This is a genomic window from uncultured Microscilla sp. (genome assembly GCF_947493425.1).
Classification (GTDB): Bacteria; Bacteroidota; Bacteroidia; order Cytophagales; family Microscillaceae; genus Microscilla.
This window is the reverse complement of the sequence record NZ_CANLRP010000012.1, coordinates 1-57,671: the sequence shown is the minus strand read 5'-3', so window position 1 is coordinate 57,671 and position 57,671 is coordinate 1. Positions and strand designations below refer to the sequence as shown.

Below are 57,671 nucleotides of genomic sequence, written 5' to 3'. Positions count from 1 at the left end.
AGGGCAAGGTCATATTCTTTTTTTCTTTGATAGAGGTTTCCTAAATTACCCAAAGGGTACCTTTTAAACCTTGAAAAGCGACCCGGAAGCTGTGCATATATGTTCAAAGCTTTTTTATAACAATTAAGAGCTTTATCATAGTTTTTAACTTGCTGATATGAGATTCCTAATGCATTGTAGGCATGGGCAGTTTGAACGTGGGTAAACCCAAAAATTTCTTTGCGTAAGTTTAGATACTTGATACGATAATCCAACGCAGTATAAACAGCTTTTTTCGCCGCATATAATATAGCTACTCTTGAAAATATTGTAGCCACCTTGTTTAAAACCGACTTTTGCAATGAGTCAGGAATAGAAACCAAACAAATGGGGTAATACCTTAACCCCTCAAGTAATAACTCCAGCCCATAATTATATTGATAGGTTTGTTGCGCATAAAAACCTAGCAAATATAAGTTGTCAAAATAAGAGACATAATCGTTTAAAGCTTTTACATGCTCATTGCCTTTGACCAAGTAATGAAGCGCACTGTCTAACATTTTCTGTTTGGCAAACTGAGTATGTTTTGCATTATAATAGACTAACTCTTGTCTATTTACCTCCTGAATTATGCCCCACTGTTTGACTTGTGGAAAGGCGTTTCCTACAATAATAAAGCATAGTATCAGCGATATAACACATATTTTATTCAATACTTTTAAATTCGTAGATTCACACATCTTGATTTATGAATTTTCTGTTCTGTATCAATGATAAAACTTGCTTTTCAGAGATTATCCTTCTAATTTTATTAATAGCCTTATATTGTCAATATAAACACTTGAAAATATGGAGATAAATACTACTACTCTCAATTTTGAATACGGCATTGCCTCAGAGCTTGCACCTAACCAACTACTGACCACTGAAGACGAAGCCTGTTTTGTCGAAATCAAACAAATACTCGAAAAACACCGCGCACTCAACCGCTTTGGTGTCACTTTGCTTGACAATGAAAAACTACCTGAAGGTACCACGCGTTTAGAGACCAACTCTATCACAGAGCGTACATTAATTACCCAAATAGTAGACCAAGCCACTGTTGGTAATGACAAGATACAAACCAATTGGACTCTAAATACTACTAAGGCAATAGCAAGTTGTGCCACAGCGTGTAGTCCTGCACAAGGCTCCCGGAAGCATGGAGGAACATCTGAACACCAAAGCGGAGGCCAAGCTCAATAAAATAATACACGACAAATCATCTTAATGAAGCTAAAGTTACTCTTATTTACAACCCTTTGCTTTGCCCAATTGGGCTATAGCCAAAACCTGGTGCAGCTTGCCAAACTTAAGCCCACAGGAGCTTATGAAAATGTAAAGGTGCAAAAAATTTATTCCAATAAACATACCTCAAGCTTTGTTATTTGGATAAAAAAAGGCGTAAAAGCCCATAAACACCTAAAACACACCGAGCAGGTGTACATTCTTGCCGGAAAAGCTACGATGCAGTTGAATAATAAAACCTTTGAAGTTAAAAAAGGCGATTGGATAGCCATACCCGAAGGCAGTGTACACGCTGTCACAGTAACTTCTCGAAAACCTTTACAGGTGCTTTCGATACAATCGCCTGAGTTTTTGGGCAAAGATCGTGTGTTTGTCAAAGAATAAAATAAGTACTATACTACTCTTTAGTTGCCCAACTTTAGGCAATGTTGTATACTTCAACCAGTTACCAAACTACCACTCAATAATTGGTTTCGCCTCTCTCTGATTATTTCCACTCAAGTCATTTAATTTCACAACTTTTTGGGCTTTAGTTGCGTTATTCAGGCATATCTATTTACTTTGCATTTCAAAGTACTTTATAAAATGGGCAAGAAAATCAAAAATGGGCTTATACTTGGAGTGATGGGGCTAGTGGCATTTACGCTCAAAAAGTTTTACCAAACTGCCGAAGTTACTGATTTATACTGGATACTTGCCCCCACTAAAGTGGCCGTTCACAGCTTCACAGGTCTAGAGTTTAGCTATGATGCCAGCCAGGGTTACATCAATCAGGCACATCAGTTTGTCATTGCCAAGAGTTGTGCGGGGGTTAACTTTCTCATTATTGCGTTTTGCACTTCGGTTTTTGGGTTTACGCCAAAAATAAAGGGCAGCCACTGGCAATGGCTTTCGCTGCCAGTGTTTTTGGTCATTGCTTACCTGCTTACTGTGGCAGTCAATGCCTTTCGCATTGTCAATGCTTTGTTATTGAAAGACGCCTACACTGCCATACTTCCGGCTAACCGCTTGCATGCTATAGAGGGTGCTATAGTATACCTGGCATTTTTGCTGATATATTACCTCTTGTTGCACTATTGCTTTACAATTTATAAAAACAGACAATCGCTTACATCTTCTGGCTTACCAAACAATGTTACTCTATGAAAAACCTTATCAAACCTTACTGGATTTTACTTACTGTTACCCTACCCCAGCTGATTCTGTTTGGGTTGTATAGCAGCAGTTTTAATATCATCAAGAGCTTACTTTCACCCCAAAACCTGTATTACTGGAAAGCCTACGGGCTAATCTTGGGTAGTACTTGGGCATTGGCTACCTTATACAGTATTTGGGCAACCATTCGCAAAAAAAATATCAACGCGTACTTTAGCTTCATTGCGTTGAGCTTTTATGTGCCTATCCTTTATTTCTTTTTAACCGATCAACACAAAATTATTCCAGACAATGTACCCGGCTGGATGTTGAGCACCAGTGATTTACCACTGTATGTCCTGACTTTTCTGATGCCCGCCATTTTTCATAGTGTGCTTAGGCTAGTGGTGTTTTTTACACCCGGCAATACCCAACATCCCAACTGGTGGAACTTTGGGTTGGTCGTGGCTATTCCGGTCAGTTGGTACTTGCTATTTACCATTGTTTTGCCTGCTATTAACCAAGGGGGCATCAACAAACCTTTGTTTCAGCATATCACGCTATTGATTTTTGCCTGTAGCACTGTGGTGTTCTTTTTCTTTTTGATTAGGGGGATTTATAGCGTAAGTATTACCCGAAGAAGCTTCTTAAGTGGTCAATATCAACTGCTTTGGCAAATACCGGTGTTTGTCATCTTTCCGGTGGCAGGTTTGTACCTTAACCAAGACCTGGGAATGATATTTGGAAATTTTGCGGAACCCGTTTTTTATGGATTGGCGATGGCCAATGGCTTGCTGATGTTAATCCCGGAAAAAAAGATTGGTAATGATGTCATTCGCCTGGCATTATTTACTGCCCGTAGCATTACTTTTAGCTATATCCTCTATTTCTTTTGGGTGTTTTTGCCTTTGTTGCCTTTTTCTATCATCGCCATCATTATTATAGGGGCTGGTTTTTTAATGCTTACTCCAGTGCTCATCACCATTCTTCAGGCCAATACACTTCGCTTGAGTTTTATTCACCTATCGGCAAGGTTTTCTCCTGCTATAGTGATTGTTTGTTTGCTCGGTGGGCTGACAGTATTACCCTTGTGGGTAACCCAAAGCTATCGCCAAGACAGGAAACAGTTGCACGAAGCACTGGCACTGGTGTATGCTCCCAATATTAGCGAAAGCGCCCACCAACTGACGAATATCAACCCAAACAGAATAAAACGGGTATTGGAAAGTGTGTACAAAAACAAGGGGAGGACTAGTCAAAATGGTTTTGGTTTTGGCTTCGATGCCAAACAAAAGCCTTATTTGAGCACTTTTTATAAATACATAGTGCTGGACAACCTCACGCTGAGCAATAAAAAAATACGTGCGCTGCATAAAATATTTTTGGGTAACAATGTCAAACAAAGTTACCCTACACGTAGTCGCCGTTTTGTAGTGGGTCCTTCACATAGCGACCAAGTAACCATAGATTCGGTACAGGTAAAGTCAAGCTTTGATGCTACGCATCAATATTGGCGCACTTGGGTACATTTAGATATTCAAAACGCCACCAAGCGTCAACAAGAGTATAGAACAAAGTTTACCCTGCCTGCGGGTACCTGGATCAGCAACTATTACCTGATGATGGAAGGGCGCAAAGAATATGGAATACTTGCCGAAAAAAAGGCGGCAATGTGGGTATACAACAATATTGTGAGTCGTAGACGTGACCCTGGGCTATTGCATTATACTGAGGGCAACCAAGTGAGCTTTAAGGTTTTTCCTTTTGCTCCTGAGCAAACCCGCAAAACCGGGATCGAGTTTGTTCATAAAGAACCAGTACAATTAACCATTGGCAAACATACCCTTACGCTGGGAGATAGCAGCCAACAAAAAAAACTTACCCAGGCAATATCTACTCACCAAGGCGTTTACATTTCGGCACTAACCAAACAACAAGCTCCTGCAAAGGTACTAAAGCCTTACTTGCACTTTGTGGTAGATTTGAGCCACCAAGCTGCCAATAAAAAGGCCATGTATGTGCAACGTATTCGGGAATACCTCAAAAAACATCCGCAGTATAAAAAAGGGGCAAAAATCACTTTTGGTAACTTTGCTTACAAAAGTGTTGCGCTGAACAAGCAAAGTAAGTGGGAACAACAATTGCGTAATTTTCCAGCACAAGGGGGCTTTTTTATAGAGAGCATGTTCAAGCGTTTGTTTGTACAGCCCGCGCCCAAAGACACTTATCCAGTAGTAGTAGTGGTATCTGACCATCTCGATAAAGCCATATTTGAGCACGCAATGGCTGATTTTACCAACCAGTTGCAGGGAAGTCAATATTTTTATGCGCTCAAACCAGACCACACCCTGAGCAGTTATTCACTGCTACACGCTCCCTTAAAGAAGGTAAAAGCCAACGTTGCCATACCAGCGAACAAAAAGATGCGGGAAATTAACACCCTAGCGGGAAAGCTTTTGGTAGCTGACAATGACCAGGCCTCTTTTTATGCCTTGCAAAAAAAAGTAAAGGGTGTACCCCAAATAAGCAAAAATGCCTGGAACAATGGAGCTGAGTTATGGAGTTTTTGGCAATATTACCTGCTATACCCCAACGATCGTCCACAGTATAAGGCATTCGTTCATAGAAATAACATCATTAAGGGAAGTTTTCAAGCGCATCTGATGACTCCGGTTACTTCGTTTATTGCAGTGGAAAATGAAGCTCAAAAGGCAGCTCTTAAGGCTAAACAAGAGCAAATTCTGAAGGGTAATCATCTGCTTGATGCTGGTGAAGAGCTACAGGCAATGTCGGAGCCTGAACTATGGTGGCTATTGGGTATATTGGGAGTGTTTTTTGGCTGGAAACAATGGCAACGCAAGCAAAAAATGCAAAGTGGACTCCACCAGTAACTTGTTACTGATCACAAAATAAGGAGGCTTTAACTTGCGAGTAAGGGGAGTTGAAGAATAAATATACTAAGATGAAAGTGATTACCTGCGGTGAGCTCGTCACAGCAAGCTGCCCCGATGAGTCGGGATTTATAAATAGACTCGGTTTTAGGATTTACAGGATTAACTGAAGCAGAGCTCAGCACAGCAAAGCTGTAGCTTCGGTTGATTAATGTTGGTATTCAGGCAATTAGTCAAAATCCATCCTCAAAACCATTTTTGTTTAAGTACAAAAGTAAGGCGTTGTCAATTATTAAGCAGCGGCTTGTATTGGTAGCACTTTAAAATAGAGGTTGCAAAAACTAGATTTCAAAAAATGGGCATCGCTGATCATTTCGCTGTCGTCTTGGCTGGCAAACCAGTTGATGGTAACCTCTACTCCTATGCTTGACTGGTACCGCTCCAGAATGGTGAGTAGCTCGCACAACGGAGAATAAGTAGAAGTATTGAAGTAGCTGAACTGAATATTTAAGGTAATAGGGAGACGGTTTGTAGGAAGGTAATTGCGCAACCACTGTAAAACGGGTTCATAAAACTCGTTGGGTAACACGCTGTAAGACTCCCCTGAAATCTCAAAAATATTGTTGTTTGTGTCAAAACACACAAAGGGAGTATCTTTGCCCGATTTTATTATTAAACTGTCCATAATGTGTAAAGTTAAGGATCTTAGTAATGTTACTTATAACTACCTCCTTTCACTTTAAACTGTTCATAATACTCGACAAACTATCCATTTTCTTCGGTAAAGCGTTAGGTAAATTTCAAATTTTGTTTATGTAAATCCCCTAGTACTTCCTGAATACTGTCATTGAAAAAACACCTCACTAAAGATACAAATGAAGCAATTGCTCAAGTGCTCTCTTTTAGTCAGGTGCTTTTTAGTATTTATTTTTTTGGCGTTTTCTTCTTGCGCTTTTTCAGCGAAAAATTGTACAACAAACCTACACTGAAACGGTTTTGCGCCGAAATATTGGATAACTGATCGGTGTTGAAGTTTTGCACCCAAGGCATTTGATACATAAAGTTTACACTTAGGTTATTGCGAAACACCTGCAAACCTACGGTACCAAACAGTGAGCTGCCTCCAGTATTAAGTTGTTCAATGGTTTCATTGGTATGCTTTTCGGCTTGCTCATAATAAACACCCGCAAAAGGCAAAAAGGCCACTTGTGGGGTTTCAAGCCATTGGAATACATACGCGCTGGTATTGAACTGATTGCCAAAACGGTAACCTTCGCTATTTTTTGTATTCATTTTGTACCCCGACTCGATATTTACCCCTGTTTTCTTGTAACGCAATGTATAATTCATTGACAGTAAGTAATCAAGGCTACCTGATCCTAGCTGAAAGTTTGGGTTAATAATTAATCCATCGTCTAATTTTTGGTATTCGCCTACCGGCATTTTCAATCCTCCACCCAACGATAAAGAGTGTTGCCAAAAAGATACGCCACTGTTGGCAGTGTTAAACAAGTTATAGTACAACAACACCATAGGGTCGCCCATTCCGGCACTTTGTACCTGTTGATGGCTACCGTTCATGTCGTTCATCAGGTAAGGCACAATAAAGTTTACCTGAAGGCGGCGCGATATGCTATATCTTCCCATAAGGTCTACCCGACGATAAATGTCTTCTGAAGATTCATTGGCAATGTACTGATTGTTACCATAAGTAACCGAAGCCTTAAAAGCTGCCTGGCTGTAACGCAAGCCTATAAAATGGGTGGTGTGCATAGGCAAAATACCAAAGTATACACCTCCTAACCTACAGCCACATACATCACATGCTTGACTTGACAAGGCAAAACTGGCAAGTATTATAATTAAAACTATCTTTTTCATTCTTCATTTCTATTTTGAAACCGCTCGTCTGAACGAAAATCATTGTCAGTAAGTGTGCGTAGAAAAACGATAATTTTTCGTTGCTCTTCGCTTGTCAAAGCAATACCCAACCGCCCATTACGCTGTAACGAAGCATCAAGTGTTGCAGAAGGTTGTACCCCTTCGGCATAATGTTTCAATACTTCTTCCAAAGTTCTAAACTTTGCGTTGTGCATGTACGGTGCCGTTAATGCCACATTTCTTAAGCTAGGGACTCTAAATTTACCAATGTCTTCGGTTGCTTCAGAAATGCGCGCCCTGCCTTCGTCGCTAAAGGTGGTACTAATGCCATTATTTCTATAACTGAAGTCAGTAAATAATGCCCCAGTATGGCAACTGCCACACTTGGCTTGAAACAAAGTCAACCCTGCTTGTTCGTCATCGCTCAACTGCTCCCCTTCGCCCCGTTGGTATTTATCATAACGGGAATTGGCCGACACCATCATTGTCATAAACTGCGACAACGCCTGCAACATATAAGGAGACGTAACTTTGTCTACCCCAAAAGCTTTTTTAAACAAAGCAGGGTATACTGTACTTTCATTCAGTTTTTTTACCACATTCTCTATCGTTTCATCCATTTCAAAGGCTGCTTCTATGGCATTGATAGGGACAAAATCTAAATGAGTAACTCCTCCATCCCAAAAAAACTCAGGCATAAACGCCAAATTTGCCAACGCAGGTGCATTTCGAATCCCTACCCTGTTTTCTACCCCAATGCTTAGCGGATGCTGTTGGGCATCGGCAAAGGCGGTAGACTGAATATGGCAGTTGTTGCACGATACACTTCCGTCTTTAGACAGTAACGGGTCAAAAAACAGCCTGCGCCCTAACAAAAAACCTTCTTTAGTCACGGGGTTGTTCTTAAAAGTATAGGTAGGTTCGGGAAAGTTTGCAGGTTTTACAAATACATAGGTATTGTCAGGGGCTTCGCGTTGTTTTTGGCACCCCACCAACAATACAAAAATGCATACCCAACACAAGGTAGGGTATGCTTGGTATAATTTATAATTCAATGGCATTTTACTGGTGTACATGATGAAGTATAAAAGCATTAGATAATTGCTCTGCCAAGGGCTTGCCCAATGCTGGGGCATGGATGGCATAAGAGGTGGCAAAATCAATATTTACCCCATCCAATACTTTCAATGCATCTACTACAATATGTGCTTTTGGCTGAAGCTTTTCAGAAACAGTTATAGGAGAGTCCAAGGCTAGTGTCAACGTTTTTACATTGTTTACAAACTTTTGCGTTTGTCCACTGGCAGGCGCCACGTCTTTCCATCCACCTACGTGCAAGGCAAACGATTTTTCGTGTATTTTCCACCCTTCTCCTACTACTTCTTTTTGGCTTGAATTAGGCGAAGCGCCTTCTATAGCAAATCCAATATAGCCCGCGTTCCAGTTCCAAAACCAAGCGCCTTCTGCCGGGTCTAACACTCCACCAGCGGCACCTTCCTGCACACCATCCTCATCTACTCCAATCGTAAAAGTAACCTTGGTATACTTTCCGGCAGGAATATTTTTAAGGGTAATCAATTGAGACGAAGAGTTGCTTTCCAGTACGTGGTAGTACCCTTTTACTTCGGCAGCATTGGCGCTTACATTCACTTCATCTTCGTGTACCGTTCCGTCTTCAGTCTCTAGTTTAATTTTGCTGATGTAATACCCCATTTTGGTAATATTGAAGGTTTGCCCACTGGCAGTTTTGTAAGGGTATACGGTTCCACCACTCTCGGTCAAATTCAATTCTTCTGAACCTACTTTGTTGTCAAATTGAAGAATCATTTGTCCTGTTTCGCTGGCAGGAGTAGCAGCGTCTTCTTTTTTGCAGGCAGCAAATAATGCTATAGATAAAATACTTATGATTAATATATTCAATGATTTCATTGCTTATTCTTTTTTAAGTGCAGGCAATACAAGACGGTTTTGTTCACTATTTTTTTAATGAACCTTGTCATGGTAAGTTGCCCTCATTTTTGATAAAAAAAGTAACATAGTGGTTGTTTAGTAAAATGGAAAAAATAAAGTAATCCAAAAGAAGGCAGTATCTGTTTGTTGGACGATGAAAAAAATCTTTGCGTAGCCTTAGCTACGGAACTATTTTTTGAAGAAGTACAACGGTCAGAGACGAAATTCAGTGGATTAGGTTATTTTTGTAGTTTTACTTAAAAGGCATACCTCTCCCTTGCTTTTTAAATAAAAACTTGAAAAACAGGGAATAGGGAAATAAAAGATTAAGCAATGAATTGCGGGGGGTGGAAAATATCTGCAATAAACCCTTGGTGGGCAGGCTGCAGATAAATGCTCTGGCGAGCAGGGAGGGCACAAATCAATGAGCGTTTTACCGAAAGTCGCTGGGCGGTGCAAACAAATGTTTCGCTTTTGTCTACAATTGACAAAGGAATCTGTTTTTGCTCTTTTTCTGTAGCGTCTTTTAGTTCACGCTCCAGATGACATCGACCAGCACAAGCAGACTTGGGCTCGCTACGATTAATGCATAATACTTTGGCTATAAAATCCTGGTTAATTTTAAAAGATATAACAATCCATAGCTTGCTCATGGGTTGCAAAAGCACCAGAAAAATGAGAAATATGGAAACAACTTTTTTCAATAGATTAACCTTGGTTTTTGTTTTCGAGTGCAAATGTAATGTTTTTCCCGAATTATAACAGTTCTCAAGAAGTAATCCTTGCTATGTTTTCGCTAAATTATACTATCATTATAATGCTTTGCATTTTTTGACTTGATTAAATGCCGCTACAACTTTACTCCCATTAGCAAAATATCATCACGTTGTTCGGTGTCTCTCATAAACTCATCCAAATCATTGTTCAAGACTTTTTGCTGCTTGTACAAAGGATGCTTGCCAATCATATAGATTAACTCAAGCAATCGTTTGGTGCCAAATTTCCGGCGGGCTACATTGTTTTGGTCGGCAAAACCATCAGAACTCAAATAAAGTTGGGTTCCTTTGTCAAACAAATACGTTTTTGTTTCAATAACTCTATTGTCTTGATAGGTAAGCCCTATTGAAACTCTGCTACCCTCTACTACCTGTAGACTTGTGCAATCTTTGGTCATATACCATAATGGGCGCTTGGCACCAGCAAAGGCTACTTTTACTTTGCCGTCAGACTGCTCTTCTACTGCTATCAACCCAGCATCCATTCCATCCTTATTGCGAGTCTCTTCCTGACTCAATGCTTTTTTTACTTCATGCCTTAGCCTGGTGAGCACTTCTCCAGGGTCGGTTATTTTTTTAGTTTTTATAATTTCGTTCAACAAAGCAAACCCAATCATACTCATAAACGCCCCTGGCACTCCATGCCCGGTACAATCAACAGCACCCAAAATACGGGTATTGTCTACCTTGCCTGCCCAATAAAAATCGCCCGACACTACATCGCGGGGACGGTAAATCACAAAGTATTGCTCAAACATTTGCTTGATGCGTTCTTCCTGAGGAAGGATTGCCTCTTGAATAGTTTTGGCAGCTTGAATACTTTGGGTAATGTGTCGGTTTTGTAGCTCTATAGAATCATGTTGCGCCCGTATCTCTTCTTGTTGAGCGTGTAATTCTTTATTTTGCACAACAATCTCGTAATTCTTCTCTGCAATTTCCTGATTTCTGTTTTGTAACAGGTGGTTGGCTTTTTTCTTACGAAGGTTACCTCTCACTAAGGCTGTAATCAAACCAGCCAGTAGTACTATAGCCGCAAACAAGGCATACACCAAACTTTGCCTTAAGCGGTGCTCTTTTTGTGCCTGCTGCAGCAATTGTATGTCTTTGTCTTTTAGGTCAAGCTCTACTTGCTGTTTTTCTAATTGATGACTATACCTCAACGCATCCAACTGGTTTCCTCTTTGTTCATTCAAAAAATCTTCGAGCGTACTCACGTATTGTTGCTGATAGTAGTAAGCCTTGACATAATTTTTTTGTTTTTCGTAGGCTTGCTGCAACAAGCGGGCAGTACGATACATGATAGGCTTTGCCATTATTTCTGAGGCGTGTTGCCAGGTATCAGTTGCCTGCCTGATTGCTTCCTGAATCTTGTTTTGTTGTAAATAAATGGCAGACATGTCGTTTTGTACACTACACATTCCACGTATGTCCTTATTGACCACGTCCTGCCTGAGTGCCTTGCCTAAATACAGCATTGCTTCTTTGTATTTATGTTGAACTCCATACAATACGCCAATCCGTTGCAGTGGGGCACTTAGATCAGCTTTTGCTGCTTTCATTTTTTTTCTAAGATCAAAGGCTTTAAAAAAAGCAGCCAATGCTTCGTCATACTTCCCTTGTTGCTGTAGCACTTCGCCAAGCCTCAAGTAGCCATAGGCTTCTCCCCGGTCATTTTTAAGTTGGACAAACAGGTCGATCGCTCGTTGTATATTTTTCCGGGCATCCAACAAGTTACCCTGTCTCCCTAATAAGTCGCCAATATTATTATAACAATATGCTTTTTGGTCGATTACCTGGTGTTGTTGGGCAAGGGTGAGCGCTTTATAATGATAACGCATTGCCTGAGAGTAGTCTCCCAAATTACGATAAATAATTCCAACATAGTTATTTGCTTGCGCCAACGCCTGTGGATTCCCCGACTTGCGAATCAAGGCGATGTGTTGTAAACCATAACTCAGGGCTTTTTTTAAGTCTGAATTACGAAGTTGCCAGGTAAGCTTACTTAAAATATCTATTCGATGGGAGGCTTTTTGAGTAGTAGGCAACAGTTTTTCTAAACTATCAGTGCTGAGGCTTCGCGCCTCTACGTTACAAACAGTAGTTAGGGTCAGGGTTAAGATAATAATAAGCTGGACTCTCATAATAAATGGGTAATAATAGCTGTATAGTGTATAACAAGTACACACCTTGGTAGTTAGTTATCAAATTATTTAACAACCTTTGGGTTAGGTAAAGATTGTCTTTATTTTTATATATTGTGTCATCATCGATTGAAAGAATATTTCAATTTCCTTTTGATGTAGCTTTGCTTAAATTTCGCTCATTTTATAGCAAAAAGTCAAGAAATGAGGGTATACAATAGGTAAACAACCCATTATTTTAGCTTTACAGGTAAGCCAAACCTACTGAGAGTCAGCAAGGTATATTACAAAATTATTTTTCAATAATTGACCAGTATGGCTTGCTTGCCTTTGCTCATATCTTCTGTAAGTATAGCATATAGTGCTTTTTCACACAATTTAATCCGCTGATTTGAGCAAAAAACGCTCCCAAAACCCTTATTTAATTACTTATTTTGATCATAAAAAAGCACTTGTCCGTTATGTACAAAATGCTCAAAACATATTATAACCTCACTCCCATCAGCAAAATATCATCGCGTTGTTCGGTGCCTGTCATAAAATCATCTAACGCCTTATCCAATGCTTGTTTTTGCTCAGATAAATCTTTATTACTTATGGAATAAATCAATTCGGTGAGTCTTTTCACTCCAAACTTGCGACGATCTACATTGTTTTGGTCAGCAAAACCATCGGAGCTCAAATAAAGTAAGGTACCTTTGTCAAATATATAAGTGCGGTTTTCAATCACTCTTTTGTCCATATAAGCCTGCCCTATTGATACCCTACTGCCATCTATTATTTCTACACTGTCACTCTCTTTAGTAATATACCACAAAGGGCGCTTGGCACCAGAAAACTCTAGCTTTACCTTGCCATCAGGCTGATCTTCTACAGCTATTATTCCAGCGTCCATTCCGTCTTTGTTGTGGGTTTCTTCTTGTCGCAAAGCTTTTTTTACTTCCTGCCTCAAGTAAGTTAGTACCTGTCCTGGATGGGTGATCTTTTTTGTATTGATGATTTCATTCAACAACGCAAATCCAATCATACTCATAAAAGCCCCAGGCACCCCGTGTCCAGTACAATCAATGGCACCCAAAATGCGGGTGTTATCTACCCGCCCCGCCCAATAAAAATCACCTGAAACCACGTCGCGTGGACGATAAAGCACAAAATACTGTTCAAACATTTGCTTGATGCGTGCTTCCTGAGGCAAAATGGCTTCCTGAATGGTTTTGGCAGCTTTGATGCTTTGGGTGATGTGGTGATTTCGACGTTCTATGGTATCATGCTGGACACGTATTTCTTCTTGTTGAGCCTGTAGTTCTTGATTTTGTACAATGATTTCCCGGCTCTTCTCTGCAATTTCCTGGTTCCTGTTTTGCAGCAGATGGTTGGCTTTTTTCTTACGAAGATTACCTCTAAAAAGTACTGTAATCAGGCAAGCCAACAAAAATATACCTATCAACAGTGCATACACCAGCCCCCGCCTTAATCGATGCTCTTTTTGTGCCTGCTGCAATAATTGAATATCTTTGTCTTTTAGATCTAGTGCTACCTGTTGTTTATCCAATTGATGACTGTACTTAAGTGCATCTAGTTGATTGCCTCTCTGCTCATTTAAGAAACCTTCCAAGGTATTAATATATAGCTGTTGATAATAATAGGCCTTAGTATAGTTTTGTTGCTTCTCATAAGCTTTTTGCAAGAGGCGAGCACTTCGATACATAATTGGTTTTGCCGTTACTTCTGAGGCTTTTTTCCAGGTTTTGGTTGCCTGACTGATCACCTCTTTCGTATTATTTTGCTGCAAATAAATGGCTGATATATCATTTTGTAAGCTGCAAATACCCAAAATATCATTTTTAGTCTCATACTGCCTCAACACCTTGCTCAAATACAACATGGCTTCTTTATACTTGCCTTGCACACTATACAATACTCCAATACGATGCAATGGCGCACTCAAGTCAGCCTGTTTGACATCCATCTTTTTTCTGATGGTGAGCGCTTTCAAAAAAGCCTTTAAAGCCTCCTGATAACGTTGTTGCTTTTGCAATACCTCTCCCAACCTTAGGTACCCATAAGCCTCCCCTTTTTTGTTTTTGAGGCGGACAAACAGGTCAATCGCTCGTTTTATATTCGTTGTTGCATCAGAGAAATGATTTTGCCGTTGAAGTATATCCCCAATGTTATTATAAGAATAAGCTTCTTGAATGAGTACCTGATGCTTTTTTGCCAATTTTAGTGCTTTATAATGATAGGTTATTGCCTGAGAATAATCTCCCAAATTGCGGTAGATCACCCCCACGTAACCATTTGCTTGAGGCAATTCTTCTTTGTATGTAGATTGCTGGATTAAAGCTATGTTGCGTAAACCATAGTGAAGGGCTTTTTTCAGGTTAGAGTAACGAAATTGCCAGGTAAGTTTGCTCAAAATGGCTATTTGTTGCGAAGTATCAGTGGTGAGAGGCAATAGTTTTTCCAAACTATCTGTTTTTGCGCTTTGGGCTTGCAGGTTGTCATAACCAAACATAAGGATAAAAATGACAGTAAACAGGAGTCTCATAGTTGTATCGTTCTTGTTTAACTTGTACTTATAGCATAAATAAAATGCTTTTGAAGCAATTTGTGCTCAGGTAATGTCATTCCTACTTAGGAGCTATATTACTAATTCACCACATCAACCTATCTACACATTAATTCTTTAATTTACTAAAAGTAAACCAAACACTTGGCATATATGCCCACACAATTCAACAAAAAACAATCCTAAAATACCCTCAATCCTCTAACTTTCGCCTCCTGAACTGCCCCGAACAGTCACAACTTTACTCCCATTAGCAAAATATCATCGCGTTGCTCGGTACCTGTCATAAACTCATCTAACACCTCATCCAATACTTGTTTTTGCTCAGATAAATCTTTATTACTTAAGGTATAAATCAATTCGGTAAGCCTTTTCACTCCAAATTTATCACGGGTTACCTTGTTTTGGTCAACAAAACCATCGGAACTTAAATAAAGTAAAGTACCCTTATCTAATATATAAGTGTTATTTTCAATGGCTCTTTTATTCTTATAAGTAAGCCCTATCGACACCCTGCTCCCCTCTACTACTTGCACACCTTCACTCCCTTTAGTAATATACCACAAGGGGCGCTTGGCACCAGCAAAATCTACCTTTACCTTGCCATCATCTTGATCTTCTACAGCTATTAGCCCAGCATCCATTCCATCCCGGTTGAGAGTTTCGTCTTGTTTTAAAGCTTGCTTCACCTCAAGCCTGAGCATAGTGAGTATTTCTGCGGGGTTGGTTATTTTCTTGGTATTGATAATTTCATTCAGCAAAGCAAAACCAATCAAACTCATAAAAGCCCCAGGCACCCCGTGTCCAGTACAATCAATGGCACCCAAAATACGGGTATTGCCTACCTTGCCTGCCCAATAAAAATCGCCCGATACCACATCGCGGGGGCGGTAAATCACAAAGTACTGGGAAAACATTTGCTTGATACGCACTTGTTGGGGCAAGATGGCTTCCTGAATAGTTTTGGCGGCCTGAATACTTTGGGTAATGTGTCGGTTTCGCAGCTCTATAGCGTTGTGTTGTGCCTGTATTTCCTCTTGCTGAATATGTAACTCTCGATTTTGCACAACAATCTCATGGTTTTTCTCCGCAATCTCCTGATTTCTATTTTGCAATAAACGATTGGCTTTTTTCTTACGAAGGTTACCCCTGACCAAAGCAGTGATCAAACCAGCCAGGAGCACTATAGCCGCAAACAAGGCATACACCAAACTTTGCCGCAAACGATACTCTTTTTGTGCCTGCTGTAGCAATTGTATGTCTTTGTCTTTTAGGTCAAGCTCTACCTGTTGTTTTTCTAATTGATGGCTAAACTTGAGGGCATCCAATTGGGTACCTCTTTGTTCATTCAAAAAATCTTCGAGCGTCTTGATATACTGCTTTTGATAGTAGTAAGCTTTGACATAGTTATTTTGCTTTTCGTAGGCTTGTTGCAACAGGCGAGCGGTTCGATACATAATAGGCTTTGCCATTGCTTCAGAGGCTTTTTGCCAGGTTTTGGTGGCTTGCCTGATCACTTTTTGAGTGTCGTTTTGCTGTAAATAAATGGCAGACATGTCATTCTGTACATTGCACACGCCTAGAATATCCTGCGTCATTATATCCTGTTTGAGTGCTTTATTTAAATACAGTATAGCTTCCTTATATTTACCTTGCTTGCTATAGATGTTGCCTATGCGTTGCAACACAGTACTCACGTCTGCATTGGGTTGACTTTTAATCTCAAGCACCTTAAAAAAAACCTCCAAAGCTTCTCGATAGCGTTTTTGCTTTTGAAAAACTTCGCCCAACCTTAAGTATCCATAGGCTTGCCCTTTTTTATGGTTGAGCTGGGTAAATAAATCAATGGCCTTTTGTATGTTAGTAATTGCATCCGAAAAATGGTTTTGCCGCTGAAGTACGTCTCCTATATTGTTATAAGAATAAGCTTCCCGACTCACTATCTTATAACGTTTTGCCAGTTTTAGTGCTTTATAGTGGTATGCCATTGACTGCGAGTAATCGCCCAGGTTGCGGTAAATAATGCCTACATAACCATAGGTATCTGGCAGCTTTTCGGGGTACCTGGACTGCTGAATCAAAGCTATATTACGTAAACCATAGTCTAACGATTTTTTCAGGTCTGAATTACGAAACTCCCAGGTAAGCGCGTCTAAAATAGCGATTTGCTGAACAGTGTCGGTGGTAATAGACAATAGATTTTCCAAACTATCTGTTTTTGTGTTTTGGGCTTGCGAGTTGCCATAACCAAACATAAAGGCAAGGGTGATAGTAAACAGAAGTCTCATAGTTTTATAATTCTTATCGAAATTGCACTTATTGCATACAGGCAATAATCAGAGCATAAACCAATACCTGCCAAATAGTGTTGCCTCTCCTGATAAAGCAACCTACAATGAACTTATTAAAACGAATAGTTCGTATAATGATGGCTTAAATATAGATGTTTTGCCCCTAAGTAGCAGCAAGCAATCAGCTATAAGCTACAAGCAAAGATAACTCTCTCATAATATGACAGTTATACTTGCATATTAGGTATATTTAATTTTGTCTTGGTACATACGTCTGTATTTACCTAAATTTATCAAAATTCAAGTAAACATCCCCTTTTTCGGGTGTATATGTTTGTTAATGACCTCTTGGGGTGCTTGCTGTTTCAATACAGAATACTGCCACAAGTGTTTATAAAAACTACAGTGATGTGATGTCTTTCTTAATAGAGAAGAGCTTGTTGAAGGAAATTATCTGCTTATTTGATTTGCCCCGGATAGTCGGTGATCAAACCGTCCACTCCCATTTTTTTAAGTGTATCTGCGGCTTCTTGGGTATTCACAGTCCAGGGAATTACCTGAATTTGCCGGGTGTGTGCTTGAGCAATTAGTTGAGGAGTGACCAATTGATAATGGGGGCTATACACTGCTGGTGCAAACCCTAACTTTTGCAGGTTTTCTTCAAAGCTTAACTTATTACTTACCAATAGTACCAGCTTTGATTGAGGGTTCAATTTTTTAAACGCCTGCAGGGTACGCACATCAAATGATTGAATAAAGGTACGGTGTAAAACGTTCAATTTACTCAACTCTTTGAACAACAAACGGGCAAACACTGTGGGGACAGGGTGATAGGTGCTATCCCATTCGGGGCGTGACTTGGTTTCTATATTATAATATACATTACGTATCCCACGGCTATGTACGTAGGCCTCTATAGCCCGAATAGCAATTGACAAGGCGGGTTTAGATACTTTGCGTTTCTTCTGCTCTTTAAAGTTAGGGTTGCCCAAACTACCACAATCACACTTACGTACCTGTGCCATAGTCATTTGGTAAATGTTCCATTTCTTTTCATCTGCTTCAGCTATAGCTTTGCCCGCAGTATCTAAACAGATGGTGTGATTTAAAAAAGGCTCGTGTGATACTACCAACTGACTATCGGCGCTTACTACTACGTCTAATTCTATAGTGCGCACTCCACGGTTTACTGCTTCTAAAAATGCAGGGAGCGTGTTTTCGGGGTAAAACCCACGAGCACCCCGGTGTCCTTGCAAATCAAACACTTTACTTATTCTATCTACCGATGTAGTATCATTTTGGGTTTGTTGGTCAGATTTGGTCACATTACAAGCAGTGAACATAAACAGTGCAATGCTTAAAAAAGCGAGTAGTTTAGTCATTGGTGTATATAATAGTATTGTGGGTGATGAGAAATAATGTCCGCAATTTTCAATTTTATTGTGAAGCAATCAAGGCATCATACAAATTAACTAATGAAAGGTCAAGTTGTTGATTTTTAGCCCAAACTCTTTTTTAGGTCAAAAACCAAGGCTCATTCGCTCAAAACAGGGTGTTGCAACGGGTGAAGCAAGTAGGATAGTATGCACTTCTAAAGATTTTTTTATAATAATGACGGTATTGCAGGTAATTTGCTCAAAAAATCTACCTTAGAAACGTTATTTTTTATAAGTTTGCGGCTGAATTAATATAACAAAGCCGATAGCTATTGGTAAAACTAGCTTTATCCATTAGTTTTGTGTCTATATATATTATCTCAAACTTTTAGTTAGATTGTAATTTTAACCTTATAAATAAAAATCAATGGCAAACGTTGGTAAAATTACGCAAGTAATCGGTCCCGTAGTAGACGTTAGTTTTACAGATGAAAAGAGTCATCTACCTAAAATATTGAATGCCCTTGAAGTAACCAAAGAAAATGGACAGGTAGTGATTTTGGAATGTCAGCAACACCTTGGTGAAGACACCGTCCGTACCATTGCGATGGAAGGTACTGAGGGCTTACAAAGAGGAATGGATGTAACTGACAAAGAAGGTCCTATTTCTATGCCTACTGGCGATGGAATCAAAGGCAGATTGTTTAATGTGGTAGGTGAAGCCATTGACGGTATTGAAAACCCCAAAACTGATCGTCGCGTGTCTATCCACCGTTCTGCTCCTCCATTTGATCAGTTGACTACTGAAACTGAGGTACTTTTTACAGGTATTAAAGTAATTGACTTACTCGAACCTTATGCCAAAGGAGGTAAAATTGGTTTGTTTGGTGGTGCTGGTGTAGGTAAAACCGTATTAATTCAGGAATTGATCAACAACATTGCAAAAGCTTATGCAGGAGTTTCTGTATTTGCTGGTGTAGGTGAGCGTACTCGTGAAGGGAACGATTTGCTTCGTGAAATGATCGAATCAGGAATTGTAAACTACGGCGAAGAATTTGAAAAGGCATTGCACGAAGGTGGTTGGCCTTTAGACAAAATTGACCGCGAGAAGTTGAAAGAATCAAAAGCAACTTTCGTGTTTGGTCAAATGAACGAACCTCCCGGGGCGCGTGCTCGTGTGGCACTTTCAGGGTTGAGTATTGCTGAGTACTTCCGTGATGGTGATGGTACAGGCAAAGGAAACGACATTCTTTTCTTTATTGATAACATTTTCCGCTTTACTCAGGCTGGTTCTGAGGTATCGGCTCTTTTAGGTCGTATGCCTTCTGCGGTAGGTTACCAACCAACACTTGCCACTGAGATGGGAGCAATGCAGGAACGTATTACTTCTACCAAACGTGGTTCTATTACTTCTGTACAGGCGATTTATGTACCTGCGGATGACTTGACTGACCCTGCTCCTGCAACTACATTTGCTCACTTGGATGCAACTACGGTACTTTCTCGTAAATTAGCTTCTTTGGGTATTTACCCTGCGGTAGACCCATTGGATTCTACTTCCCGTATCTTAACTGCTGACATTTTGGGTGAAGAGCACTACAACATTGCTCAGCGAGTAAAAGAAACTCTACAACGTTACAACGAACTTCAGGATATCATTGCGATTCTTGGTTTGGACGAACTTTCTGACGATGACCGTAAGGTAGTAAACAAGGCTCGTCGTATCCAACGTTTCTTGTCTCAGCCTTTCCACGTTGCCGAGCAATTTACCGGCTTGACTGGTGCATTGGTAGACATTAAAGATACTATCAACGGATTTAAGAGGTTACTTGATGATGATTCTTTGTTGAAGTACCCAGAACCTGCGTTCAACTTGAAAGGTACTATCGAAGAAGCCATTGAAGCGGGCGAACAAATGCTTAAAGAAGCCGCCGAGCGTTCATAATCATTCTTATATTCATATTACAAGGGTGCTTGTATGAGCACCCTTCATTATTTTTCAAAGCACATTTGATCACCAGGAGTCTCACCTCCCTTTATTCTAAAAAAGTCAAATTATGCAAGTAAAAATCATCACTCCTGACAAAACTGCTTTTGAAGGAGAAGCACAAGCTATTACTTTTCCAGGAAATAGTGGAGAGTTTGAAGTACTAGACCAACACGCAGCCATGATCAGTTTGCTAAAAAAAGGTCACATGCGTTTGAAAGCAGGTGGTAAAGACCAAAACTTTAGCATTGACGGTGGTGTAGTAGAAGTACTCAACAACAAAGTAGTTGTTTTGGTTGAGTCTATCGAAGACGTTCAACAAGGTGTAGAGGCGTAGCCAAACCGAAAATATAAAAAATGATGCTCTATTATGTTTAGTAGCATCATTTTTAGCTTTAGCCTTTTTACCTCACTTATTAGATACTTACTAAAAACTATGGCTCACCTGAAAGACAAACCAACCCTGGCCGATTTGCAACAATACATGGATGCAGTATGTACAGAACGCGGTTGGAACAAAAATAATCCACTAGAAACATTCCTGCTTTTTTCAGAAGAAGTAGGCGAGCTTGCCAAAGCCATTCGTAACCAACGTGGTTTGTATCAGGAAGAAGCCAAAGCACACCAAAAACCCTCCTCTACAAAACAAGCATTAGAAGAAGAATTTGCTGATGTCTTGGGGTACATATTTGACCTTGCCAATCACTTTGAAGTAGATTTAGAAAAAGCTTTTCGTGCCAAAGAAGCTATCAATGAACAAAGAGACTGGGGCAAGTCTAAATAAAAGTTCAAGGCTCTTATAAAGAATTGGGCTGAGGGGTTATTGTATAACCATGTTTGCTCTTCACTAGGGCAACCATTCCGATTAATCGCGAACTTCCATTGCATTACAGCAAGGGATTGCCCCTACACTTATCACTTTAATTTATACATAAATACCTGTATATCAGAGATTTTAAAAACTTCGTACACTCCTAAAATGTATCCGCAAGATGCTTAATAAGAGCCTTTTTTAATTGCTCCCTAAGTGATTGCCCTTTTTTGTATTTTTCAAAAAACACCAAGGCATTTTATTTTTTAGCCACCTCCACTTTACTTTATCATCTCGCGATTTTCTCTGGCCACTCACCATATATTGACAAGCATATTTGCTTTGTATGCTTAAAAACAAAATGTGATTTAAGTCACATTTATAGCAAGCTATAATCACAAAATACCGTGACTAATCTACTTTTAGTTGCTCATTAAAACTTGTTCCTTTGTATTAATGCTTAGGAAAAGACACATATTGTCACTTTTTGGGTTTATACTCATCACTGCCTCTTTATTCAGCGAGTTGCACCCATTGCTGCCAAAAGACACAGACAATATTGTAAAACGTGAGCTGGAAGAAAAGCTAAAAGAACAACTTGCACACAATAAGGCTCAAGTTAAAACTTTAGGGGCTGGCTCTGGTGATAATCACTCTGCTATATTTTTTGAACCTACTCTTCAGATTGGTATACCAAGGCTCAACACCTGCAAACTCCCTGCTTGCACCACCATTGCTCAACACTCCCCTTCCCTTTCTCTGTTCTTATTGTACTGTTCTTTTAAGGTACATTGCTAACTCTTCCTCTGTTTCATAGCCTGGTACCGGGCCTACCCCAAACCTTTGTATTTTTCTTTTTTTATTTACAGTACTCTGTATCTATACGCACGAGTGTAGGTATACTGGTACTACAATTATAGCCACATATAAGGTTGTCAACTATGATTTTATCTTTTGTGTGTGGCTCAAAATTACGCACTCATGTCCCATAAAATGTACATATCATGCATACTAGGGCTCATTTTCACCTTATTTCCTATTCTGAATAGCGCCCCTTGCCTCTGGTCAGAGACTTTAGATAACATTGAGGAAAGAGAACTGGAAGAAAAGCGTCAGAAAGGCAACAAAATAATTAAAGAAGGGGACACAAAGAAACACAGTGGAGGAGGTAATAATGATGACTTTATAAGTACATATTGTTTGCCAGACAGCCAGTCCATCCCTGTTCCTTTTTGCGCGCTCAACACAGGACAAAATGCCTATCACCACTATAAAAAAGGTCAAAAAATCGCCTTATTTCTACGATATTGCTCCCTCAAAATCCATTGTAACTAACTAATTATTGCTCCTCACGAATGCTCCTATCAATTGAGCATTTATCTATCTTTTTGTACAGGCGCTTGTCTGTACCACCACCTTATCTTGCTGGATTCAGGCAAACATTACCCCAACCAGCCTACTGATAAACTTTCACACTTAAACTGAAAAAAATCATGGACATTCATTTAGCCATTGCCAATATATTATCGCCACCTGTGCTTTTCTTTTTTTTAGGAATGGTAGCAGTTTGGGTAAAATCTGACCTTGAAATACCTAAAGCGCTTTCTAAGTTTTTCTCTCTTTATTTATTACTCGACATAGGGTTTCACGGAGGATATGAACTCCACCACAATGGTTTTTCGTGGAATATAGTCGGAATTTTAGGTACCTGCTTTTTGATGGCTTCTATTGTGCCCTTGTATGCTTTTTTTATTCTCAAACGCAAGTTTGATACTGCCAACGCTGCTGCTATTGCGGCTACTTTTGGTTCTATCAGTGCCGTTACTTTTATTACAGGGATTGCTTTTTTAGAGTCAGCAAAAATTTCGTATGGAGGTTATATGGTTGCAGGCATGGCGTTGATGGAATCACCTGCCATTATTATTGGTGTCATTCTGTTTCAAGTATTCAAAAGCAAAGAAGCTACTCTCAACGGCAACAACAAGGGCGTATACCAACGTCCAAAATGGGGTAAAATATTGAATGATGCTTTTTTCAATGGTTCAGTGCTATTATTGGTAGGCGCACTTATCATTGGCATTATTACCGGAGATGCAGGCTGGAAAGCTTTTAAACCTTTCGATGCAATTTTTAAAGGCATCCTGACTTTTTACTTACTTGACAATGGCATTGTAGCTGCCAGTCGCCTAAAATCACTCAAAGGTTCGGCAGGCTTTCTCATTGGGTTCAGCATACTACTGCCAGTGTTCAATGCTACAATAGCTGTTTTTGTGTCCAACCATCTGCTATTTCTTAGCGAAGGCGACGCCCTTCTGTTTACTATATTGGTGGCCAGTGCATCTTATATAGCTGTACCTGCTGCTATGCGCCTGGCAATCCCAGAATCTAATCCGGCTTTTACCATCCCAGTGTCATTGGGTATCGTGTTTCCATTCAATGTGATAGTGGGCATCCCACTATATTTTTATTTAATACACATCATTTAAAAATCAAATACGATGAAGTTTGAACAAAGAAAAAAAATAGAAATTCTAATCGAAGCGGTCAAATTAGACAACGTCATTTATCAGTTAGAAGAAATAGGTGTGCCAGGGTATACTGTGGTAGGCAACATTTCGGGCAAAGGTGCCAATGGGGTACTAGACCATAATTGTAAGGCTAAAGTATTTGAGAACACCTACATTTTTACCGTTTGTACAGCAGCACAAGCCACTAAAGTATTAGAGTATTTAGATGAGGTACTGCACTATTTTTCGGGGGCATGTTTTGTATCTGATGTACAAGTGCTCAACACTACCAAACACCCAAAATAAGCCTATTCATTTATACAAATCGTTTTTTTTGACCCAGGCTGAGTTTTTTTTCCAACCTGGGGCTTACAAAATATTCCTTTATGTTCTAATGGGTTATTTTATCGGTATCCATACCTCTTCTTCTGCGTTGGGGTCAGTGGGTATGTAGCCTTCGGGCAATAGCTCAAAATGAGGACGTTGATCAAGCATATACGCAGATTTGGGCAACCACTCGCTAAAAATATAATCAAAAGTAGGCTTAAAAGCACTGGCAGGTCCTTTATGAATAAAAACAGCGTATTTGCCTTCAGGCAAAGTAAATGCGTGCATGCCTTTGGGTATGTTTTCAAAGTTACTTACTTCTATCGCTGCCCATTTGGTAAACACAGTGTGTGGAGTAAAGTTTTGCATAGAAAACCCTGGTGCATATACTTGCATAGAATAAAAACTTTGCCCTACCCTATGCTGTATTTCGTGACGTCGTGGCATAAACTGTTGCCAAAGTAGTCGTGTTTTGTTGTCTGTTAGCGACATTTCTGTATGTATTCCTACAAGTGTTCGTTCGGGTATTTCAATTATTTCAGGAGACATGATACGATTAATTAACTTGAAGTTTTCTCATTTTTTCATCTTAAACTCTAAGGAATGGTACCAAAATAAATACGCATTCTTAATCTCATCTTTTGAGGCTATACTTTGTTAAAAAATAGCCGAATAGCGCTGCTATTAGCCGACCATCCCTCAAGCTCGCTCAATATCCATTGGATATTGCCGTGCCGCGTCTAGCAACAAAATATTTTAGCGTTACTATAGAAATTTATTTTTACACCATTCCTAATAAAGTAAATACAAAGCTAAAAACTCAATATATTGCTTCTGCTAGGTACTTTATTTTTGATAACTATATTACTTTTCAATGTAAACAAATTGTGTTTTTGTAAATGTAATGGAACCTCCATATTGTAACGCAGTAATGCATTATGGACAATGGTATTGAGTAATGCTTCGTACACTTCTTGTGGAGCATACATTGGAAAACAAGCACAGCATTGTTTGACAGTAATGCTGCGTGGAAACGATAAACCAGGCAAACCATTTATATCAAAATAACGCATCATTCCTTGGCTATCTATCCGGCCATCTACCCGACTTATATCTTGTATATCCAGTGCTTCGACTAGTCTGGGCATTTGACCTTTTAGTTGTGCCCGTATTGTGTCATCCGTTAAAATCAATTGCTCTTTACCTCCACTATCCCACGCTTGTAAACGTGTGTCGCGGTCTAAGATAAGTGCTAACTCATAGTAAGTAGGCAGGAGTAGCATTTCATCTGCTAACTGCAAAAAACCACACGTAATTTCCTTACCAGGTAAAAATGCTTCCACTATTACCTTGCTAAGGGGGTAGTCTTGCAAAATTTGTCTTGCTTTTTGCGCCGCTTCATCTAAATTGTATGCCATTGTCACCCCTACACTACCTGATTCGGAGGTAGGTTTGAGTACCCATGGAAAATCAATGTCAACATCTCGAATCACCTGTTCTACAAAGGACTTTTTCTCTTGGGCAATGACCAAGTAGGGGGGTACAGGCAACCCTTCTTTTGCTAAAATAGTCTGACACACATCCTTTTTCAATACCTGCTTTAAAGTAGTAGCACCAGCTCCCAGAAAAGGTAAACCTCTTGCTTGTAAATAGTCATTGAGCCACACTACTTGCCCTTCTGATGCATTTACATAGTAAGCATTACCCCAAACTAAAGTATCGGGAGGAATATTTTTCAATACCTGTTCTAATTGAGTTACATTTTCTACCTCTTCTACTGCAATTCTAATACCTGCTTTACTCAAAGTATCTACGGCTGTTTGTAAAGAATTCGCGTTCAAAAACCAGCCATTAAACCAGTGCCCTTTGCTGTTGATGATTTGTATTTTCATTGAAAGATATATAGTAATTGAATTTATAAATATGAAGAGTAAGCACCTGTTCGTTCATTGAAGCACTTACGTTAGCCAAATTAAATTATTTATTTATATATTCTTCAGGTAGCCCTCAAAATTAGGGGTTTTTACGGGGGTTAAAAGGTATTTCTAACAAGCTATCGAACTATAAACCCTTGATGAGTTTACCCAAAATCCATTCCTACCAAACAATTCAATCGTTATATTACGCCAATACTAGCAATCAATACAGGATCGGGCTATGCACATTAACTTCTCCAAATTTATATTAACTTGCGCTCATATTTGTAAAAAACATTAAGACTTATGATTCAGATTCAAAAATTCACTTTCAATCCTTTTCAGGAAAACACTTTTGTACTATATGACAAAACCAAAGAGGCTGTAATCATAGACCCTGGTTGCAACTCGTCGAGCGAACACAAAGTATTGACTGATTTTATTGAACAAAATGAACTGAAAGTAGTCAAATTATTGAACACCCACTGCCATATAGACCACGTATTTGGCAATCAGTTTATCAAAGATAAATACAATGTAAAGTTACACATGCATCGGTTAGATGTACCTACTTTACAAGCAGCAAAAACAGCTTCTGAGATTTATCAAATCAAGCCATTTATTGAGTCTACTCCAGATGTTTTTGTGAGCGAAGAAGACACCATTGCATTTGGTAACTCCAGCCTGGAAATTTTATTTGTACCTGGACATGCTCCCGGACATATTGCTTTTTTGAATCGTGATCAAAAATTTGTGATCAATGGTGATGTGTTATTTAAAGGCAGCGTTGGGCGCACCGATTTCCCTGGTTGCAGTCACGAAGATCTAGTCAATAGTATTCGCACTAAAATGTATGCATTAGATGATGATGTAACAGTATATACCGGGCATGGTCCTGAAACAACCATAGGGTATGAAAAACAATTTAACCCTTTTGTAAATCTTCAAAACATTGGCTAACCTGTCATTTAGAAAATGAAAAAGAAACGACCTCCTTTTTTTTGGACAATAGTCATATTAGCCATATTTGCCGTCTTTTCGTGGTCAGCGGCTGCATTTTTTTATTTCACACAAAAGCAATTTGTAAATAAAGCAGTCAAAACACAAGGGAGAATTATTGCCTACAAAAAACAACGCAAGGTATACCGTCCTGTAATACAATATATAACAGCAAAGAAAGATACCATCATACATACTGCTGCTTTGGGCAAAACCGATACCACCCTCATTCCAAAGGGAGGCTCACTCAACCTATTGTACTTACCCCAAAAACCCCAGATCGTCAAAGTCAACGACTTTTGGCAACTGTGGTTTCAACCTCTGGTAATTGGCGGTTTTGGGTCTGCACCATTGCTATTTATATTGTTTTTGCGCTGGGTACTGGTGCCTAAAAATCACGCTCAACCAGAAGAAAAAAGAAATACTTGATAAGCTATGAAACAACATATTCCTAATATGATTACCTGTGGCAACGTGCTTTGTGGTTGTGTAGGTATAGTAGCTGCCAGTCAGGGCAAGCTCACCGAGGCAGTCTACTTTATATTGGCAGGAATGGTATTTGACTTTGCCGATGGATTGGCGGCACGCTTGCTACGGGCATATTCTGACATAGGCAAACAACTTGATTCGCTCGCTGACATGGTCACTTTTGGCGTATTGCCAGGAATGGTGTTGTTTCAATTGCTTGCCCAAAATGAGCCAAAATGGGCCGCTTATGGGGGGTTTTTATTGACTGTTTTTTCGGCATTGCGGTTGGCCAAATTCAATATAGATACCCGCCAAACCGATTCATTTATAGGTCTTCCTACGCCTTCGGCTGCTTTATTTGTAGGTTCTTTGCCACTCATCATTCACCAACAACCAGCTTACAAAACCTTTATTGAACAACCTGTTACTTTGTTTGCTATAACAATTTCCTTGTCTTTTTTGTTGGTAGCAGAGTTACCACTGTTTTCGCTTAAGTTCAAAAACTTTGGCTGGACTGATAATAAAATCCGGTATACATTTATGTTTTTGTCAGTATTACTTTTTGTACTATTTAAGTTTTTAGCGATTCCGTTTATTTTATTAATGTATGTTTTACTTTCTTTCTTGTCGTCAGTAACAAAAGCAAAGGAAAAAGCATAAAAGCGTTAACTTTTCTGCTAATTTTGCCCCTTAATTTACGTTAGTATCGTAGGTTAATATATACAATACATATTCTTATGCCATTATACTGGTCAAGATAGTAAGCATATAGCCACAAAACGCTTGGTATTTTTAATATTGATGAGATGGTATAATCCTTAGAATTTAACTGCCCTATGGGTATTATCAGAAAAACGCTTCATACAATTACTGCAATCTTACTTACTATACAAGTAGGTCTTGCCCAAGATACACTGTCTACCCCTGCTGACTCTTCATCAAGGGTTGGGCGCGTATACACGCAGGCTTTAGTCCCCCCCTATAAACCTCTCAAGAAAAAAGAAAAAAAGAAAAATGGCTTTTTAGCTTCTCCTTTCATTTTTTATAAACCAGATACAGAATTGATTTTTGGAGGACTGGGTATTTATTATTTTCGCCTAGGTACAAAAAACAACACAAATAAAGAAACACGTTTATCGTATGCCCAGGCTATTTTTGAGTACACACTCAACAACCAGGTAGACATTCAAGCTGGGTGGAATATATTTTTACCCAATGAATCATATATATCCAAAGGTTTTTTCAGGTTTAAAGTATACCCTGATTTGTTTTATGGGGTAGGCAATAACACCAAACAATACAATGAGTTATCGTATGTACACAACACGCTTATTTTTAACACATCTCTGGCAAAAAAGCTTGCACCCAACGTTTTTCTTGGTTTAGAATACCGCTATGCCAATACTTACAATATCAATTTTGAAAACTCAACGTCTGAGGTATTAGACAATGTACCAGGTATTTCTGGAGGACTTAACTCAGGGCTTGGGCTCATTTTTACCATCGACAAACGCGACAATGTAGTCAATGCTACTAAAGGTTTTTTGTTGGAATTCTCAAAATACAACTACAACTCCAAACTTGGCAGTACTTTCAACTATTCTAATGTTAATTTTACTTTTAATAAGTATTTTGACCTTGGCAACAAACAAGTATTGGCTACCAATACTGTAGCTAATCTTAACTCAGGTGATCCCTCGTTTCTTTTTATGGCTTTTGCCGGAGGCGAAAAAATTCTGAGAAGTTATGCCATGAACCGTTTTCGGGATAAAAACTTTGTAGGCACCCAAATAGAATACCGCCGTCATTTATTCTGGCGTTTAGGTATGGTGGGCTTTGCTGGCATAGGCGATGTTTTTGATCAAACCAGTGATTTCTCATGGAGCAAAGCCAAGTATTCTTATGGTATAGGGCTTAGGTTTATGGTCAACAAGCAAGAAAACATGAATTTTCGTATAGATTATGGACGAGGACGTGACAGCCAGGCAGTGTATATGACGGTTACTGAGGCATTTTAACTTTATTTTCGGTTGACAAGCCACACCCCCAGAATAGTAATTGTCATACCTATGTAATGACTAGGCAGTATCTCCTCTTTGTCTAATACCCCCAAAATAATAGCCACCAATGGAATCAAATAGGTCACTGAACTGGCAAAAATAGGGTTGGTCATTTGCAACAGTCTGTTGAATAAAACCAGCGCTATAGCAGTACCTGCTATGCCTAATATAGCAATATATACCAAAGCCAAAACACTTCCCTCTTTGTGGGCATAAATGGTGGCAAAGTCAGAAGCAAATAAATATACTAAAGCAAATGGTCCTACCAGGCTGATAGAAAACACTGATATATCCAACGACTTCATGTCATGGAGGTAGTGCTTGATATAGTTGAGGTTGAACCCATAACACACAGTGGCTGCAATGGCAAACAAAGCATAAGCATTGAAACTCGCCCCTCCATTGGCATTTGTAAAGATCAAGCAGATGATTCCTACAAAACCTATCAAAATACCTACTACTTTTGTTCTGACAGTTTTTTGGCGAAAAATAACTACACCCAAAACCAGGGCTGACATAGGAGTGAGCGCATTTAACACTCCAGTAATGGCACTGTCTACGTGGGTTTGTGCCAATGGAAACAAAAAGGCAGGAATAAAAACACCTACCAACCCTGATACAAACAAAGCTTTCCATTTATTTTTGGGCACTTTTCGGAAACGAACCACTGCTAAACCTACCAAAAAAATAAAGGCAAAACCTACCCTCAACGCCGCTACCTGTAGGGGTGGATAGACCAACAAGCCTTTTTTCATCAAGATAAAAGAACTGCCCCATACTATGGCAAGCAAAATAAGAATTGACCAAGCCAGCATTTTCTGCCGCCCCAAAAGCAGGGGGGCTTCATCTTTTGGTTTTAGTGTAGTGTTTGACATACCATTTGTTATTAGTGTATAAGTAAATCTACTCAAATGATTGTAACCGTTTTGGATGGTAAAATAGTTCTAAAAACAAATGATATTTTAGAGAAAGTAATAGTTTTTAGCTTCTGGGATGAAATTCGAGCAAGGTCTGACGCAAAATGTCCTGGTCTAAACGCTTGTATATTTCGGTAGTGGTAATATTTTCGTGCCCCAACATTTCTTGTACAGCTTTGATGTTGGCTCCGCCTAGTATAAGGTGGGTAGCAAAAGAGTGACGGAAGGTATGTGGGCTGATGTTTTTTTTGATGCCGGCAAGGAGCGCTATATCTTTGATGATCATAAATACCATTACTCTGGATATTTTGGTACCTCGGCGATTTAAAAACACAAAATCTTCGTTGTTGGGTTTTACAGGTACATTGCTGCGTACATTTTCTATGTAGCTGGTCAAGTAACGGGCTGCTTCCCGACCAATAGGAACAAAACGCTCTTTGTTGGCTTTACCTATAATTCTCAAAAAACCTATATCCAAGTACAGGTTACTAATTTTAAGTTCTATCAACTCTGTTACCCTCAAGCCCGAACTATACAACACCTCAATCATTGCCCGATTGCGGGCACCTTCTGGCGTAGACAAATCTATTACTGCTAATAAATCTTCTATTTCTTGCAGGCTCAATACGTCGGGTATTTTTCGGTCAATTCGGGGGGTATGTACATTTACACTAGGGTCACGCTCTATCGTTTCTTCAAGCATCAGGTATTTGTAAAAGGCTTTGATTCCTGATAGTATTCTCGCTTGCGAACTAGCTGCAATGCCCAACTTGGCAAGGTATGACAAAAACTTTTTGATATGGTCTGCTTTTACCTCGGCAGGAAGCATACTTAGACCTGCCATCTCCAGATAATCGCTGAACTTTTGAATATCGTGTAAATAAGCTTCCAGCGAGTTTTCTGACAAGCTTCTTTCCAGTTTGAGATAAGTACCAAACTCTTTTATGTAGGATTGCCAACCCAAGTTGCTAATTTTTTTGAGTAATTGAATAAACAGCCAGGTTTAAAGGTACAAACGAAACTATTGACTATCAAAATTTTACCAAATAAAAAGGGAGCGACAACTTCTTGTCCTCCCTTTAGTAAAAAAATAAAGTAACCCCAAAGAAGGTAGTCTCTGTTTTTTGAAGAAGTGCAACAATCAAAGACGAAGTTCAATGGGTGAGTTTTGTAGTTTTACACGCCTTCTGCTACTACCTCTTTTACATCTTCGGGCAACATACGCTTAAGCAAGTTTTCGATGCCTGACTTAAGAGTAACCATAGAAGAAGGACAGCCGCTGCAAGAGCCCTGCAAAAGTACTTTTACAGTCCCATTTTCATAAGAGTGAAAGTTAATGGCTCCTCCATCAGACTCTACCGCCGGACGCACATATTCTTCAAGAATGCCTTTGATTTTACGGTCTATTTCGGGTTCATCTTTATTCAACTCTTTGTCGTACTCATCCTGAATATTTTGAGTCAATAAAGGTCTTTGCTCTTCAAGGTAGCCCTGCAAAAACTCTTTTATCTCACCCGCAACGTCATGCCAATCAGCCTCCTCTTTTTTGGTTACTGTTACAAAGTTGCTCATCATAAACACCCGGTCTACATAGCTAAACTTACTGAATAGCTCGGCTGCCAATGGCGACTGTTGGGCAGTTTCGGCATCTGGGAAGTCAAACGTAGTACCATCGGGCACCAACATATAGTTGATGACATATTTCAGAGAATTAGGGTTTGGATTTGACTCTGTGTATATAGTAGTATATTTTGGAGTTGCTTGTTTCATATTTTATCCACTTAATATTTTGTATTAATTATGAAAACACAAAAATAAGGCTTTTAGTTTGAACTCTCTTCAAATTTTGCCTTCAGATAACGGGCAGGGTATAATTTCGTTCCGGGACACCAACCTCAACAAGAAAAACACAAAGAGGAGTCTAAAAAAAATGGTATTTTTATGAAAAGTGGTAACTTAGGGCATTCAATGACAAATAAAAGAGGGAAACGGTTTTGGCAAATAAAGGCAGCAAGTACCCCATAACAAAGATTAAGCAATGAACAAAATACCATTACTATCTACTTTGATATATTTCGTGCTTTTTATGGCAGCTATATTTTTGGCCATTCGATTGAATAATATTTGGGACACCTACCAACATAACAGCAAAGCCCAGGTGATATTTAAAGATATTATTGCAGAGGTGAAACAAAACCAAAGCTTGCTCAACACCAGCCAACCCAAAAATAACCAATTACTCCATAAAATCCGTCAACACCTTAAAGATTCTGTCTTATCTATTTCTAAACTTAGGTTTGCCCCTGTATACTTAAAATACACTGCCTGGAACACTTCCCGTTACTTACAAATGCCTCAACACTGGCCACCTGATATTCTTTATAATGTAAGCCAGATGTATGAGTTTCAGCAACTACACAAAGAACATACCCAAGCTCTATCTCGCATTGTACGCTCTATAGCTTTTTATGAGCATCAACAATTACGAACCAGCTTAGATGCTTTTGAGGCAAATTTGAGCGTGTTGTGTAACATAGACACTCAGCTGCAAGCACTTTATAAAACTTTTTTGTTAGCGCACCCCGCGCAATAGTACTTTTTTAGTCTAATCATTTTAAGCTAGTCAAATATTTATTATTATTACATAACAATAGTCCATAGTATTTAGTCCATAGTCCGTAGCTGATTCGAGTAAATGTTTACCTTATTAAACTCTGTAAACCGAGCCTGTAGCTCTGCTACGGCGAGCTCAACGAAGTTAATCAGTAATCAACTTTGGCTAAAATCACTGCGGAGTATTGACATAAGCAATCCTACAGAAATAAATTGCCATTGCAGCACTGTGTTTTTACAGATTGCTTACACTCAAGCTTTTGATGTTTTGACGGTATAAGCTTGAGGTATTATGTGACATTTATTCAACACTTACCTATATATCGAATAATTAATGACTTCAAATTTTGCCAATCCAGAAATATTAATTGAGTCAGAAAGATTAAAGTTGGTTTCGACTCAAAAAAACGATGTGTATAAAATTATGAGCATGGAAACTCATAGTGACAATAAACCTTACCTGACTCCTTACTCTTACCAACGGCATGGGCAAGTAATAAACAATGAAGACGAGCTTCATGTTTCTATTTGGCATGCAAAAGACAATGAGTTGCTCGGCTTTGCTATTCTTGCGGGGTTGTCTAATCCCAATCAAGTCTTGGAATGTCGCCGCATTGTCATCAATAAAAAAGGGCAGGGTTTTGGTCACGAAACCATCCAATTGCTCAAAAAATATTGCTTCGAGGAGCTCAAATACCATAAGTTTTGGTTAGATGCACTAGAAGGCAACCAACGCGCCATTCATCTGTATGAAGTTGAAGGGTTTAAAAAAGAAGGGATATTGAGAGAGCATGTAAAAAAAGAAACAGGGCACCACTCTCTGATTTTGTTCTCTATGCTTGCCTCTGAGTATACGCCTACGTCAGTATAGAGCACCACAGGGTAGCTCTTTCATAAGAGAGCAATTAAAAAATAGGATACCGGTTCTTTGATAGCTATTTTATTCTGAGACACGGCACTTTTTAAAGTCATAGTAGAGCTATGGCTGCAAAGAGTAACAAAGTCTCGGGACAAAAGCGCAGCTGCAAAATGGGTTCGTTATTTCTTGTTTGCTCCCTAAAATCAAGCCTTGTTTTGGCGGCAAAACAAGGCTTGGTTGATGCTTTTCTATGATGCATTTGGTTAACTTTTGGTCACTGCAGTGATGCTTAAAAACTTTTCTTCTCTGAGTTTATCATAGTTGGCATTAGGAACCACCCCAGTTTCATCAGCACTTAATTCGGGCTTGAGCCTGTATACAAAATACATATCTAACTCTCCCTTGCCTTTGGCGGCTACTTTCCCTCTATGTTCGCACTCAAAAAATTCTTTGATTAACTCATACGTATTTTGACCTACATTTACTTTGCCTACCTCTCCGCTGTTTTCCATGCGGCTGGCAGTATTTACGGTATCGCTCCAGATATCATACGTAAACTTACTTTTACCAATCACTGCTGACAGCGCATCTCCGGTATTGACCCCCAAACGGCACTGCCAATAATCTTCTCCAGCTTTTTGCTTCTCTTCACGTCGTTGTTTCATAAAGAACTGTATTTCAAGTCCTGCAAGTACCACGTCTACAGGGTTGGTAGTGTTAGGGTCGGGTATGCCCCCGGCACACATATACGCATCTCCTATAGTTTTTATCTTTTGGATTTGGTACTTGTCAGTAATTTCGTCAAACGTAGAAAAGCAATAGTTGAGTTCTTCTACAACCTCTTCAGGGGGCATTTTTTCTGAGATTTTTGTAAAACCTTTGAAGTCGGTAAACATCACCGACACTCGTTCGTAGTTTCTAATATCTACCCTGCCTTTGGTTTTGTATTCTTCGGCTACCTGCCTGGGCAATATATTGAGCAACAACCCCTCTGATTTTTGTCGTTCTATTTCTATCACGTCACGTTGTTGGCTTATTTCATCATTTTTTTGACTGAGTAATACGTTGGCTTTTTTCTGACGTTTACTGCTTTGGTACATCAGGGCAGCTATAATGATCAATGCCAGGGCAACCAAACTAAAAACCCAGGTAGCACGGCGGGTTTCCTCTTCGGTCAGGTCATTTTTGGCTCTTGCCAAATCTCGCTCTTTCTCGGCAAGATTGGTTTTTATCTTTTGAATCCGAATCTCCAGGTCTTTTTCCAACAATGTTTTTTTGCCCGCCAGCGATGCCACTTTCTTATATTCTACATTGTTGCTTTCCAGCATTTTTACAAGATACTTGACATACTGTTGCAAACTATCAATTTTTTGCCCATTGAGTTTTTTCAACTCAGTAAGCTGCCGGGTGGTGGCTTCAAGTTCGCTATTGATTTTATCCAGCTCTGCCGATAGCTTTTTAATTTTTACTACAGAAGGAGCGTCTTTTTCTATTTTCTTTGTTACCACAGGTAGTGGCACAGGAGAGGTTTTTTTTTGGCTGGTATCGGTGGCTTTGGTAGTATCTTTCTTTATGATGGCAGTTTTTCTTCCGGTAATGTCTACCAACCCTTTATTGGTAATTTGTAAGGTCAATTCTTTGCCCGAATACTTAAATGTGTAGGGAGGTTTATCGTCTTGTTTTACCTGAAAAGGTAACTCAAAGACAAGTTCGTTGGCATATAAAAACTGAAAATACCCCTTGAAATCGGTAAATGTAATGTGGTTTCCGTTAAAATCTCTAATGTCTATATTCTGAAGTGCCTTGCCTTTTTTATCTACAATAAAACCTTTTACTGTGACCTGTTTTTGGGCGTGCAGCTCAAAACAACTGCAGGATATGAGCATGCTGATGTAAAAAAAAACAAGATACTTTTTCATCTCTTCAAATTTTTTGCTTTGTGAATGCAGGTCTTATATACCACTATACCAAGGTACAAACAAACTATATGTTTCTTCAACGCTATTCCTTTGCTTAATATTACCTCAAGACCAAACACCTTATACCCTCACCTTGCAATTCACTTTTTGGGTCAATCAAATACCCAATTGTTTGCCAGATAAACCTTACCTAAAGGTAACTTTATTTTACAGAACTCTCAAGCACTATCGCTCAAAACTATTTATTTAGGGTCATTCTTACTTTCAGTCGTTTGCCACTCTCTTTGTAGCTTTGCATATATATTAAGCGCTTAAGTTTACCATTTTGCCAATCTTTGATAAAATTATCATAATAAAAGCTTCCAGGATTACCAGACTGTCCTCCTGGATAAATACCATAAGCTTTAGGTCTTTTGCCTAGGGCTACTACCATACGCCATGAAGGGCCAGTTCTTTCGGTGGTAGCATTTACAATGCGGGCACCTCCATTGGTAGGCAGGTTCAATACGCTAAAAGGTTTCAAACGAGCAAGGTGCAAAAGTGTCGTTGTTTTTTCTTTAGCCCAGGTCCAGTTCGTCACTTTGTTTCCATAGTATTTTTTCAAAGAGTCTACGGCTTGTTTAAAGCTACTGTTTACCAAATCGCCCAGCGTTTCTTTTACCTGAGTAGTTCTTACATTGTCAAACCACCGGGAAGGAATAGAGTCATTGAGCAAAATTAAATCTCCGGTCTTATCTGCCTTTGGGTAAATCATCATGCTATCAGCAGGAAAATTGTCTTCCCAAATAGCCCGATACAAAAACCTCCACCAATACCTAAACACCGTAGGACCTACCGCCTTGCTTACCTGCTGATAATCCCAAGCCTTGATTTTATCAAAAACATCTTTATACAAGCCTTTTTGTTGGGCTACATTTATATGCTTGAGCATTTCAGGTAATAAGTCTCTTGCTCTCAGGTTCAAATTGTCGTTTTGCAAGGCAATCAGACTATCGGGGGTAGCTTTTTTCATTTGTGCCAACTGCTCATTAATTCGCATGCCTCGCTCATAAGTGGCATAGCTCCAATGTAGATAATAAGGGTAAAGCGTATCTACCGGAAACTGATTGGCAGAGCTTACAAAACCTCTTTCGGGGTTTTTGATGGTAGGATTATACTTATTAGGAATCCAGCCTTGCCATTCATGGTCAGGGTTTGACCCGTCTAAAATAAACTTACCTTGTTCTTCCCATCTCACCGGAAACTTTCCCTTGGAAGTAATGGCAATGTTTTTTTGGTTATCGGCAAACACAAAATTTTGGGCAGGGCAAGCATAACCAGCCAGTGCTTTGGTGTAATCGCGGTAACTTTTTGCCCGGTTGAGCTGATAAAAAGCCAGCAATTCGTTGGAAGGGTCGTGGGCAAGCCAACGCATGGCTAAGCCAGGGCGGGTAAGCCCTCTGGTACCATAAAAATGTTTTTCACCTGGCTTAAGCACTACTGGCCCGTAATGGGTAAAATAGATAGAATCATAAACTGTAGGTTTGTTTTTTACCTTAATTGTATCTATTCTTAGGGTAGTAGTCTTCCATTTATCGTCGTAATAATATTCACGTAAAGTGCTATCCTTAAAATTGATCTGATAAAAATCAATCACATCAGCCGCCGTATTGGTTACTCCCCAGCTTGCCTGCTCATTAAACCCAATCGCAACACAAGGTGTACCTGGCAAGCTCACTCCATACACATTTACATTGGGGTTTATCAATTGTACCTCAAACCAAATAGAAGGCAAGTTGAGCTTTAGGTGAGGATCGTTGGCAAGTATAGGATAACCGGTGGCCGATCTATCGCCACTAATGGCCCAATTGTTACTACCAACTCCTACTGCTTGTTTTTCAGTCAATCGTTTCTCTATCAATTGTTTATGTAAATCTTCAGGTACATACTTGGTGGGTTGTTTGGGTACTTTCAATTCTTTGAAATTCCATTTGGTACCTGCTGGAATGATGGGATCATGACGAAGTGGGTAATTGGGAAACAGCTCATCTATCACTGCTTTGCCATGTTTTTGCAATGCATTGGTCATTTCCAATTCATGGCTACGCATGGTCAGTGTTTTGGACATATATTTTAGCAGCAAAGCAGTTTTAAGTGGGCTCCAGGGTTGGGGCTTATAGCTCAGCAGCTTATACTCAAGGGGGAGGTCTTTGGGTTCTAACTGTTGGATGTAGGCATTTACGCCTTTACTATAGGCAGTTACTACCACGCGAGAAGTTTCGTTTGCCATCATTTCTTTGACTGCCACTTCGGCAGCATACAACATACCAATGCGGCGTTGGTAACGATCGTAGTTGATGTATTTTGCTCCCAATATTTCAGACAATTTACCTGCTGCAGCGTAGGTTTGAAACTCCATCTGCCATAAACGAAACCGTGCGGTAATATAGCCTTGCGCCATATATAAGTCATGGTTGTTTTGGGCAAAAATATGCGGTACCATCCGATCATCTATCACTACCTCTACCTTGTCGTGCAAACCAGGTATTTGAAGGTCAACTTTCTCGCTTACCTTTTTAGACTCGGCGTTTTGCCAAAAGCCCTCAAAAGGATTGAAAAACTTCCCCAAGGCAGGCATTTGATTCACTTTTTGCCAGGGAGTATTCTCAAATTTACTATTGAGCACATAAGTAAGCGCCAACGTAAAAGAAAAAAGAATTACAAAGCGAAATATCTTCATTCGTATAGTTTTCAAAAAAGTTGAAAAGTCCTGCTGCAGCAAATTATTCGCTGCACAGGTCATTTGATTTTGCACAGCAAATGCCCCAGATAAATCAGGGTAGATGAAGACTAAAAGTGGACTTTTCGATTCAAATTGGTGTCAAACATCAAAATAACACCATTATACTATAGTTTGCAAAAAAGTACCTGAAAAACAACCCATTAGCAATATAGTATGTTGGTATTTACTAGTATTGTCTTATTTAGATTTTTTCTAATTCTAAATATCTTTATTCAGTAACTATTTAGCTGGCTTGGGGGTTATCCCTGTAACCAATGTTCAATTAAATTTAAAACAAAATCTATTATTATGGCTGACCCAAAAATTGCTCAAAAAACCCCTTACGCTGTAGATGTAGTGGCTGGCAAGAATTACTTCTGGTGTAGCTGTGGAGAGAGCGCCAATCAACCTTTTTGTGACGGAAAACACAAAGGTTCTGAGTTTACCCCACACAAACAATCATTTGAAGAAGACAAAACGGTCTATTTTTGTGGTTGCAAACATACCAATGGGCAACCCTTGTGTGACGGATCTCACTCTAAACTATAACAATAGTCCATAGCCTTGACAGGGGCAAGCTTCAAGTCCTTGGATACCGATGAATATCGGTGCTACACCCTGTTTAACTCCGTTGAGCTCATCACAGCAAGCTGTAGATTCGGTTCACAAGTAACCACTCTTTTGTATCGCACTGATTTTCAGTTATTTACAAAAAGCGTAGTTAGAAGTATTTAGTCGATAGTTCATAGCTGATTTGAGTAAATGTTCACCTTATTAAATACTGTAAACCAGTGGCGTATATTAAGATTGTGTACTCACTTTATTTTTACAAGTGTTTCGGTTTTACGCCTAAACACCCAATTAAACAGTTTTTAAATTCATAAATAACTGATCACCAGCAAACAACTTTGACTAAAATCACTGCGGAGTATTGCTATAAGTAACCCTATTTATTTCTGAGTCTGCTCCAGGAGCTCGTTTTTTCGTTTCGCCTAAACGCAGACTCAACCTTTTTTTAGCGGTCTTTGATCCGGTACATAAACTTAATTGCCGACCATACCTCGGTTACGGCTGCAACCTTTACATCTACCAATCCACACTCAAGTCCATACATACGCACCAAGTGGCTATCGAGATCAGTTACTACCTTAGAGGTTTTCTTAGGCCACGATACCCATACCATGCCATTCTTTTTTATTTTGGTTTTCACCAAAGGTAGTATTTCTTCGAGTGTTTTTTTTTCTGTGAAAAACGCATGCACAAAATCCAGCGATTCAGCCAGTACATCTTCAAATGATTCTTCGGGCAAAAGGTGGAGGTCTTCGGGCAGGCTGTCAAACCAATGAAAGTAATCTTGTGGCAACTGGTAGCCATACATTCGAAACCCAGGCTTAATGCCGAGCTTTTTTACCAATGGAGTTCCCGAATATCCTTGATTTGTCATAGTAATCATGTAGTCTCATGAAAGATACAAAGGATTTGGCACATTTACAGGCATTCTATTACAAAAAAACCACTTTATAAATAAAGCGGCTTCTCTTACTTGGTGGCAAATCTTTCGCTATTCAGACCTGCAATAGTTCTTCTCCCCACTTCAGTCCTTTGGCTTTGGCATGGTCAAGGGCAGTGTTGCCTTGGGTATCTTTAATAGAGGCATCTGCTCCATGTTCCAGCAATAACTGGGCAATGGCTTGCTTATCAAACATACACGCATATATCAAAGCAGTTGCTCCTTGTACATTGCGCACGTTTACATCCGCTCCCAAGGCAATAAGCTGGCTCACCAGTTGCTCGTAGCCCTTAAAGCAAGCTCCCATCAACGCGGTATTGCCAGAGGCATCTACAGCCGAAATGTCAGCGCCCTGCTCAATCAAATAAGCTACTACAGGCAACTGATCATAATAAGCCGCCAAAATCAAAGGAGTAAAACCTTGTGCGTTTTTTTGATTGACAGCCTCAGGGTACTTGCTCAAGTGTTGCTTAACTGTGCTCAGGTTACCACTTCGTACTGCTTCTATAAATAAGTGATTGTTGTCCATCATGATATTTGGTGTATAGAACTTGTTTAATAATGACTCAGTAATTGAGTAAAACTATAAAAATAACCTTGCCTATTCAGATTTGTTTACCAATGTGGACTTAGGCAGACAAAATTCAAAAGGCAAGTCTGTTAAAAACTTGCCCTCAACAACTATTTATTTCTTTTGGCACAAATAATACCTTCGCCCTTTGTTATACGCGCCTCTTTTCAAGTCATCTTGCCCGTCGTATACTTTAATTACAGTAAAACCTACTTTTTCAAGTGCATCTATAACCTTAAGGTGCGAGTAACAGTATTGAGTTACCCTCCACGACACCCGCCCCCATACCTGCGCCGCTTTTTCTTCTGGAGTTTTGGCGGGTTGTTTTGCCAAAAACATCACAAAATCTATAGCTCCCAAACGCTCTTGAGGATTGTAGCTAAAGTTATACAAACAAGAAAAATTGTCGCGCTCTACCCAGTTGCGTTGCTTAGAAAATGAGTTTTTGTAGTGCTCTTCCAGGCTCATATCAAACACAAAGTAACCTCCTTTTTTGAGCGATGCATACACTTTGCTATACGCCATTACCAACTCTTTCCATTGCAAGATATGGTTCAAACCATTATTCATACAGATGACAGCGTCAAACTCATCTTTGATATCAAAAAGACGGGCATCATCTAACATAAAAGGTACTCCTGGAGCGTTAACTCTGGCAAAATTGAGCATGCCTTCTGAAGCATCTAACCCTGTCATTTTGTAACCTCGTTTTTTCAAGGCATTGGTCACGTGCCCACTGCCACACATTAAGTCAAGTATTTTGGCGTTGGCATTAATCCGTGGAAAAAGCACCGTATGGAGGCTTTGTATTGCAGTAGTAGCAAATGGTTGTGCCCAATATTCGTTATAAAACCACGAAATGGGTGTATACCTCTGGTAAAGTTCTATTTTGTCTTTATCCTTCTCTTTTTTGTCTTGTGCCTGCACGTTTGTCACAGTCAAAAAAACACCGCTCAACACCAGCAATAATGAGAAAATATATTTTCTATCCATTAGCATCCGATTTGTTTAAGTTTTGGGGTTGTAAGTACATATTGAATAACTACCTCAGGGTGCTGCCTAATCAAATATCTTACAAGTTGAGGGGTAAATTTACAAAGGTTTTTGAATAGTCGTCAGAAAGTGTTTAGTTTTTTGGCTTGTGCCATACTTCTTAATCCCTTAGTTTTGCGCACTTTTTAGCGCTTGTTCAAACCCTCCTGTAAACGAACGCTTTAAACAAGTGCTGATTCATCTCTAAAAGAGGTGATTTTAGCGTTGAAATACTGCTCATTTAATTAGCAATATGAGCCTTGTTTTTGTATTTTTGTTATCTATTTTAGCAAAAAGGTCAAATTATTGAGTGTAACCCTATTTCCTCGAAAATTTTTAATTTAATATATATGTCAGATTACTTATTTCGCAATCATAAAAACCAACCCAGAAAAGCCTCTACCACCACTATGAAAGATGCAGTGTATGAGCTGTTGAATAATTATAAGATCAAAAATAAATACGATGAAGCTCACATTATACAAGTATGGGGCGACCTAATGGGCGAAGAGGTAGCAAGCAGAACTGAAGGGGTTTATATAAAAAACCATACAATTTTTATCAAAATTTCTTCTCCCCCACTTCGTACCGAACTATTGATGCGCAAAACCAACATTTTAGATCGCATTAACCACAACCTGGGCGAAGAAAAACTCCAGGAAATTGTTTTTAGGTAAGCCTTCTTGCCGCAAGGCTATTTTAACTTGGTACACTGTACAATCTCCCCCACAAAATAACCAATAGGGTAAAGCTTTATTTTTAATGATTCCTTACATTTGAGCTTTATCAAATTATTCACTCAATCACCCAAATTATTATGTGGAAAGAAGAAGACAACAAACTGAAAAGAACTTTTGAATTTAAAAACTTTGTAGAGGCTTTTGGCTTTATGTCGAGTGTTGCCTTGATTGCCGAAAAAATGGATCATCACCCCAACTGGTCTAATGTGTATAATAAAGTAGAAATTGAACTTACTACACACGACGCGGGCAATACGGTGACCGATAAAGATAAAAAACTGGCGGCTTTGATCGACGAACTGGTATAATGCCTTCGAAACACAGGGTAGCCAATAAAAAAAACGGGAGCAGGTCTTCAGACTTACTCCCGTTTTTTTATGCTTTTATTTTTACTAAATTGTTTCTTAATCAAACAAATCTGGACTTTTGGGCTTTTCTACCCGCACTGTGTTACTTTTCGATTTGGTCACCTTTTGTACTGGATGTTTGGTGACAATATTGCCTTGAGCACTTTTGCCCTTTACATCAATCTCGGCAAAGTCATAGGTAATGAGCTTGTTTTTGGCTTTCGATGCCCTGGTCAATCGCACCGATACTTCTTCGGTTTCGCCTTTGGGGTTTACGCTAAAATACAACAACTTCGAGCGTGGGGTACCCTTGGTTACATCATACTCCCGGTCTCTGATCACCGCTTTTACCTGAAAACGTTTTGCCATAGCCCTGCCTGATACCCCATCGCGATAAATGGCGTTATATACCAAATTTTTGTCCGACTTATCGAACACTGCCACATGGATAATGTTTTTGCCTATGAATACCTTGGGGGCAATTTTTACTATTTTGTACTTGCCATCTTCACAAAAAGTAATCACCTCATCAATGTCTGAGCAATCTATTACGTACTCGTCTTTTTTGAGTCCATAACCAATAAAACCATCTTCACGGTTGACATATAGTTTTTGATTATTGATGACTACATCTTTAGCGTTGATATCTTCAAACTCTTCTATAATAGTACGACGCTCACGGTCTTTGCCATACTTTTTCTTCAACTCTCTAAAATAACGAATAGCATATTTGGTCAAGCTTTTCAAGTTGCGTTCTACCTCTTCCAACTCATCGCCCAAACGCTTCATCAACTCGTCTGCTTTAAAAGAGTCAAATTTAGAAATACGTTTAATTTTTATTTCGGTCAACCTAACCAAGTCTTCTTCTACTATTTCGCGGTAAAAGTCTTGTTTAAAAGGGTCTAACCCCTGATCTATGGTTTCGAGTACTGCCTCCCAGGTTTCGCACTCTTCAATATCGCGGTAAATACGATTTTCGATAAATATCTTTTCAAGCGAGCTATACAACATTTTCTCTTGCAACTCGCCTTTTCTAATGAGTAGCTCCTGCTCTAAAAGGTCTTTGGTTTTTTGGGTGTTGATCTTGAGCAACTCTTCTACCTTGATAAAACAAGGCTTATCGTCTAGAATGACACAGGCATTGGGCGAAATACTCACCTCACAATTGGTAAAGGCGTACAAAGCATCTATAGTTTGCTCAGGCTCTACCCCCGTTGACAAGTGCACTTGTATTTCTACATCTTTGGCAGTGTTGTCCACGATTTTTTTCACCTTTATTTTATTGGCATCATTGGCTTTCTTGATAGACTCTATCAGGTTTTCGGTGGTTACTCCATAAGGCACGTTTTTAATGGCCAAAATCTTTCGACTTACTTGCTCTATGTCTACCCTTACCCTTAGTTTACCTCCTTTTATTCCATGTCTATAATTGGTAACATCCATCGTACCTCCTGTAGGAAAATCAGGATAAATGGTGACCTCATTGCCCCGCAATAATTCTATTGAGGCATCAATCAACTCGTTGAAATTATGCGGCATTACTTTGGTGGCCAGCCCTACAGCAATACCTTCGGTGCCTTGCGCCAACAACAAAGGAAACTTTACTGGTAGGTTTACAGGTTCTTTTTTTCTACCATCATAAGAGAGTTGCCATTCGGTGGTTTGAGGGTTAAAGATTACATCCAGGGCAAACTTAGACAAACGACCTTCTATATAACGAGGTGCTGCTGCACTATCTCCCGTGTTAATGTCTCCCCAGTTTCCCTGTGTATCTACCAGCAAGTCTTTTTGCCCCATATTTACCAATGCATCTCCAATAGATGCGTCTCCGTGAGGGTGGTACTGCATTGCTTGCCCTATTACATTGGCTACTTTGTTATAACGCCCATCATCCATTTCTTTCATCGCGTGCAGAATCCGACGTTGCACCGGTTTCAGTCCATCGTATCCCGATGGTACGGCACGCTCAAGAATCACATACGAAGCATAATCCAAAAACCAGTCTTTGTAGACTTCCGAAATTGTAACTTTATTCTCCTGACTAGCCATTTGTTTGATTTTGTTTTTTTATAATAACAAGGCAACAATTCCTCTCCTCACTCCATTGAGAGCCAGTGTATATCAGTCTTTGTATAGTATATATCTCACTGATAGTGTGTGGGGTTAGCCCCAAGATTGGTGAAATGTTGTGCCTTGGTGTTAGACTTTAATACAATGAAACTTTGCCAAGCAATTGCTATTATTTTTAACAATTGCTTATTTTAATAGCAAAATTTGCTTCAAAAATGGAATAAATTCTATGAAAATGCAAATTAGCGTCTGATGTTTTTTTTACTCTGCCCTGCCCAATTGTAAGCACCTACATAAGTTTGTTTATCTTCAAAAACGGCTAATTATACCTCCTGTGCTTGCTTTTGCTAAGCCACATGGCAAGCTTTCGCTCGATGGGGTTGAGCGATATGGCCAATATAATATTCATAAACAACTTAAACACGGGCACCCCCCCCGAAAACTCGTCTACTGATGGCTCCAGCGACAATACAATAAACTCAAACACCGTGATAATGGTCACAAAAGTAAGTATGTAAGAGTAGCGTTCAAATTTTTGGAATCGGCTGGAAGCTGCCGATGCAAACACCAAGCTCAACAACACCAGTACCTCTATCAGGTAAAACCACCAGGTTTTCCAAAAGGGCGGAATAATTTTTACTTTTACTTCTTTAATGCGGCTTTCTTCGCCCAGCCCGTTACGGGCTCTTATCTCTATAGCATGCTTGCCTCTTGGCAACATGTTAAAAGTTAATAAGGGTGAACTTTGCCATTTGCTCCAGCCTTTTTTGCCTCCTTTCATTCTGTATTGGTACTCTACAGAGGTTTCGTTAAGGTAATAAGGCACTTTTAAGCGTATATTTACTCCATAGGCTTTGGTTCCCTGGTGTACCCGTATTTTGTCAAAGGGTAAGTCTTTGTTCTGATGGTCAAACACCCGATTTACCAACACTTTGAGCCGTTTGCCTCTAAGGGTATACGAGAGTCCCAGTTTATGCAAGCCATTGTCATGAATCACCCAAAGAAAACCTTGCTTGTCTTGATAAATGTCTGATATTTTGGTGAACAACGACAAATATTGAGTGGTTTTTAAACTCTGCATGTCTACCCAACGCCCTCTAAAGTTAGTCCACACGTGCTTGTCTTGGTGCTGAATGGTTTGATAGGGCAAATTGAGCATTTTAAGGAGCCGATCACGTTCAAACTGTTTTTTGGTTACATTAAAACGATACACCCCGTCAGACAAAAACAACACAGGCTTGTTTTGCAAGTTTGCCACCTGTACGTTTTCAAGGTAATATTGAGGCAACTCAAATACTTGGTGACGCTGATAGTGGTTGTCTGCATTCAGTTGTACTTTGGCGGCTTTATTTTCGCTGCCCAGCCACAGGTTATTTTTAATTTTGGCTACCGAGTATACAGGCAACTTTAGTTGGGCAAAACGATCGTGTACCACCCAGACATTGGTCTTGCTTTGTAAGCTTATCAGCCCCTTACTGGTGGCCACTAACAGCATCTCGTCTTGGTATAAAAGATGGTGTACATACACCTTAGGCAACACTAATTTTACGCGTTTGTTTTGGTAGCTATACAAACCATTATTACTGGCAATAAGCAATTGGTCGGGTAGGGCAAGTAGTTGGGTGACTTTGCCATCAAACCCATCAACTTTTTGATAAAAATAAGGGAAAGACCTCAGGTTGTAAAGCCGTTTTTGCAACAATTCTTTGGTTGCCTGCGAGGTGGCTGTTTTTACCTGTCGCTGGGGCACCTTTCGGTAAATCACTCTTTTCTTTTTCTTTCTGCCAAACGCCTTATTGATTAAGTTGCCTACTACTGTACCTCCGCCTACTTCAGTCACTATTTTGGTCACTACCGGTTTTTTTTTCTCTACTTTCTCATTGGTAATATGTTTGATAAGCTCCGCATAAGTGTCGGTTTTGTGCAAGTAAAACACCCCCTCGTTGGTAGCCACGTATATTTTGTCTTGCCAATGAGTTACTGCAGTCATACTGCCCAGCAAACCCGGGTAATGCCCAAAACCCTTGACTGGCACATTGAGCGCCGCCCTCGAAACACCCAACGAGTGGGCAATCCACAGCCCCAGTTGTTGGTCTACTCCTATGGCTAGTATTTCGTCGTCGGGCAGCCCTGTCTGGTCGTTAATCACAAACAAAGTTTTGCCTGTATTGGCTTCTACCACCAATACGCCCGCATCAAGGGTACCCAGCGCCAGGTATTTTTCCCCAATGGCATTGCCCGTAGTGAGGGTGTGTTCGTGCAGGTATTTTTGGTCTTGCAAGACCAGCTTTTGCCACAGTGTGCCGTCATAACGATACACGGAGTTGTCGCTTGCCGTAAAAAAAGGCAGGTATTTAGAGGCAAAAGTAGACGTAATTTGTATGTCTTTAAACTTGGCTCCTTTAGATCCTTTCAGGGTAGGGAGCAATTTTTTATCCCCAAGCTGATGAAGTCCTTCGCCTGCCATGTTTACAAAAACTTTGTTTTGAAACGTGACCAATCCCTGGTAAGGCTTTTGGGGCTTACTTTGCCAAAACCGAGTAATCTTTAACTTCTTTTTGTCTACTTCTACCAGTAGTTTTTTGCTCAAAAAGTATACATGTTGGTCGGTTTTGCCTATCGAATAAAAATTGCCTGGATGCTTGGGCAGTTTCTTGTGGGTAGTCATAAGAGAGGTATATACAAGCTGTCCGGTAAGGTTGCGCTTTAGGTAGCCAAAGCTCATTCGCCCGGCGGTAAACACAGTAGCCGAATCGGTCAGCAGATCGTACACGGTGGCTTTCACATCTATGCGTTGCCATTGGTGCCCGTTATAGTGTACTACTCCTTGGGCATTGGCTATGAGCATATCGCCTTGCAAGGTTTGCACAATGGCTTTGTTTTGGGTAGTAAGGTTGGCTATAGGGTTGCCATAATGCTCAACAAATACGGCTCCTTTTTGGGCGTGTGCCTGTGGCAACAAGACTATAAGTAATACTACTACTATCCATAAAGTCTTTAGTTTCATATTTTTTTGTTGGTTGTGTCAGCAAATCTGGTACTCTGATAACTCCCTCTTTTAGCACATTCCTGGGTGACTTGCCAGCGCATACAATTCACCCCAAAACCTTATTTAAACGGTTACTCTGACCACAGGAAGCTTGCCTACTCAGGCTGCAAAGCCAAGAGACAAAAATTGGTTGGCATACACATCAATTATTGATGCCTAAAATTACCCATAATCTTCGCCTGGTGCAGGTTTTCAGGTATGGGTGTTGATGCAATATTTACACCAGAACACAAGCAGCCTACGCTGATGACAGTTCTTTGTTTTTTTGATGCCCTTAGGCAACACTTGACTACAATGGCTGCCAACGACCGCTTTTTATAAACTCAACCGGACATTTGGTGTACCAAAATACAGGCTTTGTAAATTTTTATAACCTTTTGGGGTAACTTTTCCGTTCTTTATAATCAGTACCCAAAATAAGGAAAAGTTTTTAATTATATCAACATCCATTACCAACCTACAATTACTTACTGTACAGGGACTTATGCCCTGCACATAGGTAAAACACTCAGCGTTTGATAATTATTTGTTAATGTCATTGTTAACCTTTCTACTATTAAAAGTACTAATTTACACAACCTAATATTAGAGTCTATAAAACCTACTATTTAAAAACTCACAAATACCTAATAATGTAATCTTAACAATTACTAAACTATGTAAACAAAATTACAACCTAATGTGGGTTGGCAACCCCAACCCAACAAACCCCACAAACAATGTTTGTGGGGTTTGTTTTTTTGTGCCATTATTTTATGTGTTCATTTTTGTTATAATATTTCCCCCAATAGTCCTCCCCGCTGTGCCAAGTCTTCCCTGTATTAAGACTTCAAGTCGCACTTTTCAGTATTCCGAAAAAACGAGCGTAGAAGGTTGTTCTGCGATTATTAATGACGCATTGTCTTTTGGTTGCTTGTGAAGACACAAGCAACGGCGTAAGAGCAGCGTCAAAACCCATTCAAATGCCTTTTGTAGGGGCAATCCTTTATGGTTGCCCTAGCGTAGTAAATTTCATTGCTTGACGCCCCACATATTTGGTTGCTTGTGAAGACACCATAGCCGTCAGGCTACTATTTTTTTACCTCATGAAGCATCTTTCAGTATTCAAATTTTGGCGATTCGATCAGCGTGTGGGGACACTCGCTGAGGCGGTGACGGTATTTTTTAAGTGATTTTTTACTATGCTCCTCTTAGCCTGACGGCTATGGTGAAGACACGAGCAACGGCGTAAAAGCAGCGTTAAAACCCATTCAAATGCCTTTTGTAGGGGCAATCCTTTATGGTTGCCCTAGCCTAGTAAATTTCATCGCTTGACACCCCACATATTTGGTTGCTTGTGAAGACACAAGTCACGGCGTAAGAGCAGCGTCAAAACCCATTCAAATGCCTTTTGTAGGGGCAATCCTTTATGGTTGCCCTAGCCTAGTAAATTTCATCGCTTGACGCCCCACATATTTGGTTGCTTGTGAAGACACAAGCAACAGCGTATAAAAACGAGCACAGAAGGTTATTCTGCGATTATTCATGACGCATTGTACAGGACTTAAAAGAGCGGAGTCAAACAAGAAATACTAAAACAAACTCCCCCTTCATTGTGGAGTTTTGGTTTGAGATGAGACAGTGTTTTTGCCACTACTAAACAAAGGATTTTCCCACTAAACCACTATCAGATACACAAATCAAACAAAGTGGCTGAGCGTGTAATGACTTTTATATATCAATTTCTTTTTCTGCTGTTTGTTGGGCATTTCGTTGCTTTTCCCATTGCAAAACCTTTTTCTTTTTTATTTTTGTGAAAAATCACCTTAAAAAATTAACAATGTCAGAACAAACAGAAAACTTTATTCCTTATGTGCGCGACACTTACAGCGAGGAAGAAATGAAAGTACGTAGTCAGTCGTTTTATGAATTTATGGACAAACGACGCACCGTTCGGGAGTTTTCAGACAAGCCTGTACCGCGTGAAGTAATTGATCACATTATTATGACCGCTTCTACGGCTCCTTCGGGTGCCCACAAACAACCCTGGACTTTTTGTGTGGTGTCGAACCCGGAAGTAAAAAAGAAAATACGGGAAGCCGCCGAAGCAGAAGAAGAGGTAAACTACAATGGGCGCATGTCGGACGAATGGCTCAAAGACCTGGAGCCTTTTGCCACCAACGAGCACAAACCTTTTTTAGAAATTGCTCCTTACCTGATTGTAGTGTTTAAGCGAGTATTTGAAACTGAAGAAGAGCACAAGAAAAAAAATAACTACTATGTAAATGAATCGGTAGGCCTGGCAGGTGGTTTTTTGTTGGCGGCTATTCATCATGCAGGATTGGTTGCCTTGACCCATACCCCCAGCCCAATGAACTTTTTATCTAAACTACTCGACCGTCCGGCAAACGAACGCGCGTTTTTGTTGATTCCAGTAGGCTACCCAGCAGACAACCCTACTGTACCCGACCTTACCCGCAAGGGCAAAGAAGATGTCATTGTATATTATGATTGAAAACGAAATAATTTGAAAAGTTGACAAGCCATATTTCTTGATAGAAATATGGCTTGTTGGTTTATATGCTTGTTAGTAATATATAAATCAGACACTACCCAAAGGTATGCCAAAGCAGGAATATGGAGATTTTAGGGAGTTTGCAATAAATAGTCTCCCAAGTTTTGGTGAATGGTTTTGCTCAAAGACTAGTGCTCTGGGTACTAAATTCCTTTCACACCTTTCGGCTTCTTTTGCCTGCTGACTTCACCTAAAAAAACTCACGTAGCTTAGGCTATGCTCGTTTTTTGGAGGTTTGACAGCCACCAAAATAAACTCGAAATAGTGTATAAACTACTTAGTTCCCAAAGCACTAGTGCATTTTAAGGGCATAGCAGCGCTACGGCCGAAAACCGAGGCTACAGCTGGCTGTGCCGAGCTCTGCCAAAGGCTAAATGCAACGAAGTGTTTGGACAAAAAAATCGCCAGAAATGGGTAGCTTATTTTTTGTATGCTCCCTTATAACACCAATTACCACTGTTTTTCATCAAATGTTAACCTGTGAGGTTTTGAGTTATAAAAAAATCCCGCCTATTTTGGGAGTTGTATTTAGTGTATATTACAAATTGCCCCAAATCATGAGACATCAACACCTCTTTACCCTCCTTTTTTTTGTTTTGCTTCCCTGGGCGAGCGTTGCTCAGTTTGCCGACGATTTTACAGATGGCAACTTCACCGCTGACCCCGTGTGGTCGGGCAATACCTCTATTTTTACGGTAGTAGGTGGTGAACTCAGAAACAACGATACAGGGGCGGGTACCAGTTATTTGTCTACCCCCTCTACAGCTACCAACGAGTGGGTTTTTCGGGTAAAAATGACCTATAACCCTAGTAGCTCTAACTACAGCAGGGTATACCTGATGAGCGACAACGCAGACCTAAGCGCTGCTGTACTTAAAGGTTATTATGTAGAGTTTGGGCGTAGCGGTGACGACATAGACCTAGTGAAACAAAACGACGCTACCCGTACTGTAATCATTGCGGGGTCGGGCGGAGTAATGAATGCCTCATCAAACAATATAAGGGTAAGGGTTACCAGGTCGGGCTCAGGCAATTGGACATTAAAAGCTGACTTAACAGGAGGTACCAACTTTTCAACCAATATAGGAGCTGTTACTGACAACGATTTTACTACATCTACTCACTTTGGAGTATATTGTGTATATACCAGCACCCGAAAAGACAAAATATTTTTTGATAATATTGCCGTATCGCAACCACCCCAAATAAATACGACCAATGCTACTTCAGTTACCCAGCTAGACGTTACTTTTAACGAAGAGGTAGACCAAACCACTGCCGAAACAGCCAGCAACTATAGTGTAAACAACGGAGTAGGCAATGCGGCTACGGCTACCCTGGATGGCACCAATAAGGCATTGGTACACCTTACTTTTAGCAACGGTTTTGCGACAAGCAACACCTTGACAGTAAATAATGTAGCGGACCTTTTTGGCAATACCATTACTACTGCCCAAACCAGTAACTTTAGCATAGACATTGCCCCACCTACTATAGCCAATGTACAGGTGCTTTCGGCCACTGCCGTGGAGGTTACTTTTAACGAAAATGTAGACCAAACTACCGCCGAAACCCTGACCAACTATAGCCTAAACAATGGCATAGGCAACCCGGCTACGGCTACGCTAGACGGTTCTAACAAAGCATTGGTACACCTTACTTTGGGTAGCTCTTTGACCGACTTGACCAATTATACCCTTACTATTGAAAATGTAAAAGACCTGGCAAACAACGCCATCACCAGCACCAGTCAGGGTTTTCAGTACCTGGCACCCTATACCCCCAGCCAGAGAGATATCGTAATCAATGAGATTTTTGCCGACCCCAGCCCACAGGTAGGCTTGCCAGAGGTAGAGTTTGTAGAACTGTTTAATGCTACCAATCGCCCTATAGACATTACCGGGTGGAAGCTGGACGGGGTAAATACCAGTGGTTTTCCGGCATTTGTACTTAAGTCGGGCGGGTTTGTAGTATTGACCAGTCCGGGCAACGAAGGTTTGTTTTCGGGCAATGTGTTGTCATGGGGAGGGTCAGGCACGCTTACCAATGGTGGCGAGGTACTTACATTAACCAATGCCAGCGACCAGTTGGTTGACCGGGTAAACTACAGCGATGAGTGGTACAACGACAACAACAAAAGCAACGGGGGCTATAGCCTGGAACAAATTAATCCGACTACCCGATGCACAGGCACCAACAACTGGACAGCTTCAAGCAGTGCTTCGGGGGGTACTCCGGGGGCGCAAAACTCAGTTTTCGACACTACTCCAGACCAAAAAGCGCCTACGATCAACCTTGCTTCTTTGAAAAATGACTCTACACTGGCCATTCAATTTAGCGAGCCTATGGACAGTGTAAAATTAAAAACTGCAGTTCACTATAGTTTCGACAATGGCTTAACAGTCAAATCTGTAACAGCAATAGCTCCAGCTTATACAGTAGTAGAGGTACAATTTAGCGGAAGCTTGCAAACGGGGGTAGCTTATACTATTACTACTGCCAACCTGACCGATTGTATTGGCAATGCCCTGAGTGGGACAACGGCGAGGTTTGGCAAAGGGGCAACACCTGCTTATCACGAGCTTGTCATAACCGAACTTATGGCTGATCCCTCTCCTACCATTGGCTTGCCCGAAAGAGAGTTTGTTGAAATACTCAACCGATCGAACAAGGTAATCGAACTCAAAGGGGTATTGTTGACAGATGGTTCTGACACAGCCATTGTTGCCAATCAAACTTCTGTGTTTCCGGGCGAATATTTGATATTGACTACCAGTTCGGCGGTAGATGATTTGAGTTTTTTTGGCAGGGCTTTGGGCATTAGCAATTTTCCTTCACTGGCCAACAGCGGCGAATTGCTGGTTTTACGCAATGCGGCTGGTCACCTATTACACAGTGTACATTACCTGGACAGCTGGTACCAGGACGACACTAAAAAAGATGGGGGTTATACCCTGGAAATGATAGATACAGGCAACCCTTGCGGTGAACTTGACAACTGGAAAGCTGCCACAGCAACTGTTGGCGGAACCCCTGGCAAAGTTAACTCGGTAAAAGCTGCTAATCCCGACCAAAACGCCCCTCAAATACTGAAGGCAGAGGCTTTTATAAAAGATACCATCACGGTGACGTTTAACGAAAAAATGGACAGCACGAGCCTGGCCAATGCTACTTATGCCTTGAGCAATGGGGCAAGTGTGGCAAGTATAGAAATAATAAGTCCGGAATTTAAACAAGTAAAGCTCAAGGTAGCCACTGACCTACAACTAAAAACAGTGTATACTCTGATAGTAAACAATGTATTGGACTGTAGTGGCAATACTATAGCTAATAAAAACAGTACTACTTTTGCCGTTACCGAACAAGGCGATGCAACCGACATTGTACTCAACGAGGTATTGTTTAATCCACGAACCGGAGGGGTAGATTTTGTGGAGATTTATAATGTATCTGATAAGTTTATCAACCTTAAGGATTGGAAACTTGCCAATGTTGATAGTGATGGTAATGTTGCCAACCAAAAGGCAATGACCACCGAAAACAATGTATTACCCCCTCAACACTACCGCATATTGACTACCGACAAAGCCAATATTCAGAGTAATTACCCTAAAGCGCCTGATTCTACTTTTTTGGTGATGCCTACGCTACCCGGCTATAACGACGATGAGGGTTCAGTGATTTTGATCAACAATGAGGGTAAGTTGATGCAACGGTTTGATTATAAAGACGATTTTCATTTTTCTTTGATTGATGACAAAAATGGGGTTTCGCTCGAACGAATACGCTTTACTGCCTTGACCAATACACCCAATAGCTGGCACTCGGCGGCAAGTAGCGAAGGTTTTGCTACACCTGGCTATCGAAATTCACAAACCCGTACAGACGGAGTGGGGGATCCTGTTTCGTTAGATTTTTCGGCCATTACACCTAATGGCGATGGTGACCGCGATTTTACCACGATTAACTATAAGTTTGCCCAAAGTGGTATTACAATTAGCCTGACTGTTTTTGACAAGTACGGGCGCAAAATAAAAACGCTGGCGCAAAACGACTTGGCAGCTACTGAGGGCTTTTATACCTGGGATGGCACCAACGATGCCGGGCAAAAAGCGGGTATGGGGTATTATATTATTTATATAGAAACTTTTGCGCTGAATGGAGAGAAAAAGCGATACAAAAAACCGATAGTAGTAGGCGCAAGGTTTTAGAAACTATCAAAGTATTTTTTTGAATAAGGCAAGTGGGGTGGCTTGTTTCTTGGCTCCCCACAATGCCTTGAGCAGGTGCAAGGCACTACTCCTCTTTTAGGTACAATAAATAGAGTTTTTTCTCCAGACGAAAGGCTTCTTGCTCCCAGGCTCTTGTGTGATAAGCTTTTTTGGCAATTGCTCGATACGAATGGTTTTTCCAACGATACCCAGTTTTGCCTACCCACTGCAACTCACCACGCCTAAACTGTTTTACGTGAACCATTTCGTGGGCAATGGTCAAGCCTTGCTCCTTGGGCGAAAGCCTTGCATTAATTCTGATAATGGCTTGCTTTACTCCCCATTTTTTATCTTCAACATATTGAGTATACCCCTTGAGCGGTCGGGGCAAGTTGTTAGAGTACTCTACCAACAAGTGTAGACTGTCTAACTGCCAATAGTCTAAATAATAGTCTACCATCGCCTTTATTTTCTGAGGTTGGCTGGTTCCTCGTATGGTTACTTGGTTGGTGTGATGAGTGGTAGAAGTGGTCAGTGGTATTTGCCCCCAGGCAAGTCCTCCGAGCAAGGCAATAATTTTGAAAATGATCATGGTTATATGGTTTCATAAGGTGTATGTTAGGGTACACGTATATAAAACTTGTGATTTTCAAAGAGAGGGCAAAGGGAGAGTAACAGCAGCTGTTGGGTAGTTCTTAGCCGTTGTTTGTTACTTATAGATTCTACGAAAAAAAGTCATTCAGTTTTTGAAATACCTCTTCTTTGTAGGTGCGTCCAATGTGCAGTTCGGTGTTTGCCAACACTATACTAGTGGTGTTAAACGCCTTGATGTGGTATAGGTTAATAATAAACGAACGATGTACCCGTAGAAAATACGTGGACGGCAAAGCAGCTTCTACCTGAGTAAGACTTTGGTAAGATACCAGATTTTGTCCAGGGGCATGTACAATTACATAATCTTTCACGCTTTCGATATAATGGATATCTTCCAGTCTGACTACGTGCTGCTTTTTGTCTGACTTAACCAACAAAGTGTCATCGGTAACATTAGGAGAGGCTACTGCTACTCCGGGGGAGTCACTTAAGGCAAGGTTGAGTTTTTGAATTGCCAAAAAAAAGCGCTCAAACGAAATGGGCTTCACCAAATAATCTACTGCGTTTACCTCATAGCTCTCTACGGCAAAATCGCGGTAAGCAGTGGTAAAAATAATTTTGGGAGGGCGTTGCAAACTTTTGGCAAAAGCCATTCCAGTAAGGCGAGGCATTTGTATGTCTAAAAATATCACCTCTATAGGCTGAGTAGCCACGTAGGTAAGTGCTTTGGTAGCCGAACGACAAGAGGCTACCAACTCCAACGAGTCTATGTCTTGAATATATTTCTCTAATACTTTGATAGCCAGTGGTTCGTCGTCTACAATCAGGCATTTTGTTTTCATATCAGGCATCCATTTTATGACTCAAATCTATTTCCATACGTACCCAATAGCTGGTGGGCGAAGGCTTGGTTGTGAGTGTGTGTCGGTTTGGGTATAATAGCTCCAGACGACGCCGTACATTGTGCAATCCTATGCCCGAGTTATGGGTGGTTTCGGTCTGAGTGGCTTCGATTGGAAGGGCGGCAATACTGTTTTCTACTTCAAAAATAAGCTGGGTATGTACATACCTCAACTGCATACTAATGTTTACTGGGTCGTCGCCATTGCCTACACTATGTTTAAAGGCATTTTCTACCAATGGCAGAAGCAACATTGGCGGAATATGCACTTCATCAAATGTACCATGAGTAGTAAAAGTAACCGTGAGCTCATCGCCAAAACGCAGTTTTTCAAGCTCAATAAATCCCTTCAGGTATTTAATATCTTTTTCTAAAGGCACCATTTCCTGGTTGGTTTCATACAGCATATAACTGAGTAAATCGGAGATTTTAAGCACTACATCTTTGGCTTTATCTGACTGCCACAAAATAAGGGAGTACAGGTTGTTAAGCGAATTGAACAGAAAATGAGGGTTGATTTGGCTTTTCAAAAACTTAAGCTCATTTTCGAGGCGTTCTTGCTTGAGTTGTTGGTTGATTTGTTGATTCTGATAGCTACTTTTCAAGATTTTAATTAAACTGGTGTACCCCACTACTACTGCTATGTTGGTGACCATGCTAAAAGTTTTATGTACAGAATATAACGATAACTCAAACTTTGTATAAATACCAGCCCGCATCATTTGTCTTACTACTTCGGTTTGTATCACCCCTGCCACCAACAAAGTACCCAGCAAACTTACCCCATAAGCAAAGTTACGTTTTTTTTTGAGCAAGTAGGGCATCCACACATATAGGTTCAGGTATACTGCAAAGGCTTTGGCGAATAACTCAAAAAACTGCACAAAATGCGTATAATCATACACATCGATGTATAAACCTACCCTGTATATATAATATACCAGCCAAAACAAAAGGTGGGTATACAAACGGTTGTTTACATTGAGGACAAAAGACAAGGGTTTATTCATATAAATAGTTACAAGTATGTTTCAATCACTGGTGATAAAATATAGTGATTAAAGATAGTCAAGTATTAATCAAAGGATGCTTCAGTCAACCAATATACTCATAAAAATGAGGGTAGTTTGGATTTACCCGCTGAAGGGTGGTTTTTTACCTGAGAAGGGAAGTTTTTGAGGTGTGTTTGGAAAGTATATTTCAAGATTATTTAGCCCGCTACTTGGACTATAGTTTACATTATTATCTGGTATCTCGCCTAATTATTAGTTGTTTTCCTTATTTTTGACTTAAGTATGGGGGAAGTTAAAGTACATTAGCTAACACATGCTTTAATAAATAATAATAACCAACGCATAAACAGCGTTTGATAAGTAAGATTGCTCAAGTTTTTCAACTTTTTTTTAACACAACCTATCTGGTTTTTTGTAGTTCAGAGGACAAATAATCAGCATAATAAAAACTGCTTGTAACAGGCTTGATCTACGTTTTATTTGTTTTATGTTTTAGACAACAACGGGACTAATCAATGACTAGTCCCGTTTTTTTGCTAGATACTTAGGTAAACCTACACTTTCAAAGTCCCCTCCTTTTTATACTAGTGTTATGTCAACGTTGTATTTTAGGGTAAAGCCTCTTTAATTTAATCCTCGCCTCTTTAGTAGTAAATTGCC

Annotated in this window: 45 protein-coding genes (1 of these 45 running past the window's edge); 20 read left to right on the top strand and 25 right to left on the bottom strand. The window is 40.0% G+C overall.

Going from position 1 to position 57,671, the window contains the following annotated elements:
• On the bottom strand, nucleotides 1–719 hold the start of the coding sequence (locus Q0954_RS05710) for a CHAT domain-containing protein (protein WP_299454794.1). The gene continues 2,086 nt to the left of window position 1, outside the view; 719 of the gene's 2,805 nt are visible here — the first part of the coding sequence; its start codon is at nucleotides 717–719; its stop codon lies beyond the left edge, outside the window.
• Nucleotides 720–828: 109 nt separating this feature from the next.
• Between Q0954_RS05710 and Q0954_RS05705 the strand changes: the two genes are divergently transcribed.
• From Q0954_RS05705 to Q0954_RS05690, 4 genes are all read left to right on the top strand, one after another.
• A complete protein-coding gene (locus tag Q0954_RS05705; RefSeq protein WP_299454791.1) occupies nucleotides 829–1,224 on the top strand; it encodes a hypothetical protein in 396 nt (131 codons plus the stop codon).
• A 24-nt stretch (nucleotides 1,225–1,248) separates the two neighbouring features.
• Entirely contained in the window at nucleotides 1,249–1,650 is a 402-nt protein-coding gene (locus Q0954_RS05700; protein WP_299454788.1) for a cupin domain-containing protein, read from the top strand.
• Nucleotides 1,651–1,851: 201 nt separating this feature from the next.
• Nucleotides 1,852–2,412 (top strand): exosortase K, encoded by a 561-nt coding sequence (xrtK, locus tag Q0954_RS05695; RefSeq protein ID WP_299454786.1) that lies wholly within the window; start codon nucleotides 1,852–1,854, stop codon nucleotides 2,410–2,412.
• Entirely contained in the window at nucleotides 2,409–5,291 is a 2,883-nt protein-coding gene (locus tag Q0954_RS05690) for an MSEP-CTERM sorting domain-containing protein (protein WP_299454784.1), read from the top strand. The genes xrtK and Q0954_RS05690 overlap by 4 nt, the downstream gene beginning before the upstream one ends.
• 292 nt (nucleotides 5,292–5,583) lie before the next feature.
• Here Q0954_RS05690 and Q0954_RS05685 read toward each other — a convergent pair whose 3' ends face one another.
• The 9 genes from Q0954_RS05685 to Q0954_RS05645 form a co-directional block, all read right to left on the bottom strand.
• Nucleotides 5,584–5,976, bottom strand: a complete 393-nt coding sequence (locus Q0954_RS05685; protein WP_299454782.1) for a DUF1987 domain-containing protein — start codon at nucleotides 5,974–5,976, stop codon at nucleotides 5,584–5,586.
• A 239-nt stretch (nucleotides 5,977–6,215) separates the two neighbouring features.
• Entirely contained in the window at nucleotides 6,216–7,172 is a 957-nt protein-coding gene (locus tag Q0954_RS05680) for a hypothetical protein (protein WP_299454780.1), read from the bottom strand.
• Nucleotides 7,169–8,233 (bottom strand): cytochrome c peroxidase, encoded by a 1,065-nt coding sequence (locus tag Q0954_RS05675; RefSeq protein WP_299454777.1) that lies wholly within the window; start codon nucleotides 8,231–8,233, stop codon nucleotides 7,169–7,171. Before Q0954_RS05675 ends, Q0954_RS05680 begins: the two co-directional genes overlap by 4 nt.
• A 1-nt stretch (nucleotide 8,234) precedes the next feature.
• The gene (locus tag Q0954_RS05670) at nucleotides 8,235–9,101 is read right to left on the bottom strand and encodes an MbnP family protein (protein WP_299454774.1); all 867 of its coding nucleotides are present in this window, start codon (nucleotides 9,099–9,101) and stop codon (nucleotides 8,235–8,237) included.
• Nucleotides 9,102–9,448: 347 nt separating this feature from the next.
• The gene (locus Q0954_RS05665; RefSeq protein WP_299454771.1) at nucleotides 9,449–9,775 is read right to left on the bottom strand and encodes a hypothetical protein; all 327 of its coding nucleotides are present in this window, start codon (nucleotides 9,773–9,775) and stop codon (nucleotides 9,449–9,451) included.
• 197 nt (nucleotides 9,776–9,972) lie between these two features.
• The gene (locus Q0954_RS05660) at nucleotides 9,973–12,039 is read right to left on the bottom strand and encodes a tetratricopeptide repeat protein (protein ID WP_299454768.1); all 2,067 of its coding nucleotides are present in this window, start codon (nucleotides 12,037–12,039) and stop codon (nucleotides 9,973–9,975) included.
• A gap of 484 nt (nucleotides 12,040–12,523) precedes the next feature.
• Entirely contained in the window at nucleotides 12,524–14,587 is a 2,064-nt protein-coding gene (locus Q0954_RS05655) for a tetratricopeptide repeat protein (RefSeq protein WP_299454766.1), read from the bottom strand.
• A 254-nt stretch (nucleotides 14,588–14,841) separates the two neighbouring features.
• Nucleotides 14,842–16,896: a tetratricopeptide repeat protein gene (locus Q0954_RS05650; protein ID WP_299454763.1), complete on the bottom strand. Its 2,055-nt coding sequence runs from the start codon at nucleotides 16,894–16,896 to the stop codon at nucleotides 14,842–14,844.
• 461 nt (nucleotides 16,897–17,357) lie between these two features.
• The gene (locus Q0954_RS05645) at nucleotides 17,358–18,281 is read right to left on the bottom strand and encodes a glycerophosphodiester phosphodiesterase family protein (protein ID WP_299454760.1); all 924 of its coding nucleotides are present in this window, start codon (nucleotides 18,279–18,281) and stop codon (nucleotides 17,358–17,360) included.
• A 421-nt stretch (nucleotides 18,282–18,702) separates the two neighbouring features.
• Here Q0954_RS05645 and atpD point away from each other — a divergent pair, with 421 nt between their 5' ends.
• From atpD to Q0954_RS05620, 5 genes are all read left to right on the top strand, one after another.
• Nucleotides 18,703–20,220: a F0F1 ATP synthase subunit beta gene (gene atpD, locus Q0954_RS05640; protein WP_299454757.1), complete on the top strand. Its 1,518-nt coding sequence runs from the start codon at nucleotides 18,703–18,705 to the stop codon at nucleotides 20,218–20,220.
• A 112-nt stretch (nucleotides 20,221–20,332) separates the two neighbouring features.
• Complete coding sequence (gene atpC, locus Q0954_RS05635; protein WP_299454754.1) at nucleotides 20,333–20,599, top strand: ATP synthase F1 subunit epsilon; 267 nt, start codon at nucleotides 20,333–20,335, stop codon at nucleotides 20,597–20,599.
• 99 nt (nucleotides 20,600–20,698) lie between these two features.
• Nucleotides 20,699–21,046, top strand: a complete 348-nt coding sequence (locus Q0954_RS05630; protein WP_299454752.1) for a MazG nucleotide pyrophosphohydrolase domain-containing protein — start codon at nucleotides 20,699–20,701, stop codon at nucleotides 21,044–21,046.
• A 1,520-nt stretch (nucleotides 21,047–22,566) separates the two neighbouring features.
• Nucleotides 22,567–23,559 carry a sodium-dependent bicarbonate transport family permease gene (locus Q0954_RS05625; protein ID WP_299454750.1) on the top strand — a complete coding sequence of 331 codons (993 nt, stop codon included), beginning with the start codon at nucleotides 22,567–22,569 and terminating at the stop codon, nucleotides 23,557–23,559.
• A 12-nt stretch (nucleotides 23,560–23,571) separates the two neighbouring features.
• Nucleotides 23,572–23,886 (top strand): P-II family nitrogen regulator, encoded by a 315-nt coding sequence (locus Q0954_RS05620; protein ID WP_299454749.1) that lies wholly within the window; start codon nucleotides 23,572–23,574, stop codon nucleotides 23,884–23,886.
• Between the two features lie 93 nt (nucleotides 23,887–23,979).
• On the opposite strand, the gene Q0954_RS05615 is transcribed toward Q0954_RS05620, so the two are convergent.
• Nucleotides 23,980–24,456, bottom strand: coding sequence for a GyrI-like domain-containing protein (locus tag Q0954_RS05615; RefSeq protein WP_299454747.1), 477 nt, complete (start codon nucleotides 24,454–24,456; stop codon nucleotides 23,980–23,982).
• A gap of 263 nt (nucleotides 24,457–24,719) precedes the next feature.
• On the bottom strand, nucleotides 24,720–25,799 hold the full coding sequence (locus Q0954_RS05610) for a hypothetical protein (RefSeq protein ID WP_299454746.1): 1,080 nt from the start codon (nucleotides 25,797–25,799) through the stop codon (nucleotides 24,720–24,722).
• A gap of 330 nt (nucleotides 25,800–26,129) precedes the next feature.
• Between Q0954_RS05610 and Q0954_RS05605 the strand changes: the two genes are divergently transcribed.
• From Q0954_RS05605 to Q0954_RS05590, 4 genes are all read left to right on the top strand, one after another.
• The gene (locus Q0954_RS05605) at nucleotides 26,130–26,783 is read left to right on the top strand and encodes an MBL fold metallo-hydrolase (RefSeq protein ID WP_299454743.1); all 654 of its coding nucleotides are present in this window, start codon (nucleotides 26,130–26,132) and stop codon (nucleotides 26,781–26,783) included.
• A 15-nt stretch (nucleotides 26,784–26,798) separates the two neighbouring features.
• The gene (locus tag Q0954_RS05600) at nucleotides 26,799–27,251 is read left to right on the top strand and encodes a DUF3592 domain-containing protein (protein ID WP_299454741.1); all 453 of its coding nucleotides are present in this window, start codon (nucleotides 26,799–26,801) and stop codon (nucleotides 27,249–27,251) included.
• A 6-nt stretch (nucleotides 27,252–27,257) separates the two neighbouring features.
• Entirely contained in the window at nucleotides 27,258–27,950 is a 693-nt protein-coding gene (pssA, locus tag Q0954_RS05595) for a CDP-diacylglycerol--serine O-phosphatidyltransferase (protein WP_299454738.1), read from the top strand.
• 176 nt (nucleotides 27,951–28,126) lie between these two features.
• Entirely contained in the window at nucleotides 28,127–29,308 is a 1,182-nt protein-coding gene (locus tag Q0954_RS05590) for a BamA/TamA family outer membrane protein (RefSeq protein WP_299454735.1), read from the top strand.
• 2 nt (nucleotides 29,309–29,310) lie between these two features.
• On the opposite strand, the gene Q0954_RS05585 is transcribed toward Q0954_RS05590, so the two are convergent.
• The 3 genes from Q0954_RS05585 to Q0954_RS05575 form a co-directional block, all read right to left on the bottom strand.
• Nucleotides 29,311–30,225, bottom strand: a complete 915-nt coding sequence (locus Q0954_RS05585) for a DMT family transporter (RefSeq protein WP_299454733.1) — start codon at nucleotides 30,223–30,225, stop codon at nucleotides 29,311–29,313.
• Nucleotides 30,226–30,331: 106 nt separating this feature from the next.
• The gene (gene xerD / locus Q0954_RS05580) at nucleotides 30,332–31,231 is read right to left on the bottom strand and encodes a site-specific tyrosine recombinase XerD (protein ID WP_299454730.1); all 900 of its coding nucleotides are present in this window, start codon (nucleotides 31,229–31,231) and stop codon (nucleotides 30,332–30,334) included.
• 212 nt (nucleotides 31,232–31,443) lie between these two features.
• Nucleotides 31,444–32,037 carry a NifU family protein gene (locus tag Q0954_RS05575; protein ID WP_299454727.1) on the bottom strand — a complete coding sequence of 198 codons (594 nt, stop codon included), beginning with the start codon at nucleotides 32,035–32,037 and terminating at the stop codon, nucleotides 31,444–31,446.
• 268 nt (nucleotides 32,038–32,305) lie between these two features.
• Here Q0954_RS05575 and Q0954_RS05570 point away from each other — a divergent pair, with 268 nt between their 5' ends.
• Nucleotides 32,306–32,860: a hypothetical protein gene (locus Q0954_RS05570; RefSeq protein ID WP_299454724.1), complete on the top strand. Its 555-nt coding sequence runs from the start codon at nucleotides 32,306–32,308 to the stop codon at nucleotides 32,858–32,860.
• Between the two features lie 450 nt (nucleotides 32,861–33,310).
• Nucleotides 33,311–33,751, top strand: a complete 441-nt coding sequence (locus Q0954_RS05565) for a GNAT family protein (RefSeq protein ID WP_299454722.1) — start codon at nucleotides 33,311–33,313, stop codon at nucleotides 33,749–33,751.
• 251 nt (nucleotides 33,752–34,002) lie between these two features.
• On the opposite strand, the gene Q0954_RS05560 is transcribed toward Q0954_RS05565, so the two are convergent.
• Together Q0954_RS05560 and Q0954_RS05555 are read right to left on the bottom strand one after the other, a co-directional pair.
• The gene (locus Q0954_RS05560; RefSeq protein WP_299454721.1) at nucleotides 34,003–35,658 is read right to left on the bottom strand and encodes an adenylate/guanylate cyclase domain-containing protein; all 1,656 of its coding nucleotides are present in this window, start codon (nucleotides 35,656–35,658) and stop codon (nucleotides 34,003–34,005) included.
• A gap of 238 nt (nucleotides 35,659–35,896) precedes the next feature.
• Nucleotides 35,897–38,377, bottom strand: coding sequence for a penicillin acylase family protein (locus Q0954_RS05555; RefSeq protein WP_299454719.1), 2,481 nt, complete (start codon nucleotides 38,375–38,377; stop codon nucleotides 35,897–35,899).
• Between the two features lie 351 nt (nucleotides 38,378–38,728).
• Here Q0954_RS05555 and Q0954_RS05550 point away from each other — a divergent pair, with 351 nt between their 5' ends.
• Nucleotides 38,729–38,968, top strand: coding sequence for a CDGSH iron-sulfur domain-containing protein (locus tag Q0954_RS05550; protein ID WP_299454718.1), 240 nt, complete (start codon nucleotides 38,729–38,731; stop codon nucleotides 38,966–38,968).
• Between the two features lie 466 nt (nucleotides 38,969–39,434).
• On the opposite strand, the gene Q0954_RS05545 is transcribed toward Q0954_RS05550, so the two are convergent.
• From Q0954_RS05545 to Q0954_RS05535, 3 genes are all read right to left on the bottom strand, one after another.
• Nucleotides 39,435–39,863 (bottom strand): DUF3052 domain-containing protein, encoded by a 429-nt coding sequence (locus Q0954_RS05545; RefSeq protein ID WP_299454717.1) that lies wholly within the window; start codon nucleotides 39,861–39,863, stop codon nucleotides 39,435–39,437.
• Between the two features lie 121 nt (nucleotides 39,864–39,984).
• Complete coding sequence (locus Q0954_RS05540) at nucleotides 39,985–40,461, bottom strand: ankyrin repeat domain-containing protein (RefSeq protein WP_366916715.1); 477 nt, start codon at nucleotides 40,459–40,461, stop codon at nucleotides 39,985–39,987.
• A gap of 153 nt (nucleotides 40,462–40,614) precedes the next feature.
• Nucleotides 40,615–41,493, bottom strand: a complete 879-nt coding sequence (locus tag Q0954_RS05535; RefSeq protein WP_299454716.1) for a bifunctional 2-polyprenyl-6-hydroxyphenol methylase/3-demethylubiquinol 3-O-methyltransferase UbiG — start codon at nucleotides 41,491–41,493, stop codon at nucleotides 40,615–40,617.
• Nucleotides 41,494–41,882: 389 nt separating this feature from the next.
• Between Q0954_RS05535 and Q0954_RS05530 the strand changes: the two genes are divergently transcribed.
• Both Q0954_RS05530 and Q0954_RS05525 read left to right on the top strand, forming a co-directional pair.
• Complete coding sequence (locus Q0954_RS05530) at nucleotides 41,883–42,209, top strand: DUF721 domain-containing protein (protein WP_299454714.1); 327 nt, start codon at nucleotides 41,883–41,885, stop codon at nucleotides 42,207–42,209.
• 116 nt (nucleotides 42,210–42,325) lie between these two features.
• The gene (locus Q0954_RS05525; protein ID WP_299454831.1) at nucleotides 42,326–42,580 is read left to right on the top strand and encodes a 4a-hydroxytetrahydrobiopterin dehydratase; all 255 of its coding nucleotides are present in this window, start codon (nucleotides 42,326–42,328) and stop codon (nucleotides 42,578–42,580) included.
• Nucleotides 42,581–42,676: 96 nt separating this feature from the next.
• Here the strand turns inward: Q0954_RS05525 and Q0954_RS05520 are convergent, their stop codons facing one another.
• On the bottom strand, nucleotides 42,677–44,668 hold the full coding sequence (locus Q0954_RS05520) for a DNA gyrase/topoisomerase IV subunit A (RefSeq protein WP_366916714.1): 1,992 nt from the start codon (nucleotides 44,666–44,668) through the stop codon (nucleotides 42,677–42,679).
• 340 nt (nucleotides 44,669–45,008) lie between these two features.
• Nucleotides 45,009–47,696 (bottom strand): hypothetical protein, encoded by a 2,688-nt coding sequence (locus Q0954_RS05515; RefSeq protein WP_299454713.1) that lies wholly within the window; start codon nucleotides 47,694–47,696, stop codon nucleotides 45,009–45,011.
• Between the two features lie 1,861 nt (nucleotides 47,697–49,557).
• Between Q0954_RS05515 and Q0954_RS05510 the strand changes: the two genes are divergently transcribed.
• Nucleotides 49,558–50,232 carry a nitroreductase family protein gene (locus tag Q0954_RS05510; RefSeq protein WP_299454711.1) on the top strand — a complete coding sequence of 225 codons (675 nt, stop codon included), beginning with the start codon at nucleotides 49,558–49,560 and terminating at the stop codon, nucleotides 50,230–50,232.
• A 617-nt stretch (nucleotides 50,233–50,849) separates the two neighbouring features.
• Nucleotides 50,850–54,503: a lamin tail domain-containing protein gene (locus Q0954_RS05505; RefSeq protein ID WP_299454709.1), complete on the top strand. Its 3,654-nt coding sequence runs from the start codon at nucleotides 50,850–50,852 to the stop codon at nucleotides 54,501–54,503.
• An 85-nt stretch (nucleotides 54,504–54,588) separates the two neighbouring features.
• Here Q0954_RS05505 and Q0954_RS05500 read toward each other — a convergent pair whose 3' ends face one another.
• From Q0954_RS05500 to Q0954_RS05490, 3 genes are all read right to left on the bottom strand, one after another.
• Nucleotides 54,589–55,095 carry an ImmA/IrrE family metallo-endopeptidase gene (locus Q0954_RS05500; protein ID WP_299454707.1) on the bottom strand — a complete coding sequence of 169 codons (507 nt, stop codon included), beginning with the start codon at nucleotides 55,093–55,095 and terminating at the stop codon, nucleotides 54,589–54,591.
• Between the two features lie 130 nt (nucleotides 55,096–55,225).
• Nucleotides 55,226–55,939 (bottom strand): LytTR family DNA-binding domain-containing protein, encoded by a 714-nt coding sequence (locus Q0954_RS05495; protein WP_299454705.1) that lies wholly within the window; start codon nucleotides 55,937–55,939, stop codon nucleotides 55,226–55,228.
• 1 nt (nucleotide 55,940) lies between these two features.
• Entirely contained in the window at nucleotides 55,941–57,008 is a 1,068-nt protein-coding gene (locus Q0954_RS05490; protein ID WP_299454702.1) for a sensor histidine kinase, read from the bottom strand.
• Nucleotides 57,009–57,671 lie beyond the last annotated feature (663 nt).

What these genes read in the sequence shown, in the direction of transcription:
- Q0954_RS05705 (WP_299454791.1), top strand. Translation starts at nt 829, where the DNA reads ATGGAGATAAATACTACTACTCTCAATTTTGAATACGGCATTGCCTCA.
- Q0954_RS05700 (WP_299454788.1), top strand. Translation starts at nt 1,249, where the DNA reads ATGAAGCTAAAGTTACTCTTATTTACAACCCTTTGCTTTGCCCAATTG.
- xrtK (WP_299454786.1), top strand. Translation starts at nt 1,852, where the DNA reads ATGGGCAAGAAAATCAAAAATGGGCTTATACTTGGAGTGATGGGGCTA.
- Q0954_RS05690 (WP_299454784.1), top strand. Translation starts at nt 2,409, where the DNA reads ATGAAAAACCTTATCAAACCTTACTGGATTTTACTTACTGTTACCCTA.
- Q0954_RS05685 (WP_299454782.1), bottom strand. Translation starts at nt 5,976, where the DNA reads ATGGACAGTTTAATAATAAAATCGGGCAAAGATACTCCCTTTGTGTGT.
- Q0954_RS05680 (WP_299454780.1), bottom strand. Translation starts at nt 7,172, where the DNA reads ATGAAAAAGATAGTTTTAATTATAATACTTGCCAGTTTTGCCTTGTCA.
- Q0954_RS05675 (WP_299454777.1), bottom strand. Translation starts at nt 8,233, where the DNA reads ATGCCATTGAATTATAAATTATACCAAGCATACCCTACCTTGTGTTGG.
- Q0954_RS05670 (WP_299454774.1), bottom strand. Translation starts at nt 9,101, where the DNA reads ATGAAATCATTGAATATATTAATCATAAGTATTTTATCTATAGCATTA.
- Q0954_RS05665 (WP_299454771.1), bottom strand. Translation starts at nt 9,775, where the DNA reads ATGAGCAAGCTATGGATTGTTATATCTTTTAAAATTAACCAGGATTTT.
- Q0954_RS05660 (WP_299454768.1), bottom strand. Translation starts at nt 12,039, where the DNA reads ATGAGAGTCCAGCTTATTATTATCTTAACCCTGACCCTAACTACTGTT.
- Q0954_RS05655 (WP_299454766.1), bottom strand. Translation starts at nt 14,587, where the DNA reads ATGAGACTCCTGTTTACTGTCATTTTTATCCTTATGTTTGGTTATGAC.
- Q0954_RS05650 (WP_299454763.1), bottom strand. Translation starts at nt 16,896, where the DNA reads ATGAGACTTCTGTTTACTATCACCCTTGCCTTTATGTTTGGTTATGGC.
- Q0954_RS05645 (WP_299454760.1), bottom strand. Translation starts at nt 18,281, where the DNA reads ATGACTAAACTACTCGCTTTTTTAAGCATTGCACTGTTTATGTTCACT.
- atpD (WP_299454757.1), top strand. Translation starts at nt 18,703, where the DNA reads ATGGCAAACGTTGGTAAAATTACGCAAGTAATCGGTCCCGTAGTAGAC.
- atpC (WP_299454754.1), top strand. Translation starts at nt 20,333, where the DNA reads ATGCAAGTAAAAATCATCACTCCTGACAAAACTGCTTTTGAAGGAGAA.
- Q0954_RS05630 (WP_299454752.1), top strand. Translation starts at nt 20,699, where the DNA reads ATGGCTCACCTGAAAGACAAACCAACCCTGGCCGATTTGCAACAATAC.
- Q0954_RS05625 (WP_299454750.1), top strand. Translation starts at nt 22,567, where the DNA reads ATGGACATTCATTTAGCCATTGCCAATATATTATCGCCACCTGTGCTT.
- Q0954_RS05620 (WP_299454749.1), top strand. Translation starts at nt 23,572, where the DNA reads ATGAAGTTTGAACAAAGAAAAAAAATAGAAATTCTAATCGAAGCGGTC.
- Q0954_RS05615 (WP_299454747.1), bottom strand. Translation starts at nt 24,456, where the DNA reads ATGTCTCCTGAAATAATTGAAATACCCGAACGAACACTTGTAGGAATA.
- Q0954_RS05610 (WP_299454746.1), bottom strand. Translation starts at nt 25,799, where the DNA reads ATGAAAATACAAATCATCAACAGCAAAGGGCACTGGTTTAATGGCTGG.
- Q0954_RS05605 (WP_299454743.1), top strand. Translation starts at nt 26,130, where the DNA reads ATGATTCAGATTCAAAAATTCACTTTCAATCCTTTTCAGGAAAACACT.
- Q0954_RS05600 (WP_299454741.1), top strand. Translation starts at nt 26,799, where the DNA reads ATGAAAAAGAAACGACCTCCTTTTTTTTGGACAATAGTCATATTAGCC.
- pssA (WP_299454738.1), top strand. Translation starts at nt 27,258, where the DNA reads ATGAAACAACATATTCCTAATATGATTACCTGTGGCAACGTGCTTTGT.
- Q0954_RS05590 (WP_299454735.1), top strand. Translation starts at nt 28,127, where the DNA reads ATGGGTATTATCAGAAAAACGCTTCATACAATTACTGCAATCTTACTT.
- Q0954_RS05585 (WP_299454733.1), bottom strand. Translation starts at nt 30,225, where the DNA reads ATGTCAAACACTACACTAAAACCAAAAGATGAAGCCCCCCTGCTTTTG.
- Q0954_RS05575 (WP_299454727.1), bottom strand. Translation starts at nt 32,037, where the DNA reads ATGAAACAAGCAACTCCAAAATATACTACTATATACACAGAGTCAAAT.
- Q0954_RS05570 (WP_299454724.1), top strand. Translation starts at nt 32,306, where the DNA reads ATGAACAAAATACCATTACTATCTACTTTGATATATTTCGTGCTTTTT.
- Q0954_RS05565 (WP_299454722.1), top strand. Translation starts at nt 33,311, where the DNA reads ATGGAAACTCATAGTGACAATAAACCTTACCTGACTCCTTACTCTTAC.
- Q0954_RS05560 (WP_299454721.1), bottom strand. Translation starts at nt 35,658, where the DNA reads ATGAAAAAGTATCTTGTTTTTTTTTACATCAGCATGCTCATATCCTGC.
- Q0954_RS05555 (WP_299454719.1), bottom strand. Translation starts at nt 38,377, where the DNA reads ATGAAGATATTTCGCTTTGTAATTCTTTTTTCTTTTACGTTGGCGCTT.
- Q0954_RS05550 (WP_299454718.1), top strand. Translation starts at nt 38,729, where the DNA reads ATGGCTGACCCAAAAATTGCTCAAAAAACCCCTTACGCTGTAGATGTA.
- Q0954_RS05545 (WP_299454717.1), bottom strand. Translation starts at nt 39,863, where the DNA reads ATGACAAATCAAGGATATTCGGGAACTCCATTGGTAAAAAAGCTCGGC.
- Q0954_RS05540 (WP_366916715.1), bottom strand. Translation starts at nt 40,461, where the DNA reads ATGATGGACAACAATCACTTATTTATAGAAGCAGTACGAAGTGGTAAC.
- Q0954_RS05535 (WP_299454716.1), bottom strand. Translation starts at nt 41,493, where the DNA reads ATGGATAGAAAATATATTTTCTCATTATTGCTGGTGTTGAGCGGTGTT.
- Q0954_RS05530 (WP_299454714.1), top strand. Translation starts at nt 41,883, where the DNA reads ATGTCAGATTACTTATTTCGCAATCATAAAAACCAACCCAGAAAAGCC.
- Q0954_RS05520 (WP_366916714.1), bottom strand. Translation starts at nt 44,668, where the DNA reads ATGGCTAGTCAGGAGAATAAAGTTACAATTTCGGAAGTCTACAAAGAC.
- Q0954_RS05515 (WP_299454713.1), bottom strand. Translation starts at nt 47,696, where the DNA reads ATGAAACTAAAGACTTTATGGATAGTAGTAGTATTACTTATAGTCTTG.
- Q0954_RS05510 (WP_299454711.1), top strand. Translation starts at nt 49,558, where the DNA reads ATGTCAGAACAAACAGAAAACTTTATTCCTTATGTGCGCGACACTTAC.
- Q0954_RS05505 (WP_299454709.1), top strand. Translation starts at nt 50,850, where the DNA reads ATGAGACATCAACACCTCTTTACCCTCCTTTTTTTTGTTTTGCTTCCC.
- Q0954_RS05500 (WP_299454707.1), bottom strand. Translation starts at nt 55,095, where the DNA reads ATGATCATTTTCAAAATTATTGCCTTGCTCGGAGGACTTGCCTGGGGG.
- Q0954_RS05495 (WP_299454705.1), bottom strand. Translation starts at nt 55,939, where the DNA reads ATGAAAACAAAATGCCTGATTGTAGACGACGAACCACTGGCTATCAAA.
- Q0954_RS05490 (WP_299454702.1), bottom strand. Translation starts at nt 57,008, where the DNA reads ATGAATAAACCCTTGTCTTTTGTCCTCAATGTAAACAACCGTTTGTAT.